The 57671-nt window shown below is 55.2% G+C and carries 52 protein-coding genes; 50 read left to right on the top strand and 2 right to left on the bottom strand.

What is annotated here, in order from left to right; genetic code table 11:
* Positions 1-289: 289 nt before the first annotated feature.
* From GXP52_02655 to holA, 31 genes are all read left to right on the top strand, one after another.
* Positions 290-721 (top strand): DUF1844 domain-containing protein, encoded by a 432-nt coding sequence (locus tag GXP52_02655; protein ID NOY86187.1) that lies wholly within the window; start codon positions 290-292, stop codon positions 719-721.
* 10 nt (positions 722-731) lie between these two features.
* On the top strand, positions 732-2693 hold the full coding sequence (locus tag GXP52_02650; protein ID NOY86186.1) for a tetratricopeptide repeat protein: 1962 nt from the start codon (positions 732-734) through the stop codon (positions 2691-2693).
* A 4-nt stretch (positions 2694-2697) separates the two neighbouring features.
* Positions 2698-3900 carry a DUF4388 domain-containing protein gene (locus tag GXP52_02645; GenBank protein ID NOY86185.1) on the top strand — a complete coding sequence of 401 codons (1203 nt, stop codon included), beginning with the start codon at positions 2698-2700 and terminating at the stop codon, positions 3898-3900.
* Between the two features lie 70 nt (positions 3901-3970).
* Entirely contained in the window at positions 3971-4915 is a 945-nt protein-coding gene (locus GXP52_02640; protein ID NOY86184.1) for a PhoH family protein, read from the top strand.
* A gap of 1 nt (position 4916) precedes the next feature.
* Complete coding sequence (locus tag GXP52_02635) at positions 4917-7406, top strand: HDIG domain-containing protein (protein NOY86183.1); 2490 nt, start codon at positions 4917-4919, stop codon at positions 7404-7406.
* Positions 7285-7737: an rRNA maturation RNase YbeY gene (gene ybeY / locus GXP52_02630; GenBank protein NOY86182.1), complete on the top strand. Its 453-nt coding sequence runs from the start codon at positions 7285-7287 to the stop codon at positions 7735-7737. The genes GXP52_02635 and ybeY overlap by 122 nt, the downstream gene beginning before the upstream one ends.
* Before the next feature lie 52 nt (positions 7738-7789).
* Positions 7790-8608, top strand: coding sequence for an HlyC/CorC family transporter (locus tag GXP52_02625; GenBank protein NOY86181.1), 819 nt, complete (start codon positions 7790-7792; stop codon positions 8606-8608).
* Positions 8608-10149: an apolipoprotein N-acyltransferase gene (gene lnt / locus GXP52_02620; protein NOY86180.1), complete on the top strand. Its 1542-nt coding sequence runs from the start codon at positions 8608-8610 to the stop codon at positions 10147-10149. The genes GXP52_02625 and lnt overlap by 1 nt, the downstream gene beginning before the upstream one ends.
* A protein-coding gene (locus tag GXP52_02615; GenBank protein ID NOY86179.1) for a peptide chain release factor 2 occupies positions 10116-11226 on the top strand; the annotation gives its coding sequence in 2 pieces (ribosomal slippage) (positions 10116-10178 and positions 10180-11226; 1110 coding nt in all). The genes lnt and GXP52_02615 overlap by 34 nt, the downstream gene beginning before the upstream one ends.
* Before the next feature lie 26 nt (positions 11227-11252).
* On the top strand, positions 11253-12326 hold the full coding sequence (gene ribD / locus GXP52_02610) for a bifunctional diaminohydroxyphosphoribosylaminopyrimidine deaminase/5-amino-6-(5-phosphoribosylamino)uracil reductase RibD (GenBank protein ID NOY86178.1): 1074 nt from the start codon (positions 11253-11255) through the stop codon (positions 12324-12326).
* 41 nt (positions 12327-12367) lie between these two features.
* On the top strand, positions 12368-13024 hold the full coding sequence (locus GXP52_02605) for a riboflavin synthase (GenBank protein ID NOY86177.1): 657 nt from the start codon (positions 12368-12370) through the stop codon (positions 13022-13024).
* A gap of 9 nt (positions 13025-13033) precedes the next feature.
* On the top strand, positions 13034-14236 hold the full coding sequence (locus GXP52_02600) for a bifunctional 3,4-dihydroxy-2-butanone-4-phosphate synthase/GTP cyclohydrolase II (GenBank protein ID NOY86176.1): 1203 nt from the start codon (positions 13034-13036) through the stop codon (positions 14234-14236).
* 26 nt (positions 14237-14262) lie between these two features.
* On the top strand, positions 14263-14733 hold the full coding sequence (locus GXP52_02595; GenBank protein ID NOY86175.1) for a 6,7-dimethyl-8-ribityllumazine synthase: 471 nt from the start codon (positions 14263-14265) through the stop codon (positions 14731-14733).
* Between the two features lie 9 nt (positions 14734-14742).
* Positions 14743-15156 carry a transcription antitermination factor NusB gene (gene nusB / locus GXP52_02590; GenBank protein NOY86174.1) on the top strand — a complete coding sequence of 138 codons (414 nt, stop codon included), beginning with the start codon at positions 14743-14745 and terminating at the stop codon, positions 15154-15156.
* The gene (locus tag GXP52_02585) at positions 15157-15693 is read left to right on the top strand and encodes a hypothetical protein (GenBank protein NOY86173.1); all 537 of its coding nucleotides are present in this window, start codon (positions 15157-15159) and stop codon (positions 15691-15693) included.
* Positions 15690-16418 carry a metallophosphoesterase family protein gene (locus GXP52_02580; protein ID NOY86172.1) on the top strand — a complete coding sequence of 243 codons (729 nt, stop codon included), beginning with the start codon at positions 15690-15692 and terminating at the stop codon, positions 16416-16418. Before GXP52_02585 ends, GXP52_02580 begins: the two co-directional genes overlap by 4 nt.
* Positions 16415-18190, top strand: a complete 1776-nt coding sequence (locus GXP52_02575; protein NOY86171.1) for a DUF4388 domain-containing protein — start codon at positions 16415-16417, stop codon at positions 18188-18190. The genes GXP52_02580 and GXP52_02575 overlap by 4 nt, the downstream gene beginning before the upstream one ends.
* 21 nt (positions 18191-18211) lie before the next feature.
* Positions 18212-18583, top strand: coding sequence for a response regulator (locus GXP52_02570; protein NOY86170.1), 372 nt, complete (start codon positions 18212-18214; stop codon positions 18581-18583).
* Positions 18584-18635: 52 nt separating this feature from the next.
* Positions 18636-20732 carry a chemotaxis protein CheA gene (locus tag GXP52_02565; GenBank protein ID NOY86169.1) on the top strand — a complete coding sequence of 699 codons (2097 nt, stop codon included), beginning with the start codon at positions 18636-18638 and terminating at the stop codon, positions 20730-20732.
* A gap of 3 nt (positions 20733-20735) precedes the next feature.
* On the top strand, positions 20736-21599 hold the full coding sequence (locus GXP52_02560; protein NOY86168.1) for an AAA family ATPase: 864 nt from the start codon (positions 20736-20738) through the stop codon (positions 21597-21599).
* Between the two features lie 99 nt (positions 21600-21698).
* Positions 21699-22463 carry a purine-binding chemotaxis protein CheW gene (locus tag GXP52_02555; GenBank protein NOY86167.1) on the top strand — a complete coding sequence of 255 codons (765 nt, stop codon included), beginning with the start codon at positions 21699-21701 and terminating at the stop codon, positions 22461-22463.
* Positions 22460-23410 (top strand): response regulator, encoded by a 951-nt coding sequence (locus GXP52_02550; GenBank protein ID NOY86166.1) that lies wholly within the window; start codon positions 22460-22462, stop codon positions 23408-23410. Before GXP52_02555 ends, GXP52_02550 begins: the two co-directional genes overlap by 4 nt.
* Positions 23411-23515: 105 nt before the next feature.
* The gene (locus GXP52_02545; GenBank protein ID NOY86165.1) at positions 23516-25582 is read left to right on the top strand and encodes a hypothetical protein; all 2067 of its coding nucleotides are present in this window, start codon (positions 23516-23518) and stop codon (positions 25580-25582) included.
* A 1-nt stretch (position 25583) separates the two neighbouring features.
* Positions 25584-26444 carry a protein-glutamate O-methyltransferase CheR gene (locus tag GXP52_02540; GenBank protein NOY86164.1) on the top strand — a complete coding sequence of 287 codons (861 nt, stop codon included), beginning with the start codon at positions 25584-25586 and terminating at the stop codon, positions 26442-26444.
* Positions 26441-27547: a chemotaxis-specific protein-glutamate methyltransferase CheB gene (gene cheB, locus GXP52_02535; protein NOY86163.1), complete on the top strand. Its 1107-nt coding sequence runs from the start codon at positions 26441-26443 to the stop codon at positions 27545-27547. Before GXP52_02540 ends, cheB begins: the two co-directional genes overlap by 4 nt.
* Positions 27525-27683 (top strand): hypothetical protein, encoded by a 159-nt coding sequence (locus GXP52_02530; protein NOY86162.1) that lies wholly within the window; start codon positions 27525-27527, stop codon positions 27681-27683. The genes cheB and GXP52_02530 overlap by 23 nt, the downstream gene beginning before the upstream one ends.
* A gap of 1 nt (position 27684) precedes the next feature.
* Entirely contained in the window at positions 27685-28521 is an 837-nt protein-coding gene (locus GXP52_02525) for a GAF domain-containing protein (protein ID NOY86161.1), read from the top strand.
* A 188-nt stretch (positions 28522-28709) separates the two neighbouring features.
* Positions 28710-29084 carry a response regulator gene (locus GXP52_02520; GenBank protein NOY86160.1) on the top strand — a complete coding sequence of 125 codons (375 nt, stop codon included), beginning with the start codon at positions 28710-28712 and terminating at the stop codon, positions 29082-29084.
* Between the two features lie 189 nt (positions 29085-29273).
* Entirely contained in the window at positions 29274-31757 is a 2484-nt protein-coding gene (locus GXP52_02515; GenBank protein ID NOY86159.1) for a leucine--tRNA ligase, read from the top strand.
* Positions 31754-32242 carry a hypothetical protein gene (locus tag GXP52_02510; GenBank protein NOY86158.1) on the top strand — a complete coding sequence of 163 codons (489 nt, stop codon included), beginning with the start codon at positions 31754-31756 and terminating at the stop codon, positions 32240-32242. The genes GXP52_02515 and GXP52_02510 overlap by 4 nt, the downstream gene beginning before the upstream one ends.
* Positions 32239-33210 (top strand): DNA polymerase III subunit delta, encoded by a 972-nt coding sequence (gene holA / locus GXP52_02505; GenBank protein NOY86157.1) that lies wholly within the window; start codon positions 32239-32241, stop codon positions 33208-33210. The genes GXP52_02510 and holA overlap by 4 nt, the downstream gene beginning before the upstream one ends.
* On the opposite strand, the gene rpsT is transcribed toward holA, so the two are convergent.
* A complete protein-coding gene (gene rpsT, locus GXP52_02500) occupies positions 33199-33471 on the bottom strand; it encodes a 30S ribosomal protein S20 (GenBank protein ID NOY86156.1) in 273 nt (90 codons plus the stop codon). The genes holA and rpsT overlap by 12 nt on opposite strands.
* Positions 33472-33674: 203 nt before the next feature.
* Here rpsT and murJ point away from each other — a divergent pair, with 203 nt between their 5' ends.
* The 7 genes from murJ to GXP52_02465 all read left to right on the top strand — a co-directional run bounded on the left by murJ (position 33675) and on the right by GXP52_02465 (position 45353).
* Positions 33675-35267, top strand: a complete 1593-nt coding sequence (murJ, locus tag GXP52_02495; protein NOY86155.1) for a murein biosynthesis integral membrane protein MurJ — start codon at positions 33675-33677, stop codon at positions 35265-35267.
* A 113-nt stretch (positions 35268-35380) separates the two neighbouring features.
* Positions 35381-35821, top strand: coding sequence for a D-tyrosyl-tRNA(Tyr) deacylase (locus GXP52_02490; GenBank protein NOY86154.1), 441 nt, complete (start codon positions 35381-35383; stop codon positions 35819-35821).
* Between the two features lie 59 nt (positions 35822-35880).
* A complete protein-coding gene (locus GXP52_02485; protein NOY86153.1) occupies positions 35881-36501 on the top strand; it encodes an MBL fold metallo-hydrolase in 621 nt (206 codons plus the stop codon).
* A 143-nt stretch (positions 36502-36644) separates the two neighbouring features.
* Positions 36645-37871, top strand: coding sequence for a bifunctional phosphopantothenoylcysteine decarboxylase/phosphopantothenate--cysteine ligase CoaBC (coaBC, locus tag GXP52_02480; protein ID NOY86152.1), 1227 nt, complete (start codon positions 36645-36647; stop codon positions 37869-37871).
* The gene (locus GXP52_02475; protein NOY86151.1) at positions 37868-38557 is read left to right on the top strand and encodes a uracil-DNA glycosylase; all 690 of its coding nucleotides are present in this window, start codon (positions 37868-37870) and stop codon (positions 38555-38557) included. Before coaBC ends, GXP52_02475 begins: the two co-directional genes overlap by 4 nt.
* A 137-nt stretch (positions 38558-38694) precedes the next feature.
* Complete coding sequence (locus GXP52_02470; GenBank protein ID NOY86150.1) at positions 38695-42618, top strand: AsmA family protein; 3924 nt, start codon at positions 38695-38697, stop codon at positions 42616-42618.
* Complete coding sequence (locus tag GXP52_02465) at positions 42618-45353, top strand: BamA/TamA family outer membrane protein (protein NOY86149.1); 2736 nt, start codon at positions 42618-42620, stop codon at positions 45351-45353. The genes GXP52_02470 and GXP52_02465 overlap by 1 nt, the downstream gene beginning before the upstream one ends.
* Before the next feature lie 215 nt (positions 45354-45568).
* On the opposite strand, the gene GXP52_02460 is transcribed toward GXP52_02465, so the two are convergent.
* On the bottom strand, positions 45569-46153 hold the full coding sequence (locus GXP52_02460; protein NOY86148.1) for a response regulator: 585 nt from the start codon (positions 46151-46153) through the stop codon (positions 45569-45571).
* 387 nt (positions 46154-46540) lie between these two features.
* Between GXP52_02460 and GXP52_02455 the strand changes: the two genes are divergently transcribed.
* The 12 genes from GXP52_02455 to larA all read left to right on the top strand — a co-directional run bounded on the left by GXP52_02455 (position 46541) and on the right by larA (position 57343).
* Positions 46541-47203 (top strand): hypothetical protein, encoded by a 663-nt coding sequence (locus tag GXP52_02455; protein ID NOY86147.1) that lies wholly within the window; start codon positions 46541-46543, stop codon positions 47201-47203.
* Positions 47200-47571: a 6-carboxytetrahydropterin synthase QueD gene (gene queD / locus GXP52_02450; GenBank protein NOY86146.1), complete on the top strand. Its 372-nt coding sequence runs from the start codon at positions 47200-47202 to the stop codon at positions 47569-47571. Before GXP52_02455 ends, queD begins: the two co-directional genes overlap by 4 nt.
* 38 nt (positions 47572-47609) lie before the next feature.
* The gene (locus GXP52_02445; protein ID NOY86145.1) at positions 47610-48380 is read left to right on the top strand and encodes an amidohydrolase family protein; all 771 of its coding nucleotides are present in this window, start codon (positions 47610-47612) and stop codon (positions 48378-48380) included.
* 53 nt (positions 48381-48433) lie between these two features.
* Positions 48434-49507, top strand: coding sequence for a M42 family metallopeptidase (locus GXP52_02440; GenBank protein NOY86144.1), 1074 nt, complete (start codon positions 48434-48436; stop codon positions 49505-49507).
* A complete protein-coding gene (rsmD, locus tag GXP52_02435) occupies positions 49504-50052 on the top strand; it encodes a 16S rRNA (guanine(966)-N(2))-methyltransferase RsmD (GenBank protein NOY86143.1) in 549 nt (182 codons plus the stop codon). Before GXP52_02440 ends, rsmD begins: the two co-directional genes overlap by 4 nt.
* 74 nt (positions 50053-50126) lie before the next feature.
* On the top strand, positions 50127-50645 hold the full coding sequence (coaD, locus tag GXP52_02430; GenBank protein NOY86142.1) for a pantetheine-phosphate adenylyltransferase: 519 nt from the start codon (positions 50127-50129) through the stop codon (positions 50643-50645).
* 29 nt (positions 50646-50674) lie between these two features.
* Positions 50675-51703, top strand: coding sequence for a phosphate acetyltransferase (pta, locus tag GXP52_02425; protein ID NOY86141.1), 1029 nt, complete (start codon positions 50675-50677; stop codon positions 51701-51703).
* A 126-nt stretch (positions 51704-51829) separates the two neighbouring features.
* On the top strand, positions 51830-53020 hold the full coding sequence (locus tag GXP52_02420; protein ID NOY86140.1) for a pyridoxal phosphate-dependent aminotransferase: 1191 nt from the start codon (positions 51830-51832) through the stop codon (positions 53018-53020).
* Between the two features lie 4 nt (positions 53021-53024).
* Positions 53025-53816: a fumarylacetoacetate hydrolase family protein gene (locus GXP52_02415; GenBank protein NOY86139.1), complete on the top strand. Its 792-nt coding sequence runs from the start codon at positions 53025-53027 to the stop codon at positions 53814-53816.
* Positions 53817-53866: 50 nt separating this feature from the next.
* The gene (gene pdxA, locus GXP52_02410) at positions 53867-54829 is read left to right on the top strand and encodes a 4-hydroxythreonine-4-phosphate dehydrogenase PdxA (protein ID NOY86138.1); all 963 of its coding nucleotides are present in this window, start codon (positions 53867-53869) and stop codon (positions 54827-54829) included.
* Positions 54826-56034, top strand: a complete 1209-nt coding sequence (locus GXP52_02405) for an amino acid ABC transporter substrate-binding protein (GenBank protein NOY86137.1) — start codon at positions 54826-54828, stop codon at positions 56032-56034. The genes pdxA and GXP52_02405 overlap by 4 nt, the downstream gene beginning before the upstream one ends.
* Positions 56035-56050: 16 nt before the next feature.
* On the top strand, positions 56051-57343 hold the full coding sequence (gene larA / locus GXP52_02400; protein ID NOY86136.1) for a nickel-dependent lactate racemase: 1293 nt from the start codon (positions 56051-56053) through the stop codon (positions 57341-57343).
* Positions 57344-57671 lie beyond the last annotated feature (328 nt).

Here is a 57671-nt window from a genome sequence, read left to right as displayed (position 1 = left end):
AGAGTCCAGAGTCCAGAGGGATAGCCGGACACGAGGAGCGGCAATCTCATGATTGGCGGGACCGCGTCCGAATGAACGTCATTCCGGGAACTTTAAAGGAGCTCGAGGGGAAGTAGAGGTACTTGCAAGCATACTGTTTAAATTGGTATATTCAACGGCGAATTCTAAAAACGAGGACCTTGGAGAATGGTCCCTCGTGAGGGGTGGGTGCCCGGCGCTAACCATCTCCCTGCACAGGAGTGGCGTGCCGGCGCCTTTTTAGAGGTTGTCCGGTATGGGAGGAGCAGCCATGTCCGAAGAAAAGGACGGCGAAAAAAAGTTTAAGGTTGAGGACCGGAGGACTTCCCGTGGAGGTAAAGATGAGTCCGGGGGGAAAACCGCTGGTGAGGACAGCGCAAAGGAGTCGCCTGAAGCTCCGGAAGAAAAACAGCTCGACGACAGGAAGAGCAGTGCGCCTGGTGACAGGGCGCCCAAACTTGACTTCTCCACTTTCATCTTTTCTCTTTTCAGCTCAGCCCTTATCCAGTTGGGAGAGATGCCTGATCCCATCAATGGTAAGCAGGAGCAGAATCTGGAAGCAGCGAAACAGACGATTGACATCCTCGACATTCTGAAGGACAAGACAAAGGGGAATCTCGAGGAGGAGGAGAGGAAATTTTTTGAGAACGCCTCGGCTGAGCTGAAATGGAAATACCTGAATGCCGTAAAGGAGAAAGGGTGAGATCCCCGTTTTGAGAACGGTTACCGCCTGTTTTCTCCTGGCTCTCGCCATTTTCACTGTTTTTCCCCAGACGGCTGCTGCTGCCGAGGTAAGCGAGTTGACGGTCGATTTCCCCTTGGCCGATGTGCTCGATATGCCCCCGGGGGCCAGTGAGGGGGTTTCCCCCGGCGGACCTTCCGGGGCCCTTCCGGTGGGTGTCCGCGCCCCGTGGGAGAAGGACTGGTTCGCCTATCGTCAGAATGCGGTCAGGGGCGATCCGGGCGAGGCGAAAAAAAACCTCGGTAGAATTGTCAGCTACCGTGTTGAAACCGGGATTCCTGACCTTTATCTTCCTGCCGCGGCCCTTCTTCTGGAAGCGTCCCAGGCCATGGAGCAATCCCGGTATAAGAGTGCCTTAGAGCTGATCGATTACGCCGGAAAACTCGCCCCGGATTACCCCGCGCCGTTTTTTTTGAAAGCACAGGCCAGATGGCGGCAGAGCCGTCTGCGCGTCCTCGCCTCGCTCGACACGGTTCTGGAAGGATGGGGCGCGTTCTTCAAGGATTTTCGTTCCATCTTTCCATGGATTACGGGGTTGATGCTGTGGATTCTTTCCAGCGTGCTGGTTGCATCCATCGTGACGATCTTCCTGCTTTCGATCCGCGTTTTCCCGCGGGCTGCCCATGATCTTTCCCACATGATCCGGGTTCCCCAGTGGGTTTGGTACATCATCATCCCCGTTTTTCTTGGGATTCTGCTTCTGACCGGCATGGCGTTCATCATGTGGGTCATTCTGGCGGCTCTCCTGATGGTGGCCCATCTCCACTCCGGCGAACGTGTGGCCGTAGCCCTTGCGGTTCTCCTGCTCATCTCTCTGCCGTTGCTTGTCCATGTTCTCGCGCTGAACAACTCTTTTTTTGGTGGAGGAAGCGGCCTTACCGTCTACACGGCTGAGATGAGTGGAGAAGGGATCAGGACCATAGATGAACTCCACAAACTCCGCGTTCAGGATCCTGATAATGTGCAGATTCTCTCCACTCTCGCCGTCGTTCTCAAGCGGGGAGGAAAGGTCAGGGAGGCCGAATCCCTCCTGAGACAGGCGTTGGAAAAAGATCCGGAGTCACCCTCCATACTTAACAATCTGGCCAATGTGCTGATGGGGTCCGGGAGGTTCGCAGATTCCATTGATTTTTACAAAAGGGCGCTCCGATACAGCGATGACCCTCGCATCCACTACAACCTCAGTCAGGCGCTTCGTGAAAATCTGCAACTGGAAGAAGGTGAGAAGGAATTTCGACAGGCCCAGGAAATGGACCCCAAGCTCGCCGGGAGTCTTGCCGCTGATCAGCCGGGAGGGAAGCGCAGGATTACCATAGATATCTCCGGAAGCCTCATGGGATATCTTGAGGGCGCGGCTAAGCTTGATCCCGACGGGATCAGGTGGAGGGAGGGCCTCTGGTCGGATATCATACCGAAAGTACCCTTCGCGTTTTCATGGTTTGTATTTCCTCTCGCGGCCCTTCTTCTCTTCGCCGGTCGGCCGCTTGAAAGCCGACTGGCCACCGCCAACCGGTGCAGGCAGTGCGGCAGGCTTCACTGTCCAACATGCAGCGAGTCGAGCGATGAATCCTTCTGCTCGCAGTGCAGGCAGATTTTCCGGATCAGGACCGGCGTTGATCCTGCCAGTAGAGTCAGAAAAATGATGCAGATAATGCGCTTCAAGAGGAAAAGGGCGCTCCTTGCGAGATTTTTAACCATCCTTTTCCCGGGGATGGGGCACACCCTGCTTGGAGCCGGTTGGCAGTCCGTGGTCATGATTATCATCACCACATGTTTCTGGATGAAGTGGGTCCTGTGGTATGGGTTGTACAGGGACACGACAAACCTGGTATTCCAGACGGGACCAGAGTCCAGGATCCTGTTTATTACCCTTTTTGTCCTTTACTACGTAGCGGCCCTGTACAGTGTCGGCCGAAAGCTGGAGAAGGATTAGGGCAATGGCGCTTAAAGGCACTCTCAAGGATTTCGGCCTCTCAGATATCTTCCAGCTTATCTCACATCAGAGAAAGACGGGGATTCTCCAACTGGAGGACAAGGGGAAGAGCGTTGCCGTAACCTTCGACTCGGGAAAGGTCGTGAATGCCGAATCCGGCACCGCAAAGACCATCGCCAAGGAGAGGCTTGGCGATATTCTTCTCAAGTCCGGCCTGATCGATCGAACGCAGCTCGATGATGTCCTTGAGGAACAGGGAAGGACCATGAAGAAACTCGGCTATATCCTCCAGGAAAAGGGGTACATTACTTCCGAACAGTTTAAAGCGGTCCTGACTTTTCAGATCAGGGAAACTCTCTTCAAGATATTCCAGTGGACCAGCGGCAACTACCGTTTTGAGGGAGGGAAGGTCAGCTACGATACCCAACTGTTGACCCCGCTGGCGGCGGAATATGTACTCATGGAGGCCGCCCGAATGGTCGATGAATGGCCGGGTATCATGGGAAAGATTCCCTCATTGGATATAGTGTTCACCAGGCTTGCCAGTGCGGAGGATAAGATTCTTAGAAGGTCTCGGATGAGTGACCATGTGGAAAAGGATATTCCCGATATCGATGTTTTCGGTGGTGAAAAACCTAAGCCGAATGATGGGGATAAAATCCTGCTTACCGCCGAGCAGGAGATGGTTTTTGACCTCCTTGATGGCCGATGGACGGTTAGCGATATTGCATACCGATCGCTTCTCGGTGAGTTCGAGGCCGCCAGAATCCTCGTTGACCTTCTGGGATTCGGCCTTATCAAACCCGTCAAGGTACCGGCGTCAACGCCCAGAACCACCGAAAAAGAGGGAAAGACCGGAACGGGGAAAAGGATTTTTTCCATGGTCGTGACATTTGCGGTGTTTGCCGTTGTACTCTTTATCGCCTTTTCGGTCTTGAGCATTTCCGGCTACCGCCTTCTTCTTTTCTCAAGGCTGACATCCGAAAAAGCCGTCATTATAAAAAGATCCATCGCGGAAGCCCAGACATCGCGTCTGGATCTCGCCATGAATGTCTACCGTCTTGAGAAGGGAATCTACCCTGTGACTGCGGATGACCTTGTCCAAAGTGAATTTATTTTGCCATCGGACCTCACCTATCCCTTTGCTCAACCCTACACCGTCAGGGCGACTGACAATGGCCTGGTCTTCGGGATACCGGAAGATTGATAACTTTTTACAAAGTTATCAATGGACTTTTTGCGACCCTATCGGAATTTGAGGGAGAAGGGGTTTATTGGTGAAAAGGGCTCTTAAACTGAATAATGAACGCCAGGCCCGTGTCCTGACCGGGGATCTGGACAGCAACCTGAAGACTATCGAAAGGCTCACCGGGGTTCGCGTCGGCATCCGCGGGGAGAAGGTCTTCCTGGAAGGTCCGGAGGAAAAAGTTGACGAGGTAGGAAGGGTCATCAGCGACATTCTGGATACTGTTGACCGGGGGACCAGGATCACGCACGAAGAATTGGAGGGGTTGTTCGGGCAGATTGCGGGTGGAGGAAAACCTGAACTATCGGATCTCATGTCCCAGACGATCGTCATTTCTCCCCGGAAATCCATCGTGCCGAGGAGTGTCAACCAGAGGCTTTACCTCAAAAAAATACGGGAAGATGATATCGTGTTCGGGGTTGGGCCTGCAGGGACCGGTAAAACATATCTGGCCATGGCCGCCGCGGTGCTCTCCCTGGTGAGAAAGGAAGTGAGCAGGATCATTCTCGCGAGACCTGCGGTAGAGGCGGGTGAAAAACTGGGATTTCTCCCCGGAGATATATACGAGAAGGTCAATCCCTACCTTAGGCCGTTGTACGATGCCCTGTTTGAGATGCTCAGCTCCGAGAAAGCGCTGAAGCTCATCGACCGAGGTGTTATCGAAATAGCCCCCCTGGCCTTCATGCGGGGTCGAACCCTGAACGACTCGTTCGTAATTCTGGATGAGGCTCAGAATACAACCACCGAACAGATGAAGATGTTTCTGACGCGTCTGGGGTTTGATTCCAAGGCTGTCATCACGGGGGATATCACACAGATCGATCTTCCCGTGAGAACCTCGTCGGGTCTGGTCGAGGTTCTGGATATTCTCCATGGTATCGAAGGGATCAGCTTCGTGAACTTCGATGAAGGTGATGTGGTCCGGCATCCGCTTGTTCAGCAGGTCATAAGGGCCTACGAGAAAAGAGGGCTTTGACATGCCTAAACCGCAGGCGCCTGTAAAAGAGGAAAAAACGTCGGGTTCCGGATCTTTCAGGATAAAGCAGCTGTTTAAGTGGGACCGGGAAGTCCAATGGTCCGTCCTGTTCTGGGTAACCGTTGTACTTATCACCTACCTTCTCATTCCTTTCCGTCAATCGTCAAACGCGGACTACCAGCCAGGTGATATAGCGAAGAGCGACATCAAGGCGTCCAAGTCGATTCTCGTGGAGGATGAGGCTTCCACCCAGGCAAGGAGACTGGAGGCCAAGGCATCGGTTCTTGCTGTCTACGATTTCGACCGCAAGCAGGATCTCGAAACAATCAGTAAAATAAAGCTCTTTTTCCAGAAGATGCGGAACCTGCTCATGGATCAGCAGAGCGATGAAAAGGAACTGATCAGCAGGTACCGGAACGCCCCCAAGGAATCGAGGCCGCAGATTCAAGAGGAGCTCGACCTGTTCAGGAAACAGGCTGAGAAGGCGAGGGCGGAACCTGTTCGGGAGTTCATTGAATCCATGTCCATCGGGGTCTCTTTGGAACAGATGGCCCCCCTTCTCAACGATGGGTTCAGCGAGAAGAGCCAAATGATCCTCGTGGAATCCTTTCAGCCTATCCTCGGGATGGGCATCGTTTCAAACAGGGAACTTCTTCTCAAGGAGCGGGGAAGAGGTGTAGCAGTGAGGACGCTGGACGCTGTTACACAGGAGATGGTTCTGGACGATTTTTCCGGCATCCTCTCTCAAAAGGCCGCGAGGGCGCGGGTAAAAAAAGTGTTCTCCTCTGTTAAGTGGTCCAGACACGAACTCCGCCTCAAACAACTGCTTGAGGTTCTGGCACAGGACCTGGTACGCCCAAATTTTACCTTCAACCGCTCCGAAACCGAAGCGCGTCGGATCAAAGCGGTCACGGAGACGAAACCTGTCTATCTTCAGGTAAAAAGGGGAGAGGTCATAGTCAGGGCCGGTGATCCACTGACCGACGAAAAAATTGTCAAAATCCGGGCCTTGAGCCATTCCGGTCCCAGCGATGGGAGGGTCACCCTTATTCTGGGGCTTTTTATCCTTGTAGCCATTGTCCTTTTTACCTTCTTCCGGGTCCTTTTCCGGGTCGATCGGAAGGTAGCAACGGATACGCAAAGTCTCGTTATTCTTGTGGTGATTATTGCCTTCCAGGTGGTTTTGACGAAGGGTTCCCTGGCCTTCGTCCAGACGCTCGCCGCTACCTACACCGGTCTGACCCTGGCGACGTTAACGCTCGTGGTGCCGTTTTCCGCTGGAGCGATGATTGCCGCAACCCTTTTTCCCGTCAGAGTGGGCTTCATAGTCGCCGGCCTGACATCCATTTTTTCCGCCCTGCTGACTGAATGGAGCCTGATGACCTTCCTCTACTCATTCATCGGCGGGGTAGTCGCATCCTTCAGCGTAATTCACTGCCGCCAGAGGTCCTCCCTTGTCAAGGCGGGCCTGGCGGTGGGAGGGGTAAGCGCTCTTCTCGCTCTCGTCAACGTGCTCAAAAGCAGTGAGCTGTTTACCATCGGAACCCTATGGCAGCTGCCTTTTGCTGTTGGCGGCGGAATCGTTGCCTCTCTCATTGTTTCCCTCGCCCTTCCCATCATGGAATCCGGTTTTCGCGTGGGTACCGACATGAAACTCATGGAACTCGCCAACCTTAATCAGCCTATCCTCAAGAAGATGATCCTGAGGGCACCGGGAAGCTATCATCATAGCGTGCTTGTCGGGTCGCTTGCGGAAGCTGCCGCCGAGGAGATCGGGGCCAACCCGCTCCTGACCAAAGTTGCCGCCCTGTACCATGATGTGGGCAAGATCAACAAGCCCGAGTATTTTGTGGAAAACCAGGAAGGCCGGGGCAACCGTCATGAAAAACTTTCACCCAACATGAGCGCTCTGATTCTCACCGCCCATGTTAAGGACGGTGTGGAAGTGGCGCGGGAACAACACCTCCCCAGGAGGATGGTGGATATCATCAAACAGCATCACGGAACCCGCCTGATAACCTTCTTTTTCAATAAGGCCAAGGATATGGAAGACCCTTCCGTTCAGACTGTGGATGAAAGGGATTTTCGCTACTTCGGGCCCAAGCCCCAGAGCCGCGAGGCAGCCCTTATAATGCTGGCCGATGCAGTGGAGGCAGCCTCCAAGGTTCTGACGGATCCCACTCCTGCCAGGATTCGTGGACTGGTTCAGAAAATTATTAATGATATCTTCATCGACGGGCAACTGGATGAATCGGACCTGACCCTTAAGGACCTTCACCAGATCGCCAAAAGCTTCACCAGGACCATTACCGGTATTTTTCATCACAGGATTGACTATCCGGACCTTCGGGCCACTGCTGAGGAAAGGGATGATAAAAAGGGAAGAAAGACCATTGGTTCTGATAGAGAGCAGAACCACCGAGTCGAAACCGTACATGAGGATGTTGAAGATCCTGGCCTCCAGAATATTAAAAGACTTGGGCAGAGTTGATGGAGAATTGAGCCTATATCTAACCGATGACCGGGAGATCAGGGATCTCAACAGGCAGTACCGTGGAGTAGACAGTGCGACTGACGTTCTCTCTTTTTCCCAGCAGGAGGGTGAGGTCCTGTCTTCCGCCGGAGGGCCTTGCCTTCTCGGGGACGTGGTGATCTCAATGGATCGTGCCAAAGAGCAGGCGCGGGAGCTTGGAACGGACCTGGAGGTAGAGCTTCGAAGGCTGCTGGCCCATGGCGTTCTGCACCTTCTCGGATATGATCATGAGGGAAGTGAGGAAGAGGTGAATACCATGAGAAACCTGGAAGACCGATATGTCATCTGAACCGTCCCTCACCGGTATTTTGGTCCAGCCATAAGTAGTGAGGCGGATTATCATGCGGATGAAAACATTTGTGCGAAGACTTTTCGGTCTGCACGTCACGGAAGAGGAGATCCAGAGCCTCATTGAGGAAGGGGAGCAGGAAGGGGTTATCAACCGCGACGAACACGCTATGATCGATGCCGTCCTGGATCTCGATGAGACGCGCGTGCGGGAGGTCCTGGTCCCCAGGACCGATATCGTAGCCATTGAAAAGGATATGCCCCTCGAACAGGTTCTCGAGACGATTATCGCCGCCGGCCACAGCCGAATCCCGGTTTATGACGGGGATATCGACCATATCCTTGGAATCCTCTACGCGAAGGACCTGCTCAAGTACTGGGGCAAGACTCCGGATGAAATCAACCTGGGGAGTCTTTTCCACAAGGCCTACTTCATCCCGGAAGGAAAGACGATCGGGGATCTTCTGAAGGAGTTCAAGGCCAGGAGGGTTCACATGGCCGTCGCGGTTGACGAATACGGCGGGACAGCCGGCCTTATTACCATTGAAGATATTCTTGAGGAGATTGTCGGGGATATCCAGGATGAGTACGACGCAGAGGAGCAGATCCCGTTTACCAAATTGGATGATGGAAAATACATTTTTGACGCGCGGTTTCATATCGAGGATTTCGAGGACAAACTGGGTGTATCCCTTGCAAGGGGTGATTACGATACCTTGGGCGGTTTTATCAGCCACACTCTGGGACATGTGCCCGCGCGTGGAGAACAGTGTGAGGTGGGTTCTCTCCATTTTACAATTGAGGAGGCCGATGCCAGAAAGGTCACCAGGATACTGGTGACCAAGTCGGAAAACGGGGACTTTAAAACATAATGAGGGCCGGGCCTCTCGCCGGAATTCTTGCATCATCAGCGCTGTTGATCCTGACTTTCCCCGGACCTGACATGGGATGGTTGGCTCCGGTTGCCCTGGTTCCGCTTCTTTTCTCCGTCCGACGTTTGACTGCCGGAGCCGCCTTTTTTTACGGGTGGCTTGCCGGGTTCATCTGGTTTTTCGTTTCTCTGAACTGGATATCCCAGACTCTTTCCCGTTATGGTGGAATCCCCTTTCCATTCAATCAATTGGCCATTGTTATCCTGGGCGCCATCCTTGCCGTTTACCCGGGAGTGTTTACAGCGGTTGTTCCCCTTGTCAAAAAGGCAGGAGGTCCATGGCCGGCGATTATCCTTCCCTCGGTGTGGGTACTTACGGAAGCCGCCCGCTCCCGGTTTCCGGCCCCTTTCCCATGGCTTATTCTCGGATCCGGGTTCTGGAAAACATCCCCTGTCCTTCCCCTTTACGGGTTGGTGGGCGTCTTTGGGGTATCCTTCCTGTGCATCCTGGTGAGCGTTCTCCTGCTGGAAATTGTTGAATCGGTGGTGGAAGGAAACCGGCGCGGGTTTCTGACGAGAGTCGGTGTTTTACTTGTGTTGGCGACGTCCGTGTTTTCCCTGGGGCATTTTTCGGGGGACGAAGGGGCCCAACGCGAGATTACCGTAAGTGTTGTCCAGGGAGACTTCCCTCAGGAGATAAAGTGGGAGAAGTCCATGCGGGAGGAGACCCTTAACACCTATATCGGCCTTTCCCGTGGGGCTGACCTCAAGGGATCCGACCTCATTGTCTGGCCCGAGGCCGCTGTTCCATTTTATTATCAGACCGAGCAGGAGTTCGCCGACAGGATCCGCGATTTTACCCGGAAGGAGAAGGTTCATCTCGTCTTCGGCAGCCCCGCCTTTGGTGTCAGGGGCGGTGAACTGGTCTATTTCAACCGCGCATATCACATCGGCCCTGACGGCGATGAGGAATGGTACGACAAGGTCAGGCTTGTGCCGTTCGGGGAATACATTCCATTCCATCGTGTCCTGGGTTTTTTGGAGAAAATGGTTCCCGGTTCAGGGGAATTCATGCCGGGCCGCATGAAGGGGCCTTTCAGTACACCTGTTCCGGCTGGAACCCTCATCTGCTTCGAATCCACATTTCCTGACCTGGCCCGTGAGCAGGTCCGCCGTGGAGCGGAAATCCTTCTGAATTTAACCAACGATGCCTGGTTCGGAAAATCGTGGGGTCCGCACCAGCATCTTGCGGCCTCCGCCGTCAGGGCGGCCGAAAACGGCGTCCCGCTGATTCGGGCCGCTAATACGGGAATTTCGGCGATCTTCGACAGGAGAGGGCACATGGTTAAGTCCCTCGGCCTGTTCCGCAGGGGAACCATTACCGCCACGCTGGAAACGGGCGGGAAGAGGACCTTCTATTGCCGGGTGGGCGACCTGATTGTCTATATATCTGCCTTTGTGATAATATTAGCTATTTCAAGAAAACTTTTCGGGACAAGGAGAAAACCATGGAAAATCTGGAAGGATTCAAACTCGCCATAGGCAACGCAGCCGAAAAGCTGGACTCCCTCGGGAGGCATCTTTGACCTGGTTGGAAAAGCGGCCAAACTAAAGCAGCTTGAGAAGGATACCACCGCCCCGGATTTCTGGAAGGACCAGGAGAAAGCGCAGGTCAAGACCAGAGAGATCAGCCGGCTCAAGAGAGAAATCGATAGATCCGGACGCATTCGGGGAATGCTCGATGATCTTGGCGCCGCTGCTGAACTCATGGAAGAGGACAAGGATGGAGGCCCTGCTCTCCTGAAGGAATACCTCCCACTCCTTCAGGATGCTGAAAAAGCCCTTTCGGAGATGGAATTCGAATCGCTCCTCGGTGATGAGGCGGATTCGAGGAATGCGCTGTTGGCCATCAATCCGGGCGCGGGCGGGGTCGAGTCGCAGGATTGGGCGCAGAGCCTTTTCCGCATGTACATCAGATGGGCCGAGCGCAGGGGGTTTGCCTCTGAAATACTCGACCTTCAGCCGGCCGAGGAGGCAGGGATAAAGAGCGTGACCATAGCAGTTGAAGGGGATTACGCCTTCGGTTACCTGAAGGCGGAAATCGGGGTTCATCGTCTGGTTCGCATCTCCCCGTTCGATGCCAACAAAAGGCGGCACACCTCTTTTGCTTCGGTCTTTGTCTACCCTGAAGTTGAGGATGACATGGAAGTGGAGATTGAAGAAAAAGACCTTCGGATCGACACCTACAGATCAAGTGGAGCCGGGGGGCAGCATGTCAACGTAACAGACTCGGCCGTCAGGATCACCCATCTTCCGACCGGTATTGTCGTTACCTGCCAGAACGAGAGGTCCCAACACAAGAACAAGGCCACCGCCATGCGAATCCTTCGTGCAAGACTCTTTGAGCTGGCCAAGCGTGAAAGGGATGAGAAGTTTGCCAAGCTCCAGGAAGGGAAGAAAGAGATCGCCTGGGGCAGCCAGATACGCAGCTATGTTCTTCACCCCTACAGGATGGTCAAGGATCACAGGACCGGTTATGAGTCCGGGAACGCTGATGCGGTTCTGGATGGGGACCTGGACGGATTTATCCAGTCCTACCTGATAGAGAGTCTGGGGTGACGCAGACCTCGATTGACAGGTCTTTTATGAAACGGGTGCTGAGGCTTGCCGCGAGAGGGGTAGGAACAACGCACCCCAACCCTATGGTCGGGGCGGTGCTGGTGCGCGGCGGCAGTGTCGTCGGCGAGGGATGGCATAGACTTCCGGGCAAGCCGCATGCCGAGATCCTGGCCATCGACCGGGCCGGTAGCCGGACCAGGGGAGCCACCCTGTACGTGAACCTGGAACCGTGCAGCCATTATGGTCGCACACCGCCGTGTACGGACCGAATCATCCAGGCCGGCATCAGCCGTTTGGTCGCTGGTTGTCGGGATCCGAACCCTGACGTCAACGGGGAGGGTTTCGAAATCCTGAGAAGGGCTGGAATCGAGGTTTCGGAGGGTCTTCTCGGGGAGGAATCGCGTGAGATCAACAGGGCCTTTTTCTATTACGTGGCCAATGCTCTTCCCTATGTAACCCTTAAGACTGCTTTGACCCTCGATGGCAGGATCGCCACCTTCGGTGGACAGTCGCGGTGGATAACCGGAAAGGAATCGAGAAAAGCCGCTCACCGCCTGCGTTCCCGGGCCGATGCCGTTCTCGTGGGCGTAGGGACCGTTCTTGCCGACGACCCGGAATTAACGGTCAGGGCCGTCAGGTCGAAGGTTCAGCCGTGGAGGATCGTTCTGGACCCGTCCTTGAAAACCCCCTTTACAGCCAAAGTGGTCGCCCGGGGGAAGGATGGCAGAACCATGATTGTTGTAGACGAGAAGGTTGCGGAAAAACGGGCAAAGGCTTTCAACAACATGGGTATAAAGCTGGTAAAGCTCCCCATCGCCAACGGACTTTTTTCCTGGCCTTCGCTGGGGAGGCGCCTCGTCGAAAAGGGGATTATCCATCTGATGGTCGAGGGTGGTGGAAAGACAGCTGCATGGTTTGTCAAAGAGGATGCGATATGTCGGATAGAGGCCTTCATCGCGCCCATTCTGGTCGGTTCCGAGGGCATTTCCGCCATGGGCCCTTTGGCACTCGAAGCGCTTGGAGATGCCCCGAGGTTTGATATCGTCCGATGCCGCAGGGTGGGAGGTGATGTTCGCATTACCGCGGACAGGTGCTTATAATGCATTAGTGCATAAGTGCACTGGTGCACAGGAGTTTAGAGATGTTTACCGGAATTGTTGAAGAAAAAGGGAAAATATCGGGTCTGAATCGCGTGGACGGCGGGGCCGGGATGGAGATCCTTTGTTCCCTGGTACTCGAAGGTACCAAGTCGGGGGACAGTATTGCGGTGGATGGCGTGTGCCTGACGGTCGAGAGCCGAGCCCATGACCGTTTCGCCTGTTTTCTCTCCAATGAGACCCTCGACAGAACCACCTTCGGTTCGGCGCGGATCGGGAAGACGGTCAATCTGGAGAGAGCGCTTTCCTTTGGCGACCGAATAGGCGGGCATCTTGTGGCAGGGCACGTGGAGGCCAAAGGGCGCATCCAGGTCCTCAAACGCACCGGAGCTTCCTTCGATCTTGAAGTCCTGTTTCCACCGGATTTTGCCCCTTATGCCGTACCCAAAGCCTCCGTCGCTGTGGACGGTGTAAGCCTTACGATTATTAACGGATGGAAGGATCGGTTTTCGGTGGCCATCATCCCGGAAACCTTTGGAAAAACGACCTTTGGATTGAAAAGCCAAGGTGACTCTGTTAACTTGGAGCCTGATCTCATAATGAAGTATGTCAGGTCCGCGGTTGATGCGGTTATCCATGGCGAAAACACCCCGGGACTTACCATGGATAAGCTTGTAGACTCGGGATTTATCGCAGACTAGGGAGGGATTGTGCCGATCTCCACCATCGAGGATGCCCTTGAGGATGTCAGGGCCGGAAAACCGATAATATTGGTCGATGACGAGGACCGGGAAAATGAGGGGGATTTCATGGTGGCGGCCGAAATGGTCACGCCGGAAATCATCAATTTTATGGCCCTTCACGGCCGTGGGCTTGTCTGTCTGACATTAACTGAGGAAAAGTGTGAGCAGTTGAACCTTACTCAAATGGTTCCGGACAACACAGCCAAATACGGCACCGCCTTTACGGTTTCCATTGAGGCCAGGCAGGGCATATCGACCGGTATCTCCGCCAGTGACAGGGCACATACCATCCGGACCGTCATCGATGATAACTGCAGGCCGGAAAATCTGGCCAGGCCGGGCCATATATTCCCCATTAGGGCCAGAAAAGGCGGGGTTCTGGTGCGGGCCGGCCAGACGGAGGGTTCCGTTGACCTTGCCCGCCTCGCCGGTTCCAGGCCTGCCGGTGTAATTTGCGAGATTATGAATGAGGATGGAACCATGGCCCGGATGCCCCAACTGCGGGTCGTTGCCAGGCGTTTCGGGCTCAAGATCGTTACCATCGAGGACCTGGTAAAATACCGGATGCGGCATGAGCGGCTGGTCGAAAGGGTCGCCATTACACTTCTTCCCACCCGTTTCGGTGATTTCACCGCTCACGGCTTTCAAAACGCGGTCGACGGTCAGGAACACATAGCTCTTGTAATCGGCGAGATAACTCCGGATTCACCGACCTTGGTGAGGGTGCATTCCGAATGCCTTACCGGTGATGTTTTCCATTCCCTGCGATGTGACTGCGGTGAACAGATGGAGAACGCCCTCAAGATGATCAAGGAAGAGGGCACAGGGATATTCCTCTACATGAGCCAGGAGGGCCGTGGAATAGGGTTGACCAACAAACTGAAGGCCTACCAGCTTCAGGATGAGGGAAGAGACACAGTCGAGGCCAATCTCGAACTGGGGTTCGCGCCGGACCTTCGTGATTACGGTATAGGAGCGCAGATTCTCGTTGACCTGGGGGTGTCTGAAATCAGGCTCCTGACGAACAATCCCAAGAAGATCGTGGGTCTCGAGGGCTACGGCCTTCAGGTTGTGGAGCGGATTCCCATCGAGGTTACGGCCAGGGATGAGAATCTTCGCTACCTCCAGACGAAAAAAGCCAAGATGGGCCATCTTCTGAGGAAGGTATAACTACCCTCTTGAAATGGAGGATCTTTATGGGCGGATACAGAACGATAGAGGGAAAGCTGGACGCGAAAGGGCTTAATGTTGCCGTCATTGCTTCCCGGTTTAACGACTTTATTACCGACAGGTTGATCAACGGTGCTATCGACTGCCTTCTCCGGCATGGCGCTGAGGAGGAAGATATTGCCGTCTACAGGGTGCCGGGTTCCTTCGAGATACCCGTGATTGCCCGGAGAGTCGTTGAGACGGGAGAAGTGGACGCGGTAGTCTGTGTGGGCGCCGTCATCCGCGGGCAAACGCCTCATTTTGATTTTATTGCCGCCGAGGTGACCAAAGGGATTGCTCAGGTATCCATGACTTCCGGAGTTCCTGTAACGTTCGGGGTCATTACCGCCGACAGCCTTGAACAGGCCGTGGATCGGGCGGGCGCTAAAGCCGGGAACAAGGGTTACGAGGCTGCCGCGGGGGCCATAGAAATGGCCAATCTTCTGCGGCAGCTCTGATCGGACCTGATGGGTAACCGCCGCAGGGCAAGGGAGATTGCCCTTCAGATCCTCTATCGATTGGACGCAAACCCGTGTGATCCCGGCACGGCATGCGAAGAGATGGAAGGTCTGGGCGACATGGAGCCCGACGTTCAGGGGTTTGCCAGAAACCTGGTCATTGGAACCATGGATAATCTTGAGGAGGTCGACCGGACCATCTCGGCTGCATCATTGAGGTGGGATATTAAACGGATGGCCGCTGTCGATAGAAATCTGCTGAGACTGGCAAGCTATGAACTCATGTTCCACAAGGATACCCCGGCCCGCGTGGTTCTTAACGAGGCCATTGAGATGGCTAAAAGCTTCGGCGGCGAGGAATCGGGCGGGTTCATAAACGGAATACTCGATCGGGTCAGGTACGATATGGGCAGACAGGATTAAATGGATGTTCATCTGCGGGGCGGCGAGCCCCTGAAATACCGTGGGGATGTTATTCTTCTTGGGCACTTTTCGGACGTTTTGCCCCTCAGGGGGACCGTTGCGTCCATGGACTGGCTTTTTAACGCATCTGTAAGCCGGCTTTGGAAAAACAGGCCCACCCTCCTGGATTTTGGCGCCCAGACTCTTATCCCGACGCAGGGAAAGCTGCCGGTTTCCTTCGTTATTCTGATGGGGCTTGGTAAGGAGGGGGATTTTGGCAGGGATCTTCGGAGGGAAGCCTACAGAATGGGTATCAGGGCGATGGCCGGACTTGGCGCGGAGCGTGTCGCCACAGAGGAAATCTGCATGCCTGATGACCAGGATCTTTCGACGGTTGAGGAGTTTTACGGGGTCGTCGCAGAGCTGGCGGACCTTCCCGTCAGGGACGCGGCTCTGTTTATCACGTCTCCAGAGACCCTTTCTGCAGCCAAAGCCTCCTTTCCCCGCAGGTCCGGAGCGGGTACCGTCCCGGATTCGCCAAACGAGGCGACCGGGTGAAGATCGCAATCGTCTCCGATATCCATTCCAACATGGATGCTCTCGATGCGGTCCATGCGGCTGTTGAGCGGTTGGGCGCCGATTCCATCTACTTTATCGGGGACGCGGTCGGATACGGGCCTGACCCCAATCCCTGCACCAAATGGGTAATGGATAATGCTGAAGTTGCCGTTGCCGGGAATCACGACGCCGCGGCGGTGGGGCTTGCCGACTCGGAGTCATTCAATTCCTACGCCCGTGAGGCGATTCTCTGGAATGCCCGGCAGCTGGAACCGGAAACATCCGGATTTCTATCGTCCCTGCCCCTGGTGGAAGAGCGGGACGGAATTACCCTGGTTCATGCGAGCCCGAAGCTGCCTGATGTATGGGATTATATCTTTACCCTTTGGGACGCCGAGGTCAATTTCTCCCACTTTGACGGACCAATTTGCTTTGTCGGACACTCCCATCAGCCTGTGATGGTGAGCATGGATGTGAATGGAGCGGTTTCGGTGGTGCCCGGGGATTCCCTGACAATAGAGGACGGCTTCCGGTATCTTATCAATGTGGGAAGTGTGGGGCAGCCCAGGGACGGAAACCCGGCCGCCTGTTTCGGGCTGTTGGATCGCGATGCCGGCGTGTTCAGCATTCAGCGGGTAGAATATGATATCTCCGCGATTCAGAAAAAGATGCGCGAGGCCGGGCTGCCGCAACCTCTGGCAGACCGGCTGTCGGAGGGCAGGTGAGCGAGAAGAGATCCACATCGGGTGGCGAGAGACATCCACGGGGCAGAATGGATCCCGCCATGAGCCTGGTTGGGAAACTGGAAGATCTGTCCCTGGGCGAAATCCTTCAGATTGTCAGCCTCAGTAAACGTTCCGGACTTCTCAATCTGGAAGGCCCGGTGGGAGAGGCGAACATCTACATCAAGGATGGGATTATTGTCTATGCCGGGCGGTCGGATGAGAAGGACGGACTCCTTGGCCTCCTGGTTCACCACGGCATCATTGAGGTGTCTGAGCTTGAGAAAATAAAGGAACGCCTCGAGTTCTGTGATCACCCGAAAGACCTCAAGAGCCTCATATCCGATCTTCTCGGCGTCTCCCAGGAATCTTTCCAGAAAGTCCTGAAAAGGAGGGTTGAGGAGGTCATCTTCTCTCTTTTCGACTGGGAGGAAGGAACCTTCAGCTTCCAACTGATAAATAGAGAGGAAGGCCATCCGCTCCTTGAACGTGTAGCCCCGCTCTTTCTTGACAAGGGGATAAACGCACAGTTTCTGGTCATGGAAGGGGCCAGGCGAAGGGATGAAATAACCCGGGCCGCGCCTTTGAAAGAGGACCTGTCGCTCGATCCTGGAGCGGTTTATAAAACGGAGAGTCCTCCCGAGGCGTCCGAGGAGGATCGTCTGATCTCCGAAGTCGCGGGGTTCATTGTACCATCAACCCTGCCTGCCGTGCCTGCGAGAATTTCAAAGGTTGTACTTGTCGTCTCGGACAACAGGCAGCTGGCAAGGGGTCTGGAAGAACCTTTGAAAGAGCATGAAGTTACGATTCTGCACCTTGAGGATTCCGCCCATGCCATGACGAAAATTCAGGAGCTGCGATCCCATGACATACATCCCTGTCTTGTCGCGGACCTGAAGGCCGCGGGTATCACCGACGGAATCATTCTCGGCGGGCTGGATATCATCACCACGCTTTGGGACCTGGGATTAAATCTTCCAACGGTTATCACCTTTGAAGGGGAAGCTCCCGCCGGCTTAAAGGAGATGATCGCCGGTATCAAGAACGTATCCCTCCTACCGATAAATCCTCACGGTCTTGAGCTGGCCGTTGAATTTCTTGCCTCCGCCATGGCAATCGAGGAGACTCCCGGAAGGGAGGAATGTGAGTTTTACGACATTCAGGGGGAGCTTTCCGAGGACCTCGCGGGATTGGACATGCCCTTCGATCACCTGGAGGGGGCGCCGTTGGCGCAGGTTCAGGAACGACAGGACCCCTACATGGAGAGGCTCAGATCATACGTTTCCGAGCTGAACAGGGATGATGTTCGCGGAGAGATAACCCTCCTGACGCTCAGGTTCGCTACCGAGATTTTTTCAAGGGCGGTTCTTTTCCTCGTAAGGAAGACTGATCTGAAGGGGCTGGGTCAGTTCGGGGTTGATCTTGGTGGAAGGGGGAACGCTGATTCGGTTGTCCGTGCCCTGGTTCTCCCCATCGGTGAAAATTCACTCTTTTCAAGGGTTATCCAGACCCAGCAGAGTCACCGTGGAGCTCCCCCGGAGGGCGACATGGATCCCCTTTTTCAGGCCCTGGGCGGTAAAAGGCCCAATGAGGTCTACGTTGGCCCGGTGGTGAGCATGGGTAAGGTTGCGGTGGTTCTGTATGCCGATGATTGCCAGGACAAAGGGGGTCTTGGTCCCACCAACAGTCTGGATATCTTTCTCAGCCATGCCGGGCTGGCTCTCGACAGGTCCTTTCTGGAGATGAAGCTTAAGGCGGACAAGGGCAGGAAATGAGAAGAGGGTAGGAAAAATCCGATGACGAAAAAGATTCTGGTAGTCGAGGATTCCCCAACAACGAGGTTGATGATCATATCTTCTTTGGAGGACCTGGGGGATTTTACCGTCATTGAAGCGGCCAACGGTTTCCAGGCGCTCAGGAAACTTCCGGAGGTCCTGCCGGATCTGGTGATCACAGACATCAATATGCCTGATATCAATGGGCTGGAGGTAGTCCGTTTCGTCAAGCAGAGTAATAATTTCAGCGCTATCCCGGTAATTATTGTTACCACCGAGGGTCGCGAGATAGACAGGGAAAGGGGACTCCGGCTGGGCGCGGACCGCTACCTTGTCAAACCGTTCAACCCGGAGGACCTTCAGCGCCAGGTGAAGGAGTTGTTGGGAGATTAAAAACGGGCGTCAGGTATGCCGTGCCTGGTGCGAGGAGCCTTATACTGAATAAGTGAGGAAGTCATCCCTCGCCGAGGAAAAAGGTTCGAAGAGACTTTTTGCGAGGTTATCAATCGTGGACCAATCCCTGAAAGATTTTGTCTCGGAAGCGGAAGATATTCTGGAGGATCTGGAGAATTTCATCAGCCAACTGATGGAAATTTCGCCTGAAGACCACCGGAAACCGGATATCATCAACGCCATCTTTCGCGATGCCCACTCGCTTAAGGGTCTGTCCGGCATGCTGAACCTGGAGAATCTGAGCGCTCTTTCACACCGCATGGAATCCCTCCTGGACGATATGCGTTTAGACAGGGTCGAACTTTCCGATGAGGTTGTTGACGCCCTTTCACACGGTGTGCAGCTTATTATTCGGATGGTTCATGCCGTTGCTTCGGGACAGGGTGACGATTCTGTTGATATCGGGGAATTTATAAAGGATATCAATAGGATCGGTCAGACTTCCCAGGATGGTGAGGCAGGGGACCTGTCCGGTTTTATCGATGTGCCGGTGGGGATGACCGAGATGCTATCCGAATATGAGGAACACCGTTTCAGGGATAATATCCGGAAGGGGACCCCTTTCTATAGTGTCCAGTGTCACTTTCCCCTGGCAACCTTCGACACCTTGCTCAGAGATATGGGAAATTCTATCAGGGATATCGGTGAGCTGATTACCACCCTTCCTCAGCCCGATGGCGGGGCGGAGGGGAGCATCGGTTTTCTCCTTTTTTTCACGACAAAGGAACCCCTGGAGAACATATCAAAGGAATTCGAAGGCGAGGGGATGATCCTGACCTCTATACCGTACAAGGGTGAGCCTCCCTCTCCCGTTTCGGCGGTCCCGGCGCCGAAATCCACGGAGGGCTTTGTGGAAGATGCCATGGTTGAGGAGATAAGGGGGGTCAGCAATACCGTCCGGGTCGATATTGTCAAACTTGATCATCTTATGAACCTCGTCGGAGAACTGGTGATCCTCCGTTCCAATTTTTCCAATATCGCCGACCGTCTCCGTCAACATGGGGGAACCGGCGGCACTGGGGTGATACAGGACCTTGAGAAGAGCAACGCACAGATGGAGAAGAAGCTCATTGATCTGCGCGAAAGCGTCATGGACGCCAGGATGGTTCCCGTGGGGCAGCTCTTCAACAAACTTCAGAGGGTTTCGAAAAAGATCGCCCGGGAGTTGAAGAAAGAGGTCAAAATTGAATTCATAGGCGGGGACACGGAACTCGACAAGATGATCATGGAGGAAATGATATCTCCCCTTCTTCACATGGTCCGAAACTGTCTGGATCATGGCATCGAGAATGCCGATGAACGTATCGCTGAGGGAAAAGACAAGGTGGGACTTGTGAGACTTTCGGCCTACCAGCAGGGCAACCATGTTGTTCTTGAAGTGGAGGATGACGGCAGGGGAATCGACCTTGACAAGGTCAGGGCAGCCGGAATTGAGCGCGGGTTGCTGGGCCGCGATGATCTTCATGCCGAGGAAGATGTGCTTTCTGTCCTTTTCAAACCGGGATTTTCCACCAAGGAAAACGTTACCGAGATCTCCGGCCGCGGTGTCGGCCTGGACGTGGTTCGGAAGGAAATAGAGAACGTGGGGGGGACGGTAGAGATCAACACCGTTAAGGGACTGGGCACGAGGGTTACCCTGACCTTGCCCATAACTCTTGCCATCCTCCAGGCACTCCTCATCCGGAGTGGCCGGAAGGTCTTCGCCATCCCTATGGGGTCCATCCAGGAGACGATCCAGCTTGAGAAAGACGATATCAAAACCGTCCAGGGACGGGAAATAATCAACCTGAGGGATAAAACTTTGCCGTTGCTCAGGCTGGAACGGATCTTCGGCATCCCCGCCGCGGAGGAAAACGGGGACGCCTACGCCGTTATTGTCGGCATAGCCAACAGAACAATGGGACTTATGGCCAACGAGCTGCTGGGTAAACAGGATGTCGTCATCAAGCCGTTGGGCGATGCCTTTTCCAAGGCCGTTGGACTGGCCGGCGCCACGGAACTGGGAGACCAATCCACCGTGCTGGTCCTGGATGTTGCCGGCCTGATGATGGAAGCCATCAGGCTGGGTTCCACAGAGGGAAAGGTCTGAGCTGTGTACAGGGATTTTTTCGGGTTTGACGACAAGCCTTTCGGGAAAACACCCGACCCAGCGTTCTTTTTCCCCAGCCGTATTCATGAGGAGGCTCTAGCCAGGCTTCAGTACGGTGCGGAGGAGAGGGAGCTGGTATTGCTCACCGGGGAAATAGGATCCGGAAAAACCCTCCTCACCAGAGCGCTCATAGACCAACTTGGAGATAGTTACCGCTGTATACTCCTGATCAATCCTCGTCTGACGCCGAACCAGTTTCTCAGAATTCTGGCATCGAGGTTGGGAATCAAGGGCGGAACTATTCTTAGAGTCGAGCTTGTCGATCGGATCAACGAGGCCCTTTTCAGTTTTTTCGAGAAGGGAATATGCCCGGTGGTCATTATCGATGAGGCACAGCTGATTCCCACCAAGGCGACATTCGATGAAATCCGTCTCCTGACCAATTTTCAGCTGGACGACGTGAACCTTTTGTCCCTGATTCTGGTCGGTCAGCCGGAGCTCAAGCGCCGTCTCCGACAGCCTGCCTTCGAGGCCCTGCGTCAGAGAATAGGAATCCAATTCCATCTTGGAGCCCTCGGGCGGGAGGACACCGGTAAATACATCGCGTCCCGCCTGGACCAGGTAGGCGGTGATACCCATCTCTTCGATGAGGAGGCCTTGGACGTGATCTATGGATACTCGGGAGGGTTGCCCCGTCTCATCAATAACATCTCGTCCAATGCTCTCCTTGCGGCCTTTTCCAAGGAACTCCTCAGCATCGGACCGGATATCGTACTTGATGTCATTGAAGAACTTGATCTGGAACCGAGGATGCAGGCTGACGCTTCAGCCTGTCAGGCAGGCGGGAACGCCCAGGGTCAGCCGTGATTCCCGGGGGCAAGTGACCGCAGATATTCTTTCGGGAGGGTATCAGCTAACATTTCCATGGCTGCGGAAAAGAGTTGGATTGCGAGCGAGGGTGATCACATGGATCTGGTAGAGATTAGAAAAAAGGCGAAAAAGGCGAAAAAGGCGAAAAAAAGCCGCAAGGAGACCAAGCCGAAAAATCCTCCCAGGGAAAAGCCGCCTGCCGGGCCCATTCCCGAGGCACCGGACCATGTCGAAGAAGCAGAGGTAAAAGAGTCCGCGGCAGTGGCGGTCGAAGCCCCTGTTCGTGTCCGGAATTCGGGTGTGGCGGTTGGAAGCGAGCCGGGGGACCTGAGGGAGGTCCTGATGAGCCAGCACAGGGCGAACCGTGAGGAGGAGGAAGAGGAACGGATCCAGGTTCTGACCTTTTTACTCGCCGGGGAGGAATACGGCCTTAACATTATGGATATCAAGGAGATCGTAAGACCCAAGGACCCCACCGAGGTGCCCCGGACTCCCCATTATGTGCTCGGGATCATCTCCCTCAGGGGGATGATTGTGCCCATCTTCGATGTTCGAAAACGCCTGGGTCTTACCTCCACGGAGTTGAACCCGAAAAACAGGATCATCGTGGTGAATCTGAAGGAACACTTTTTCGGGCTTCTGGTGGATTCAGTGGTCCAGGTCCTGGATATTCCCCTCAGCAGGATAGAACCTCCTCCCGAAATCGTAGGTGGGGTCGAGGGCGAATATTGTCGGGGGATCGGCAGGGTCGATGACCGCCTCATCATTCTCCTGAACCTCCAGAAAATCCTCGCGGTTGATGAGGACATTTCCGGCGGATTGGAGGAATCGGCCTTTGATCAGACGGATTTGCCGGGATGAAAAAAACACCTGAAAAAAACATGGGGGAATCCTCCGAGGTTGACTCACCTGTCCTCAGATGCCCCGGGTGCGGCAGGTTTTACAGGATTCATCCGGACAAACTGCCGCCTGGAGTTTTCTCCTTCAACTGCAGGAAGTGCGGTTCTCTGATCCCCATTGTTCTGCCCGGGGAAGAGCAGGAGATAGCCGAAGACGCCCTGACGGTTCTGGTGGTGGTTCAGGAACAGGCCCTGGGCCATCTCGTTGTGAGGATTCTCCAAAGAAACGGATTCAGGGGGCGGCTCGCATCGACAGGGACCGAGGCCCTGAAGATCCTGTCCCTCCAACCGCCGGATGCGGTTCTGTTCAGCGTGGTCCTTCCCGACATGTTGGGGTATGAAATGATTGACCGGATGAGGGAAACCCTTGGGGAAGACCACATTCCGTCCATCCTGCTCGCTTCCCTCCACCACGGTACCCGTTACAAGAGGGAACCCACCTCCCTTTACGGTGCGGACGATTATATAGAAAGACACCATCTGCCGGATATGCTTATCACCAAGATCAGGCGTTGTGTCGGCCTGGAGAGCGAATCCGGGGACCGTCCGGAGTCTGAACCGCAGGTCGGCGGGGCGCATGCCGACCTGGCAGTTGACGACCGGAGAGAGATTGAGGAGATCCATCAGAAATCACTCCAACAGATCGGGGAGCCGTTCGAGGAGGACGTGAGAAGGATGTGCAGAATCATTGTGGGAGATGTTGCGCTTTACAACGAGGATATGATCCGGGGTTCTGTACCTGAGACGGCGTTGGAGTTGATCGCGGATGACCTTGAAGAGGGGGTTCTGCTGCTGAAGAGCAGGTTCCCTGAGTACGGAGGCAGCTATGAGACGGCGCTTAAGGAGGAGATGCTGGCCCTTCTGCGTTCCAGAGGGGTTGGTACGGTGATGAAAGAGGGGGAGGATTAATGACTTCGCAGGAAGTCATCAAAGCGCCCACTTAGGGGCGCTCAAATCGAAGATTTGTGAGGAAGGTGAAAATGACGCTTTTCGCTTTCCGTGGAGTAAAAAGCCATGGATGGACTTTTTACGACCCTATCAGGATTGAAGCCTGAAGGCAGGGAGGCCCGGGTTGCTGAATTAAAGTCCCCGGACGAGGAAGTCCGGCGGCTGGCCATGCTGGACCTGAAGGAGGGGCTTTCGGAAGACGATCTCAGCTGGCTCCCTGTTCCCCTGTCCGATGAGAGCTGGCGGGTCAGGAAAGAGGCCATTGAGGGGATTTCCTCGCTTGCGCCCGACAGGGGGCTGATTTCCCGTCTTATTCCCATGATGGACCCGACCCATGAAGTAACCCTGAGAAACTCCGTCGTGGAGGTCCTCGGAAGGATGGGTAGGGAAGCAGCTCCCCTGCTTTCCGAGCATCTGTCGGTGGAGCAGCCGGATATCCGAAAGTTTCTGGTGGATATCCTGGGGAATATTGCCACTCCTTCATTTGTCCCCGATCTGATCAGACTACTCCATGATCCGGAGCAGAATATATGCGCAGCCGCAGCCGAGAGCCTGGCAAACATCGGTGACCCGTCCTCCGTGAGCGCCCTCATCAGTGCACTCGATTCGGCCGATGACTGGGTGGCTTTCAGCATCCTGAGCGCTCTTTCCAGCCTGGGAGCAAAGGAGGCGCTGCCTTCGTTCTTCCGTTTTCTTGACAACCGTATTCTGGCCGCACCCGCGGTTCGGGGAATAGGGAGGATCGGCTCCATCAGCGATGGGTTGGGGCTCATCGACCGAATCCCATCCCTTCCCAGGGGTGCTGTTAAAGCGGCGTTCGCGGCTTTGGGGGCTATCTATCGAAGGGCCATGGCGCAAGAAACCGGTGGAGACCTCGAAAAATTTGCCGCGGCTGTGGCGGATAATGCCGATGAGCAGATTACATCGTTCATGATCGACCATCTGGAGATTGCCGACCGGATTGAGGAGAGAAAGGACTGTCTTGCCGCCCTGAGCCTCATCGGCGGGGACAGGGCCACCGAGGCCGTCCTCGCCTTTATCGCTGATGATTCCCTGGAGGGCGATGTCGGCATGGCCCTCTTCACCATCGGCAATAGGGACCGCACGATCCTCCTTTCACTTCTCCAGAACCCTGAGGGAAACATTCGAAGAAAAGCCCTGCAGGTTCTGACAAAGCTGGGCGGCGCGGGCCTGCTTTCCCATATAATCCCGATGCTCGGAGATGTCAGCGGGCACGTCCGAAAGGATGCCGTCCTTGCCCTGGCCGCCCTTGGGGATTTTGATGCCATAGACTCCATCCTTTCCCTCCTCTTTGATGAATATCCGGACGTCGTCGAGGTTGGGGGAGCGGCCCTGTCCGTATTGGGCAAAAAAGATCCCGGGGCTTTTTTTGGAAAAATCGGTCCTCACCTGGGAACTTCACCGCCCGAGGTCCGTGCCCTCCTGATCAGGGTGCTCGGTGATGTGGACCCATCGACACATATCGACCTTTTCCTTGGGACCCTCCGTGATTCGGAGCCCCTTATCAGGGCTTCGGCTGTCCGGGCTCTCAGTCGTTGTGAGGGATCAGAAGCGGCCGAGGCTGTGATGGGCGCTTTAAGCGATGAGGATCCCCAAGTCCGGTCGGAATCCGCCATGGCCCTGGAAATCATGAGGCCGGAAGGCGCCGTTGAACCCCTCAAATCGGCTCTTTACGACCAGGATCCATGGGTCAGGGCAGCGTCCGCCACATCCCTCAGTATGCAGCCGGACCTGGATCCCGGGGATCTGTCCGATATTCTCCATGGCGAAGATCTCATGTTGAAGACCGCTGTTATTGAAGCCCTGGGACGCAGGGTGAGCGCAGGATATGAAGTCCCCATGAAACTGCTCAAGGAGGCTTTTATCGAAGGGACCGTGGAGATAAGGCGTGCCGTCTGCCGGACCCTCGGGAACATCCCTTCAGACGCCGGTCTTGATCTGCTCATGCAGGCGCTCGGGGATAAGGATGCCAGCACAAGGATTTTCGCCGTTCATTCCCTCGTCGGGAAAGGTGGAGATCAGGTAGAGCGAACACTCCTTGAAATGGCCGATTCCGACCCGGACAGGACCGTGCGGCTGACCATCCGATCCCTGATGGAGCCGAGCGGGTAAGATGCTGTTCAATTCCCCGGAGAAGGTTGATCTCGCTGATGAGGAGTTCCGGCTTCTATCGACCTTCATCTACGAGTACTGTGGGCTGCATTTTGATGAATCCAACAGGTTTCTTCTTGAAAGCAGGCTCCAGAAGAGGCTGCGAACCTACCACTTCGATTCCTTCCTGAAATATTACCATTACCTCCTCTTCCATCAGGACAGGGTTCAGGAGATAAATGAACTTCTTAACGTCATAACCACAAACGAAACCTATTTCTTCAGGGAACAGAACCAGTTGGACGCCTTTTCCAATGAGGTGCTTCCGTATATCGCTCAACAAAAAGCCCGGAGGAGACAACTCCGCATCTGGAGTGCCGGGTGCTCGACCGGGGAAGAACCGTACACCATCGCTATCCTTCTCAAGGAATCGGGACTGTTCGAAGGATGGAATGTGGACATTATCGGGACTGATATCAGTCAGCAGGTCCTGAAAAGCGCCCGGAAGGCCGAATACTCATCCTCCTCCTTCAGGACGACGGATAGTTCCAGGATCCAGCGGTATTTCAAAACATCCGAAAACGGCAAACAGATTCTCTATGATTCTATCCGAACAATGGTACACTTCGGGCATCACAACCTTCTGGATGAGAAGATGCTTGGCCTGATCGGTGAGTGCGACCTGATAATGTGCAGAAATGTAATTATCTATTTCGACAGGGACGCAAAGGCAAAGGTCATCAGCGCCTTTCACAGAAAACTCGTTCCGGGGGGGTATCTATTTCTGGGGCATTCGGAATCTTTGATGAATATCTCCACGGCCTTCAAGCTGAAGCATCTCAGCCGTGTGATGGTTTATCAGAAACCAGGGGACGACGGATGATTAATGGGCAGCTGCGCATTCTGGTCGTTGATGATTCCGCCTACAATAGAAAGATGGTCCGGTCCATGCTCCTTGAGATGGAGGAGGTTGCCTCTGTGGAAGTGGTTTCGGACGGAGAAACCGCTATTCGCACAGTTATGACGGATCCGCCCGATCTTATCACGCTGGATCTGAATATGCCCAGGATGGACGGATTTACATTTCTGCGATGGCTTATGCAAAATCACCCGCTTCCGGTCGTGGTTGTGAGCGCCGATGGCGGCGAGAAAAACGTTTTCAAAGCCCTTGATCTCGGTGCGCTGGATTTTGTCGTCAAACCCCGCCGGTATGCATCAGAAAGGATAATCGAGATAAAGGAGGAACTTCAGACAAAGGTCCGGGCTGTAGGGGGACAGGACATGGCGCCCTATCTTGGCAGGCTGCGGTCTGCCAAGCCGGTCAGGGAACGGGTGAAGGCGCCCAGGAGGCCCGGCACCAAGATCCATCCGGCCGGCGTTCTTGTCATCGGGGCTTCCACGGGTGGGCCGTCGGCAATTCAGAGAGTCCTGACCCAGTTGCCCTCCACGTTTCCTCTGCCTGTAATTGTAGTCCAGCACATGCCTCCCGTGTTTACAAAACAGTTCGCCATGCGTCTTGGTAAAAACACCGCGTTTGAGGCAAAAGAGGCCGAGGATGGCGATTTTCTGACGCCTGGCCTGCTTTTAGTCGTCCCGGGAGGTTATCATCTGGAGATTACAGGCTCACCTTCGGTCGCGGTGAAACTGAGAAAAAAGAGGAAAGGCGATCGTTTCGTCCCATCCATTGACATCACCATGGAATCCGCTGCGATCGTTTTCGGGAAACGTTCCCTGGGGGTCCTGCTCACGGGAATGGGGAATGACGGGGCCCATGGGATGCTCGAGATCCGTAACGCAGGAGGCCGTACCATTGCCGAGTCGGAGGAAAGCACCGTTGTCTTCGGGATGCCCAAGGCTGCCATCCGGAACGGCGCCGCGGAGGTAGTCCTGCCCTTGAACACCCTGTCAGGGAGGATAGAGGCGATGGCAATGGATATCTGTCGCTTGAAAAATGAGTCGAGCGATGCTAGAAACCGGGGCATGTGAGAAATTCCGGAAGCTTGGTAAATACCGGTGTGGATGGGAAGGTCCATGGGATACCTTGCCCGGCATGGACGGCCCGGAGGTGATGGTGGACAGCCCGTTCATGGCGCCCGGGTCGATTATCGAAAGGAACATTTAAGATGAAGGATGACAAGGTTTCATCTCTTTTTGATAAGGGGGAGGAGTTTCTGGAAATCTTTCGGAAGGGACAGGAATTTACCCTGGATCTTCTAAAGGATAATGAACAGCTTCGCTACCGTGTCGTAAAACTTGAGGAGTCACTCAAAAGCAGGCCGGAAAAATCCGCCCCAAGGCTCAGCGGCGATAAATACGAGGAATTGGCCAGAAAGGTTGCCCTTTATGAGCGGAAGCTGCGCGAACTCGAGGGAAAACTCAATGAGGTCGAGGAGGAGAATATTGACTTCGCTCAACGCTACATTGATGTAGATGAACAGAATAACAACCTCGCCAATCTCTACGTAGCGAGCTTTCAGCTGCACTCCACTCTCGATTACGAGGAAGTTCTCCAGATTATCCTGGAAATCATCATCAACCTCATCGGGGCTGAGGAATTCGCCATCTTTCTCCTGGATGAGAAGAGGGAGATCCTGATCCCCGTTGCGGCCGAAGGGGTCGATCCTGAGAAGATCTCTCCGGTAACCATGGGTGAGGGTGTGACAGGAGTCGCCGCCCGGTCGAAAGAAAGCTACTTTAACGAGAACCCTCCTTCGATATCAGAGGAGCTTCTTGAAAACCCGTTGGTGTGCATACCGCTGATGATCAAGGATGAACTCATAGGCATGATTAATCTATACAAACTTTTTCAGCAGAAGAAGGGTTTTGTACCGGTTGATTTCGAACTTTTCACCCTTCTCGCCGGGCATGCCGCAACTGCGATTTTCAGCTCAAGGCTGTATTCCGAGTCCAGAAGAAAGCTGACGACCTATAAGGGATTCCTTAATCTGTTGAGCCAGTGATTTACTTTTATATGGTCGCAAAAAGTCCATCCGCGGCTTTTTGTTTAACGGAAAGCGAAAAGTATCATTTTCGCTTTCCTCATAAATCAATGACTTATGGTGCGAGTCATTGATTTGGGCGACCCATGCGGGGCGCGTTGATGACTTCGTAAAAGGTCATCAGCTTTCAGACGGTCTGGAGATTGAAGATGGCGGCACTTAAGTTCCTGATAATCGAAGATTCCCCCACGATGCGGCAGCTCATCCGTTTTTCCATTAAACGCATTCCCCACGCGGAGATTATCGAAGCAAACGATGGTCTGGACGGCCTGAAAAAGCTTTCCTCCAACCAGATTGATATGATCCTGACCGATATCAACATGCCCATAATGGACGGATTGAAGCTTGTCAGCATGGTCAGGGGCAACGATAATTACAAGGATATTCCCATCGTCATCATTACTACGGAAGGTGCCGGAGAGGATAGAGATAGAGCCATGGCTCTGGGGGCGAACGCTTATGTTACCAAGCCTATCCAGTCCACCAGCCTTCTGTCAACCGTCAAAAAACTTCTGGATATTTGACAGTGTCGTAAAAAGTCCATTAATGGCTTTTTACTCCATGGAAAGCGAAAAGTGTCATTTTCACTTTCCTCACAAATCTTCGATTTGAACGCCCCCCCATGGGCGTGTTGAACATTGAACATTGAACGTTGCGGGATGTGGGGTCGAAGGCCATTCCACACGCTGAAATGAAGGGTCGGAGGTCGAGCTATGCCGAGTTCCAGGTACAATCCCCGGGAGACTGAACCCAAATGGCAGAAACGTTGGGAGGAAACGGGGATATTCAGGGCAAGGGAGGACCCCGGGAAGAAGAAATTCTATTGCCTCGAGATGTTTCCCTATCCGTCGGGGAAGCTGCACATGGGCCATGTTCGAAACTACAGCATTGGGGATACCTACTCCCGGTTTCTCCGCATGCGAGGGTTCAACGTTCTCTATCCCATGGGTTATGATGCCTTCGGCATGCCCGCCGAGAACGCCGCCATCATGCACCAGGTGGACCCCGGTGAATGGACAAGGGATTCCATTCGGCAGATGAAGGACCAACAGAAGCAGTTGGGACTGTCCTACGATTGGGAACGGACCCTGGCCACATGCGAGCCGGAGTATTATCGCTGGAATCAGTGGATCTTTCTTAAATTCCTGGAGAGGGGATTGGCCTACAGGAAGGGAGCTCCCATAAACTGGTGCCCTTCCTGCAGGACCGTCCTTGCCAACGAGCAGGTGGAAAACGACTGCTGTTGGCGGTGCAGCGCCCAGGTGGTCAGCAGGGATCTTGAGCAGTGGTTCTACAAAACGACGGAATACGCCGAGGAACTCCTTAACGATCTGGATTCGCTGGAGGACTGGCCTGATAAGGTCAAGACCATGCAGGTAAACTGGATCGGTCGAAGTGAAGGTGCTGAAATTGATTTCCACGTTGTGGGATCCGATACGGTTATCTCCACTTTTACCACCCGGCCCGACACGGTCTTTGGAATCACCTACATGGTCCTTGCGGCCGAACATCCCCTCGTCGCCGAGCTGGTAAAGGGGACCGACCGTGAGGGGGCGGTCCTCGAATTTTGCGAAAGGGTTAAAAGAGAGTCAGCGACCGTCCGGACCGATGAGACAAGGGAGAAGGAAGGCATCGACACCGGCCGCTGTTTTGTCCATCCGGTGACGGGTGAGGAATTCCCCATCCTTGTCGCGGATTACGTTGTCATGGCCTACGGTACGGGCGCGGTGATGGGGGTTCCGGCCCACGACCAGCGCGATTTCGAGTTCGCCGGAAAATATGGCCTGCCGATAAAGGTTGTCATCCAGGATGAAGGTGGAGCCCTGGATGGCGCCACCATGGAATGCGCCTATACCGGCAACGGCCCCATGGTTGATTCCGGTCCCTTCAATGGCCGTGACAACCGGGAAGCCATGGCGGACTTCATAGGGTACCTGGAGAAAAACGGGTGGGGTCGGGGTGCAGTCATCTATCGCCTCAGGGACTGGCTGATATCCAGACAGAGGTACTGGGGCACGCCCATTCCCGTGGTGTATTGCGACAGCTGCGGCATCGTCCCCGTTCCGTTTGATGATCTTCCGGTTCTGCTGCCGGATGACGTGGAATTTACCGGCGAGGGAAACCCGCTTGAGACTTCCCCCTCTTTCGTGAGCACTACCTGTCCTCGATGTTCGGCACCGGCACGCCGGGAGACAGATACGATGGACACCTTTATCGATTCGTCCTACTACTTCTTCCGATATACCGATCCATCCTACAGCCAGGCCCCTTTCAATCCCGAAAAGGCGGCTTACTGGATGCCGGTTGACCAGTACATAGGTGGAATTGAACACGCAATTCTACACCTTTTGTACGCACGATTCATTACCAAAGGTCTGAGGGATCTCGGCCTTACCGGTGTCTCGGAGCCCTTTTCACGACTGTTGACTCAGGGAATGGTTATCAAGGACGGGGCCAAGATGTCCAAGTCATTGGGCAACACGGTGGATCCCGGTGAGATTATTAACAGGTTCAGCGCCGATACCGCGCGCCTTTTTATCCTTTTCGCCTCTCCCCCGGAGAAAGAACTGGAGTGGAATGATCAGGGAGTGGAGGGGGCTTTCCGCTTTTTAAACCGGGTTTACCGGATGATCACCGACCACAAGGAGCTTTTCCTCAGCCCCGCTTCCGAGCCCGATTCGGTTGACGGCGCGGCGCTTCCGCTGCTGATCACAACCCACAGGACCATTAAAAAGGTCACCGAGGATATCGAGAAACGATTCCAGTTCAATACGGCCATCAGTGCGATCATGGAGCTGGTCAATGAGCTCCATCGTTTCATGACCGGAAGCGGAGCGTCGTCATCCGGGGGTCAATGGGTAGCGTTAAACGCGTCTGAGACCTTAATTCTCCTGCTGGCGCCTTTCGCTCCCCACCTCGCTGAAGAACTTTGGGAAACAGCCGGCCGGCCATACAGCGTTTTCCAGCAGTCCTGGCCGGAGTACGACCCCGAATTAACCCTGAGTACAACCGTCCAGATCGTGGTGCAGATCAACGGCAAGGTCAGGGCCCGGTTCGATGCCGCCCCCGATTCCGGCAAGGATGAACTCGAGAGTATGGCCTTGGCTATTCCCAGAGTCAGGGAACTCATTGCGGACAAGGAGCTGGTGAAAAAGATCGCCGTTCCGGGAAAGCTGGTCTCCCTGGTGGTTAGATGAGAGCCCTGGTAAGAGCCTTTTTGGGGGGCGTTGCCACAGTCCTCATTTTTGCACTTTTCGCCGGGTGCGGCTACAGCCCTGTCCGCCCCTACAGCGGAAGGGGCTTTTCCCTGGGTGTTTTGAGAAATTCCACCGATGAGCCGCTTCTCTACCGGATGATGGAGGATTCTCTGGCAGAGGTAGCCGGGCTGCGTCGAACCGACGCGCCTCGAAAAGTTTCCATCGTAATCACCGAATTTTCCGAAAGGGCACAGACCGTTTCATCCCAAGGAGATCCCGTGCGCGAGGAACTCACGCTGGGGTTCTTGTGGCGAATTGTCGGGGAGGACGGAAAGCTCTTGCGTAAGGGGAAGGAACGTGTGGCGAGATCGTACCCATGGTCAAGCGACATCAACACCCTTGACTGGAACAGACGGGCCGCCATCAGACTCCTTTCGAAGGATGCCGCCAGAGCCCTGTCCGACAGGCTCGAGGATCAGCCATGACACAGCCGGCAGGCAGCCGCAAAGCAAAAGGTGTCTCCCGCCTTCTCATCTCCGCGGAGCTGTTGTTGATAAATGAAGCGGTCGAGGAGCTTATGGAACTCCTGATTCCCCGGGAGGCCAGGGATTTCAATTACCTTTCAGTCTACGGATGGGACGCCGAGATCGGTTCTGTCCTGGAATTTCTCCAGACCCTGCCGTTTTTGTCCGACAGGCGTCTTCTCGTGATCCGCGAGATCCAGGAATTTTCCGACTGGAAAAAGCTTCTTGATTACCTGAAAGACCCCAACCCGTCATCATTTCTGCTCTTAACCTCCAGCGAGATGGACAAAAAGAGCGCGGTCTATCGGTCCTTTTCACGGCTTGTGGAAGTTCCCAAATTGAGCAGACCATATGGTAAATCACTTACAGGATGGGTGGTAAAACGCTTCCGGGCGGCCGGCAAGGGGATAAGCCCTGAACTGGCCGGGATGCTGATTGAGATCTCCGGAACGGTCTTAAGCTCCCTGGCGATGGAAGTGGAGAAGGTTTCTTTGCATGCGGGGAATCGGGATACGATTACCAGGGATGACCTGAACGCATCTCTTCCCGGAGGTGTGGAAACGGTCTTTTCCTTTCTGGATGCATTGGGGGAGGGGAAAAAATCCCAGGCGATTGTCTGCCTGAAAAGGCTTCTTGAATCAGGAGCCCCTCCGGAATTTCTGGTGCACATGACCGCCGCTCACTATCGAAAATTGATAAAAGGGAAGGAACTGGTGGGAACAGGTCTGCAGCCCATCCAGGCTGCCGTCAAGGTTGGAATTCAGTATCCGAATCTCCAGGAAAAGTTTGCCCGCCAGTTGAGGCGGGCAAGGGAAAGGGATCTGGAAAGTGACCTGAAAAGCCTGTCGGTCTGCGACCGGCATATAAAAACCGGTAGTCTCCCTAATGAAGTGATCCTGGATAAATTGCTGTTGGATTTACTGGTCTGATGGGAGAGAATTATATCTGCGCGTCAGGCGGGAGATCTTCCTGGCTGCGGAATTTCTATGGATGGTTCCCGCCGAAGCCGCTTTCTGGATGACCGGCACGGCCTCTTTAAGGGTCTTTTCAGCTGTTGCCCTGTCTCCTGCGTCCACCGCAACGATGAGGTCTTTCGTGAGGCTCTTGATGCGGGTGCGCCTCCTCTGGTTGCCGAGCCTCCTTCTAAGGCTCTGTTTGTGTCTCTTGATGGCCGATTTATGTGTTGCCAATTCCACTCCTCCTGTTTTGGCATTAAGACCGATGGTTTGAAATGTTAGGTAGTGTGGGTAAAGAAAGGCTATTAACCTGATTACGCGATGGTTGTCAAATGATTTTTCCGGCAAGATAAAAGGTTAATGATGATATCGATCATCTCCCGGCTGATCCGGGATAGCCTTATCTATCATACGAACGTGACGAAATGAAGGGACATGTGAGCGAGAGAAGCAGCATGGTCAAGGCGGCGGGGATTGTCGGCGGCGCCACTTTTGTCAGCCGTGTCCTGGGCCTGTGCAGGGATGCCGTCATGGCCTTCCTCTTCGGTGCGGCATCCTCCGCGGACGCGTTCTATGTGGCCTTCCGGATTCCCAATCTCATGAGACAGCTGTTCGGGGAAGGCGCACTGGCGGCGTCCTTCGTCCCCGTCTACACCGATATCCTGGAACATCGCGGGCCGGAGGAGGCGAAGAAATTCTCCAGCGGCCTTTTTACCCTGCTCGTGGCTGTACTCTCTGTCCTCACTGCCGGGATGATCCTCTTTGCACCCCAGGTGGTTCGCCTTGTAGCCTGGGGATTTGACCCCGGAAGCGATATTTTTCTCAGGACCGTTGTTCTCACCCGTTGGCTGGCTCCCTACATGATGTTTATCTGTGTGGCCGCCCTCGGCATGGGGATACTGAACGCCAGGAGGCACTTCCTGACCCCCGCTCTGGCGCCTGCCCTCCTTAATGTCAGCATAATTATTTTTGCCCTGCTGGTTTCGCCGGGACTTGCCGACCCAATCGTGGGTATAGCCTGGGGTGTGCTGGTAGGAGGCATCCTGCAGGTCCTCATACAATTGGGTCCTCTGAAGGCCAGGGACGCAATCCCCTCCCTGAGCTTGAAGGTAGTGTCTCCAGGTGTAAGGCGTGTTGCGGTAATGATGGGCCCCGCGGCATTGGGAGTAGCCGTCTATCAGGTCAATATGGTGGTCGACACACTTATCGCTTCCTTTCTGCCCGCCGGAAGTATTACCTACCTGTGGTACGGAAACCGCCTGATGCAGTTTCCTCTGGGGGTTTTCGGCATCGCGTTGGCCACAGCGGCCCTACCTACCCTGTCAGCCCAGTTCTCCGGGGGGAGGTTCGACGATTTCTCGCAAACGGTATCATTCTCACTGTCCCTGACCGCTTTCATAGGTTTTCCAGCGGCCCTGGGCCTCATCGCGCTAAGGGAGCCCATCATTGCCACCCTTTTCGCGAGAGGAGCTTTCGTGGGCAAGGATGTCATCGGAGCCGCCGCCGCGCTCCTGTTCTATTCCGTGGGAATCCCATTTTTCATCGGGGTAAAGATAATGGGACGGGCATTTTTCGCCATGGAGGACACCCGCACTCCCTTCGCAGGGGCCTCCCTGGCCATGGCGGCGAATGTCCTGCTGAACCTCCTGCTCATGGGTCCCATGCTGCACGCGGGCCTTGCCCTGGCAACATCCCTGGCCTCCGTTCTTAATTTTGGATTTCTCGCGATCAGGTTTACAATTCGCAGGGGAAAGTCGTGGATGACCGGAGGGTTCCTGAGGGAGGCCGCAAAATCTTTCATGGCCGCCATCCTCATGTTTGGAGCGGCCTCTTCAATTTCGGGGCGTTACGACTGGCTCGCCATGGGTACACCCGCCAGGGCGGCAGGGCTCCTCGGTTGTATGGCCCTGGGGATTATTGTATACTCCATTGCTGCATTGGCCCTCCGATGTGAAGGCGCAATGGATATCAAAGGGAAGCTGGTAAGCAGGATTGATGACTTTGTAAAAAGTCATAAACGCTCCCACTGAAGGGAGCGCAAATCGAAGATTTGTGAGGAAAGTGAAAATGACATTTTTCGCTTTCCGTGGAGTAAAAAGCCACGAATGGACTTTTTACGACTCTATCAGGATCAGTAAGGTTTATGAGGGCGCTTGTCCAGCGAGTCAAGTGGGCCAGGGTCGAGGTCGGCGAAAAGGTTGTCTCGGCCATAGAAAACGGCCTGCTGGTTTTTCTGGGTGTTGCCGTGGATGACGCCGCAAAGGACGTGGATTACCTTGCGCGGAAGGTCTCCGCCCTGAGGATCTTTTACGATGATGCGGGCAGGATGAACCTTTCGGTCAAGGACGTACGAGGCGGAGCCCTGGTTGTCTCCCAGTTTACCCTCATCACGGACAGGTCCAGCGGCAACCGCCCGGGATTTTCCCGTGCCGCCCCCGCCGAACAGGCCAGGGAGCTTTACGAAAGGTTTCTTGAGAGGATGAGGGATATGGGCGTTCCCACACAGGCCGGCATTTTTCAGGCGGACATGGTGGTCACCCTTGCCAATGATGGACCGGTAACCATCCTGCTCGAGTCAAGATGATTTCAATCCGGGAGTCTGTCGGGGCCTTCCGACGCTCTGCCGGGAAAAGGAAAAACACAATGAAGCTGGAACATCTGCTGGTAGGTCCTCTTCAGTCGAACTGTTTTATCATCGGGGATGAAAAAACAGGTGAGGGGGTGGTTATCGATCCCGGGGGCGACGGCGCTCTTATTATCGACCGGATAAACAGCAGGCCCTGGAAAGTGGTTGCGATACTGATAACCCACGCCCATTTTGACCACGTTGGGGCCAATGCCGATATCGTCGGGGCAACGGGAGCTCCCCTTATGGTTCCCAGACTGAGCGAGCCCATGCTTGACCAGGCCGCCGCGCAGGCCGGCATGTACGGACTTGCGGTCCAACCGTCCCCGAAGCCCGATCGGCTGCTCGACGACGGCGACACCATAACGGTCGGAGGGGAGACGATTGAGGTTATGTCCACTCCGGGGCACAGTCCAGGGGGTGTTACGTTCAAAACGTCAATCGGTATTTTCCCAGGGGATACCCTGTTCGCCGGATCCATTGGAAGGACGGATCTGCCGGGTGGTGATTTTTCGACCCTGATCCGGTCCATAAAGGAAAGGATTCTCGTTCTTCCGGACGACACCCCTGTCTACCCCGGGCACGGTCCGGAGACGACCGTCGGCCGGGAACGGAAGCACAATCCGTTCCTGCGGTGATAAAGGGGATGACAGAGTCCATAGTCCAGAGTCCAGAGTCATAGAGTCCAGAGTCATAGAGTCCAGAGTAGAGGGAAGAGTCCAGAGTCATAAGAGTCCAGAGTCCAGGGTCCAGAGTATAGAGTACAGAGGGAAGGAATTAGATGCAGGATCACTCGAATCTTAAGGGCAGGAATATCCTCCTCGCGATAACGGGAGGGATCGGTGCCTATAAAAGCGCTGAAATCGCCAGGGCACTGATTCGCCTGGGCGCCGAGGTGTCCGTGATTATGACCCAAAACGCCACCCGCTTTATCACCCCTCTGACCATGGAGGTCCTGACCCGGAATCCGGTGGGGGTTGATCTCTTTTCCCCTACCGAGGGGCGGGCGATCGGGCATATCGAGAGGGGAAGACTGGCGGATCTGATGGTTGTCGCGCCCGCCACAGCAAACTTCCTGGCCAAAGCCGCCCACGGGATGGCCGACGATCTGGTGACCACTACCCTCCTGGCTGTGGACTGTCCGGTTGTGGTGGCGCCTGCCATGAATTCCAGGATGTGGGAGCATCCAGCCGTACAGGAAAACATGGGCATCCTCCATTCAAGGGGTGTCCTGTCCGTTCCGCCGGGCCAGGGCGAGCTGGCGTGCGGCGCCGAAGGTCCCGGACGGCTGGCCGATGTGGAAAAGATTCTCGATGCCCTTTCACGGGCCCTTCCAGGCCGCGATGGAGACCTGTCGGAAATCAGTGTCATGGTTACGGCGGGACCGACCGTAGAACCCCTTGACCCGGTGCGGTTCCTGACCAACCGGTCCAGCGGGAAGATGGGCTACGCCCTCGCTGAGGCAGCGCACGAACGCGGCGCCGGGGTTGTTCTCATATCGGGCGCTTCAAACCTGGCGCCTCCGGCGGGACCCCAGGTCGTCAATGTCGGCACCGCTGAGGAAATGCTCGCGGCAGCCAGGACCCACATTGGCGGGTGCCAATGGCTTATGATGGCAGCGGCGGTGGCCGATTACAGGCCGTCGGCACCGTCCGGGAAAAAAATAAAGAAGGACGGCCGAAAAAAACTCACCGTTGAACTTGAGGCTAATCCCGACATTCTCCGTGAGCTTGCAAAAGAAAAAGAGGACAGGCTTTTTGTAGGGTTCGCCGCGGAGAGTGAGGATCTGATAAAGAACGCGAGGGCTAAACTTGAGGCCAAATCCCTCGATCTGATCGTAGCCAACGACATCACTGAGGCGGACTCCGGATTCCAATCCGACAGCAATAGGGCGACACTGATCGAAAGAGACGGGACCACCGAGGGCCTTCCGCTTCTCCCCAAGAGGGAACTTGCCGACAGGATACTCGATCGTGCGCTGAAGCTCTGGAGAATCAACTCTTTATGAATGAGAGCGAGCTGAGGAAAATCTATCTGGAATCCATCGGTCTGGATGCCGCAATATCCCCAACGGACGATATCACTTCCGGCGTATCCGAAGCTCCGGAGAATATTATGAAACCTGAACCTGGCCGTGCGCTGGAGGAACTCAAACGGACCATTGGGGATTGTCATCGCTGCGCCCTGGGTGACAGCAGGACAACACTCGTATTTGGAGTAGGCAATCCGGATGCCCAGCTTCTTCTGGTCGGCGAGGCACCGGGTAGGGACGAGGATCTTACGGGAGAGCCGTTTGTCGGCAGAGCAGGTCAGCTTCTTACAAAAATTATTCAGGCCATGGGATTTCAAAGGGGCGAGGTGTATATATGCAACGTCAACAAGTGCCGCCCTCCCGGCAACCGAAATCCCGAACCTGAAGAAGTAACGGCATGCAAACCTTTTCTCCTGAGGCAGGTTGAAATTATTTCCCCGAAGATCATCTGCGCGCTCGGCAGCTTCGCCGCCAGGACCTTGCTCGACACCGATATGCGGATTTCCGGGCTCCGGGGCAGGTTTCACGATTTTAACGGGATTCCTCTCATGCCCACATACCATCCCTCTTTTCTCCTGCGGAATCCCAACGCGAAGAAGGATGTCTGGAGCGACATGCGCATGATCATGGAACGCCTCGGTCTTCCCATCGAGGAGGGTTGAGGTCTCAGGTCCGTGACGCATGTCCCCTGAGCTTCCTGCGGATGCATCTGCCCGGGTCCCTTCAGGTAAACAGGGTCACGGGGAGCATGACCTGAGGCTGTGTCCCTTGAAAGAGGTTTTTACGAGGTTATTCAGACTTGAAACTTCGAATTATCGCCCTTTTCCTTGTGCTGGTCATGGCCGGTGCAACGGTCACAGTGAAGGTGCTCACGAATCCTAAACTCAAGGATGTCATTCGCGACCTTCTAATCCAACAGGCAAGGAAACATCTTGGGGTCGAGCTTCACATCGGGAAACTTGATTACGATGTGTTTCTGACCGGTCTTTCCATGGAGAACGTCACCCTGAAGGATCTGCAGGGCAAGGCCGGCGAAATTTCGGTGAGAAGGCTGGGAATAAAATTCGACCCCCTCTCGGTTTTCAGGGGCACGGTCGGCATCAAGGAGCTCCAGGTGGACGGGATTGACCTGAACGTGGTTCGGGACATGGACGGTACCATCGCCGTAAAGCCTCTTTTCCCCTTCTGGAAAAAGAAAAAATCTTCGCCGGGCCTTGAAAACATAAGCCTGGTACACATCCAGGTAAGTAGTGTCATACTGCTGAATTCCCATATATCGTACCATGATCTTCCCGCCGGCGTCGAGGTGGGGCTTGATAACGTTCTCGTCAGGTTTGACCGCGGGTCCTTCGATTCCCCCGGGCATGGAAGGCTCTCCCTTCATGCCAATAATGGAAAAGTGGGATGGAGGGGCTTTCCCAAGGGTCGTACAATCAGCGTTCAATCACTCCAGGCGGAGATGACGTATACCCCCACCGAGCTCCTCGTGTCGAAGTTCAACCTTTTCACCGATCCCCTTGGAGTCAGCTTTACCGGCACGCTTCCCCTGGTCCCATCAACCCCTCTTTCAGGGTCGATAGCCCTTACCGCGGACCTTGGAAAGCTGCCGTGGCTGATCGGAGCCGGGGCGGGCAAATTGCGGTTTTCGGGCGAGGTTGGCGGCGATCTTCGTTCACCATACCTTTCCGGTGAAATGGAGGGCGGAAAGGTCCGAGTCTATGGGAGAAAATTTAATAATATCAGTGCCCGCCTTTCGCTGGACGCCGGCCACGCTACCCTTGAGGGGTTAAAAGCGCTGTACCGCGGTGAAAACCTGGAGGGACGTATGGAGGTGGGATTCACGAGGGGGCTTCCTTTCAAGGCAGATCTTTCCACCAGTAAATATCCTATAGCCAAACTCTTCCAGGAGATATCCGGGGACCGCTCCCCGTTGGAGGGAAGCTTCTCGGCACAGTGCGGCATAGAGGGGTATCTTTTTCCCGGTAAGGGCGGCGGGCGTATTCAGGTTGGTCTCAAGGGAACAGCAGACCTTTCCATCGGCCGGGGTGCCCCAAAGGTTTTCGGGTTTGACCTGTCAGGGGTCTATGCCGGTTCCAGCTATGTACTTGAGCGGTTTAAAGCGGCCTCCGGATCGCTGGCAATGGAGGCGTCCGGCACACTGGGGCCGTCAGGTCCCGACCTGACCGTCAAACTTACCGAGTCCGACCTGGGAACCTGGGAGAATTTTTCATGGGCCAGGGGTGCAGGGGGTACTCTTCAGGCTGATGGCGAGGTGTCCGGGGATTGGCAGGCACCCCTGGCGAATCTGGATCTTGTTTTTCAGCATCCCTCAATCAGAGGGTATGCCGCCGACTTTCTCAAGGCGCATCTGCAAATCGATTCAAAGGGGATTACATGTCCACTTGCCTCCCTCAAGGTGGGAGCCACCGTACTGACTTTACAGGGTCGGCTTCCATGGAAAGGGGGAGACCGCGGGGGTGAATGGTCGGTCGGGACCTCCAACGGCCGGTTGCAGGATATCCTTCAGGTCTTTCATGTCCCGTTGGACCTTTCCGGGGAAATCGCCGTACAGATGGATTTTTCTTTTCGCAACGGTTCATTGACCGGAAAAGGCGACAGTGTCCTCCGGAAAATCAGACTGAACGGCGAGGAGTTCGAACGGTCCGATTTTCACATGGTTCTCAGGGATGGAGGGCTGGTGTTCGACAAGATAGAACTGACGAAGGCGGGTAAACTAATGGTTGGGAGAGGGAGCATAAAGGATGGTCGTTTCAGCGCCCAACTGGCAACGGTCCATGGTGTCCCCATGGAAAGCCTCCGGTTTCTTAAAGAGCTCAAGGTGCCCCTCAGCGGTGAGATAAGTTTTACCGCAGGGGTCTCCGGCGGTCTGGACGGAAAAGATATTGAAGGGACCGCCGCCGCCAAGTGGGATCAGATCAGTTTCGAGGGAAGATCCTGGGGGAGCGGCAAAGGCACCTTCGACCTGAAGGGGAAAACCCTGAAGGGAAATGCCGAGTTGATAAACGGCAAATTTGCCGCCGAGGTTACGGTGGACCTTTCCGGTGAAATTCCCTTTTACGGAACGATCCGGACACTGGAGAAAGCAAGTCATGAGGACCTGAACAACTTCTTCGGACTGGGCATACCTTCCGGGTATGCGTCCGGGGAGCTGCTTGCAAAGGCCGGCGCCAAAGGGGTTCTTCTGCACCTGAAAAAAACTGAAGTCGAGGGCACGATCGACGAAGCCAGGTTCAATATACGGGGTATCGATTTCAGATCAACCAGATCGGTGCCTTTCACCTACCAACCCGAACGCGGCATCAGGTTTGAGGATCTCCAGCTCGCTTCCGGAGAATCGGTGTTAAGAGGAGCCCTGACCATTGCTCCCAAGGGGATCATCGGGGGAAACATGGAAGGAGAGATCGACCTGGGGGGATTTTCATACCTGAGGCCTACAGTCAACTCCTTTTTCGGCCGCACCGAGATACATCTGAGAATATCGGGTACCCTTTCACATCCGAGCCTGAGCGGGTATCTCAACATCCGGGACACATCCTGTGTCGCCCATCTTCCATTTCCACTGAAGGTTGAGCATCTTGAAGGACGTATTGAGATTCTCAACGACAGGGTCCATTTTGACGCGATAACCGGACAGGTGAAAAAGGGAACGATAGAGATGGATGGGGATCTTTTTCTGGAGGGCCTCACTCCGGTCCGGGGTCGTCTCCAGTGGAAAGGCGAGGGGATCGCCGTGAATTTTCCTGATGGGCTATCCACCTTGAACAGGGCTACGATCGTTCTGAGCCTTGATGGAGGAAAAGGGAACATACGGGGCAGCGTGAAGATGGACGAGGGAAAGTACATCAGGGATATCGACATCGATAATCCAATTTCCCTCCTCGGTGAGAGCGCAGGCGCTCCGGGTCCCTTTGCTCCGGGTAAGGGAGGGGGGAACGGTGGAACGGGACGATTTGCCCTCGACATCGAAATGGAAACGATAAACCCCATTGAAGTGGATATGAAACTGCTGCGAGGTGATGCAAAGGGGACCCTCCATCTCCAGGGGACCGTGGGAAAGCCCGTTTTGACAGGGCGTTTCTTTATGGATAAGGGGGATATCATCTACAGGGGAAAGTCGTTTGCCATCTCCCGGGGCATCGTCGGTTTTTTCAACCCGGAGGTAATTGAACCGAACTTCGATTTTTCCGCCAGAACGGACATCAGCGGGTTGGATCGGGACGGTATGCTGCGGGACTATACGATCGAGCTTCTGGTAAACGGCGTACCCTCCAAATTCAAGCTCGATCTCATCTCATCTCCACCTTTAAGTGAGACGGATATCCTCTCCCTGCTGAATTGGGGGGCGGTCAGTGAGAAAGCCTTTGAATCCGGAAGAAACGTCTCGGCCACCGAAGCGGCCCTTTTCCTTTCCAGTGAACTCAAGGGAACCCTTGAATCGGGCGTCCGTAACATCACCGGATTTGACCGTGTTGTGATTGATCCGGTCACTGTAAGCAGGACAGGAGGAACGACCTCCAGGATAAGATTGGACAAGCGTCTCGGGGAAAGATTATCGCTGAGCGCTTCGGCTGCCATCCTGAGCCGGGAGGAGCCCGAGGTTTCCCTTCGCTACAAGCTCCTGGACAGTTTTTCATTGATCGGTGAGGAGAGAGGCGAGGGGAATTTCAACCTGGATCTGGATTTTCAGTTTGAGATCCGGTAATGAAGATAGCCTTCCTCGTATCGCTGTTGACCATTATCCTTTCACTCCCCACGGCGGCTCCGGCGGAGGTGTCCCCGCCCATCCTCTCCTTTGCGGGGAAGACGGTACGGCAGGTGTCATACGAGGGGCTGGAATTTCCTCAATCCGAGTTTGATGCCCTGGTTCCCATAACCGTGGGGAAGGTCCTCCGGCCCCCTGATATCAGGGACGGCATCAAGAATCTCTACCGTACAGGACTTTTCGACAGGATCGTGGTGTTGGGAAAGACCCTCCCGGATGGCGTCTTGGTCCTGTTTCGCATGTTTCCCCGGAAATGGCTCAAGGAGGTACGCTTCGAGGGCAACCTTCACATTCCATCCAACAGTCTTTTAAGAAAAATGGACCTTGGAAGGGAGGAGGAAATTACACCCGCAAGGCTCGAGGAGAACAGGTCGAAGATCGAGAAATACTATTCCTACAGGGGGTTTATGGATATTAAGACCGCCTACAGGACCGAGGTGGGGCCCAAGCAGAAAACCAACGTGATATATCGGATCATGGAGGGGCCGAAGTACCGGATAACCGATGTCAGGCTCAGGGGTGATCCGGGCATGTCGCGTTTCAAGGTGCTTTCACTGACCGCGTCCATGCCCGGCGAAACAATGGACGGGGTTGTCCTGGATCGGGATGTGGTGAGGATCGTGGACCATCTCAAGGACAAGGGCTATTACTATCCGGAGGTAAGCTATTCAATCCAGCCCGATCCCCGAGTGAAAGACGGCGTGGTGGTAACCTACAAAATCGTTCGCGGGGACCGATTCAAACTGCTGGTAACTATTGATCGCCCCGATCAGAAGATCAAGCCGTTTCTAAAAATAGTGAAGAGATCATTTGCCGAGGAAGACGGCCCCGGACCGGCAAAGGAAAGGGCCGCGAAAGAGGTTATGAAAAAGGTTCTCGGTGACGGATTTCCGTTGGCCTCCGTTCGGTGGATCGACAGGACACCGGCGCCGGGAGAGAGGGAAATCACCCTGGATGTCACCGCGGGTTTGAAAGCTGTTTTCGGGACTCTCACCATTGATGGTGTGGAGTCGTTGACATTGGAAAAGGTAAGGGACTCATTGGGATTTGCTGAAGGGGAGCCATTTGTGCGCAGCCGTCTTGACTCCGGGGTGAAGGAACTGAAGAGGGCATATCGGGATCAGGGATACCTTGACGCGGAGGTGACCCTCAAACCGCTTTCTTTCAGCCAGGCTCAGGATCCCATGACCAGTCCGGTCCATATCCTCGTTGACGAAGGGCCGCAGACCCTGGTGGGCATGGTGACGATAAAAAATTCCCCGTATTCACCTGATGAGACCAGGAGGATAGTAGGGATTCATGTGGGAACGCCTTACGTACCGGAAAAGGTCGACGCCGGGCGAGGCGCTCTGCTTGACCGGTTGGGACTGGATGGCTACGTCTATGCCTCTGTAACGGCAGAAGATGCGGTGCCCCGGAAAAACGGAACGATGGATGTGATTCTGGATGTTGCAGCGGGCCCCCAGGTGCATCTGGGGAGTCTTATCGTCCTGGGAACCGATAAGGTAAACAACAGAATCATCAGACGGGCCCTTGGACTGAAAAGGGGAGATCTGTTAACCACGGAGAGGCTCATCGAGGCCCAGCAGCGGGTTTACGACCTGAATGTTTTCGCAACCGTGGACATCGGGTTTGCAGACGAGCAGATCCCGGCCCCTGTCAAGGATGTCATCGTCAAGGTCAGCGAACGGGCAAGGTATGCCATAGGTATTAAAGTGGGTTTCGGAAGTGAGGACCGATTTCGGACCCAGCTGTCCGTTACCAATCGAAATGTATCCGGCATGGCACGCTCATTGACCTTGAGCTTGAGAAGAAGCTCCGTCGAACACCTCGAATCTCTTGTATACCGGCATCCGTATTTCCTTGGCAAGTCAATGGATTTTACATCCTCATTGAGCGATTTCAGGGAAGAAAATGGGAGCTTCAGCGAGGACACGAGATCCATCTCCCTGAAATTGAAGCGGGAAATAACCCAAAAGATAACGGGGATAGCGGAATACAGCTTCAAGGGACAGGATATCTTTAATATCTCACCCGGGGTCGTGCTCTCGCCACAGGATCAGGGGTCCACCAAGGTAGCATCGGTTGTTCTGGAAGGGATTTACGAGAGCCGTGATGATATTCTGAATCCCACCGGAGGAACGCTGGGGCAGGTACGATTGAATGTGGCCTCCAGATACCTGGGTTCCGAGGCGGAGGATTACGGATGTGAGATCTCTGTCCATCGGTACTTTTCCCTGGGGAGCGGCGTTGTACTCGCAGGCCTTGCCAGGGGGGGGATTGTTCACAGCTTTGGCAATAGCGATCAGGTGATCATCGGCCAACGCTTTTTCCTCGGCGGGATGACCTCTATAAGGGGTTATAAACTGGACAACCTGGGTCCGAAAGATGCTGATGGGAACCCCGTTGGGGGGAATTATATGGTCAACCTGAACACGGAACTCCGATATCCTGTCTACAGGTCCATCGGAGGGGTTCTTTTTGTGGATTCGGGGGCCGTGTGGCTCAACGAAGCGCCATTTGACGACTCGACGCTCAGGGCCTCAGCCGGCATGGGTATCCGCCTGTCGACCCCGGCCGGGCCGTTAAGCCTGGACTACGGATATAAACTGAACCCCGCTACGGCCGGAGAGAGCAGGTATAGGGTCCATTTCAGTATCGGACACGCTTTCTAACGTAATAAAAAACGTTCAAGGTTCAACGTGGGGAAAGAACGTTCAAGGTTCAACGGGGTAGAGCAGGCTATAGGCTATAGGTAAAGCAAGGTCCAACATTGAACTTTTGAACATTGAACTTTTGAACGTTGAACATTGAACTTTTGAACATTGAACATTGAACATTTTGAACTTTTGAACGTTTCTTATCCCGTTGAACATTCTTTATCCGCGTTTCAATCCTCAGACTCACGGTTGTTGGCCTGGTTCAGGACCATCTCGATCCTCTCGTATGCGACCGATGGATCAAGGCTCTTGTCAAGAAAGGCGACGGCTCCCTTTTCCCGCACGATCTGAATGTCCTCGTGGCTGTCGTGGATTCCGGTCATGACGATAACGGGAGGGGCGGGGCGGGCCGACTTTGCCAGATGTTCAAGGACGCCGAATCCCGACATCCGGGGCATCTGGAGGTCCAGAAGGATCAGCCCGAAAAGATCAGGTGCAGCCTCATAGATCTCAAGGGCCTCCTGTCCGTCGGCGGCGGTCTTGACCATATGGCCGTGGCTGATGAGGAGGTCGGACATCATGGTGCGAAAGAAAGCGGTGTCGTCGGCCAGGAGGATGTACCTGCCGTCTCCAGTCACCGGCTTTTTGGGCGCCGGCACCGCCGGCGAATCCTGAATGAGACGCCTCCATTTCGGAGGCAGCTGGACGGTCATCTTTGTTCCACAGGCCGAACAGGTCACGCGGAATCCCGCCTCCGGAATCTTTTCGGAATTGAAAATATACTCTTTTGAGCATAGAAAACATGTGAGTTTCATGGCAGTATTATTCACCTCGCAAAAAACGCTGTAGCTTTGGGACTGCTGATGGACCTTCCCCAACTTTACCGTCCCGAAGGTATCAGGAAGACAAATGGTATGTCAACGTATGGATTAGCGTGGGGCCCATCAATAATTCATGGTTCATCCGGTTAATGCGTACCTTTATTATTTTGCCGTCATTGCGAGCCCGAGTGAAACCGTAGGCGCGGCAATCTCATGCGAAGCTGAAAAGGTCATTGCGGCGCCCTCCGGTCGCCCACGGGATCGCTTCACACAGTTATCGGTTCGCGATGACCAGCGAAGTCATCAATAATTGACAGGGCCGGGGGCATGGCATAAACTCCTGGATTCCGGGATAAACCCCTTGTGGAGGATCGACGGGAAATGAGGCATCCAGGCGGCTTAATCCTTCCGGCGGCCATTACGGCCGCTTTCCTCTGTGCAGGGGCCGCATGGGCCTCGGTCGCCACGTCCGGCTGGACGCAGTTGGACAGGATTGTCGCAGTCGTTGGGGATAATCCGGTTCTGCTAAGCGACCTGTTGATGGAGAATGACCTCGGTCTCCTTGAACCGGTCGATAACAAGGAAGGATTGGATGCCCTTCTGGAGCCCTATCTGAACAGGCTGATGATTGTCAGGGAGGCGAATGAGGTCGGCAGTTTCCGGCTGTCGCCGGGGCAGATAGAAGCGGCCTTTAAGGGTTATCTTTCCCGATTTCCTACTCGGGCGGCCTTCGACGAAAAACTCCGTCGGTGGGGTATTGATGAGAAAGAGGTGGAAAGACGTCTCGCCCATGGTCTGATCGCGTCTCTGTATACGGAAAGCCGGATACGGTTCTTCGTGGGGGTCCTTCCTTCGGATATCGAGAAGGAGTATAATAACAACCCCGGTCGATGGGGCGGGCGCGGGATCAACGAGGCATGGAACGATATTAAGAAATTCCTCGGGGCGAGGGCCTTTCAGAAGGAAAGAGACAGGTGGCTCAAGACCCTGCGAGAACGTTATGGTCTGAAAATCATCAGCGAGGAAGGAGATGACCGGGGTTGAGATATCTTCTTGTGGTAAGGGATATTTTCGCCGCGGCTCATCGTCTTGCAGGCAGCGGCGGGCAGTGTGAGAACCTGCACGGCCATAATTTTTCCGTGGAACTTACGGTTGAGGGCGACAGGCTCGATGATACCGGCATGGTGATTGATTTTACCATCCTGAAAGATATTCTTCGGGGTATCCTCGTGGACCTCGATCATACAGACCTCAATTCGTTTCCGGCGTTCTCGGGGCAAAGCCCCTCATCCGAGAGGATTGCCGAGTATGTCTTTAAAAGGGCCGAGGAACTCCTGTCAGGCAGGGATGTGGAAGTCGCCTCGGTAACCGTTGGCGAATCCCGGAACGCTTCCGCCACATATCTGCCCTAGGGGGCTGTCGGAAAATCCATACGGACTCCCAGGGGGCCGTGGTAGAAAGGAAGGCGATAATGGAGATCATTGACGCGCATGTTCACGTCGGAAGAAAACACCTTCCCATGGACTCGGTCCAGGCTATTCTTGACAAGGCCGGCGCCGATAGAGCGGTCATTTTCGCCGATCCTGAGAGCAGCGACATCTCGGATGATAACCGGTACGTCCTTGATGCCGCGAAGAAGGGGGGGCACATACCCTTTTTCTATGTGGGCGGCAATGCCTACAGCACCAACCGGCCTTACCCCAATCTGCCTGACCCCGGCATCCTCGAAGAATACCGCGGCATTAAATGGCACTGCTGGTTTACCCCCGGCCACGATTTCGGCGGTACCCGGCTTGGAATGGATGAGGACCATGTCCACGGGGTTCTGACGGAACCGCGGATGGTCGCCCTTATGGAAAAGGTCATGGAGATGAATATCCCGGTCAACTTCGAGGAGCATTTCGATATAACACAGATCTTTGTGGACCTGTATCCCGATGTCAAGGTCATCATCCCCCACATGGGAGCGCTCAACGGTGGCACCGAAAGGATTCTGGCATCGGTGGGGGGCAGAGAAAACGTCTACTTCGACGTGAGCCTGGCAGGCATCTCCGCTGATCTGGTTAAGAGCTTCGGCGCGGAAAAATTCCTTTGCGGTTCCGACTATCCATACGGCAGCCCTGCCTGGAGCATCGACAGGATCAGGAAACTCAATGTGACGGAGGAGGAACGCGCGGCCATCTTTTCCGGAAACGCCCTGCGATTGACCGGGATGGATTAATAGAGGCCGGAAGCGCTCACTGCGCCTGGAGACATGGAACATAAGGAGACCGCATGAGAAAAGAATCGCTGAATTTTCTTCAAAAACTTATCGATGCCCCGAGCCCTTCCGGTTTCGAAGGGCCTGCCCAGGAGGTCTGGCTCCACAGGACCTCTCCCTTTGCGGACGAGACCAGGGTTGATGTCACCGGAAACGTTATCGCGGTCCTGAATCAGGGGGGAAGTCCGCGGGTCATGCTGGCAGGCCATTGCGACGAAGTCGGATTCATGGTCAAGTACATCTCCGATGAGGGATACATCTCTTTCGCCCCGATAGGCGGGGTGGACATCCATATCGTTTCGGCCAGGAGGGTCGCCATACACACGTCCCGGGGAACCGTTCCGGGAGTGGTGGGAAAAAAACCGATCCATCTGCAGGACCCCTCATCGAGGTCCACCCAGAAGCTGGAGTGGCACAACCTCTGGATAGATATTGGAACCGGCAGCCGCAAGGAGACGGAGAAACAGGTCGCCCTGGGGGATCCCATCACCTTTACCGACGGATTCGGGCGGCTTGCGGGGGACATGGTGGCGGGACGGGCATTCGACGATAAGGTGGGCAGCTTTGTGGTCTCCGAGGTCGTTCGTATCCTCTCGAAAAAGAGGATCAAAGCCGCTCTCTATTCGGTGTCCACGGTTCAGGAGGAGTTAGGCCTCCGTGGGGCGAAAACGAGCGCATACGGGATCGATCCGGATGTCGGTATAGCGGTAGACGTGACCTTCGCCTCTGACCATCCGGAGATCGATAAAAAGCAGGTCGGCCAGATCTCCGTTGGAAAGGGGCCGGTTGCAGCGCGCGGGGCCAACATCAACCCGAGGGTGTTTGAGCGGATCATTGAAGTGGCCGGTTCGGAAAAAATCCCCTGTCAGGTGGAGCCCTCACCCCGGGCCACAGGGACCGACGCCAACGTCATCCAGATGACAAGGGAAGGGGTGGCGGCCGGGCTTCTCAGTATCCCGAACCGTTACATGCACACACCCGTGGAGATCATCTCCCTGAAGGACCTGCAGAACGCGGCGAAGCTCCTGGCAGCCTACGTCGAATCGTTAAAACCGGAAGATAGTTTCATCCCTTACGGAAAAAGGTGAGGATAATCTCCGGATCAGCAAAGGGGCGGCCGCTCCTTTGTCCCCGTGGTCTCGGGACCCGCCCCACCTCGGATCGGGTCCGGGAGGCTGTCTTTTCCATCATCGGGGAGAGGGTGAAAGGAACCGGGGTAGTTGACCTTTTTGCGGGTACAGGGGCCTATGGCCTGGAGGCGCTCAGCCGAGGGGCCCTGAAAGCCACATTCGTAGACAGGAGCCCTACGGCCAGCCGGTTTATCAGGAAAAACGTTGCCGCATGCCGTTTCGAGGGTCTCTCCCGTGTGGTCACCGCTCCCGTCGGACCTTTCATTAAAAGCGGGGGAATACCCGAGGGGACCGGGCTTGTTTTCGTTGATCCGCCCTATAGCGGTGGTGAGGGAATAAAGACCTTGATGGCCCTATCTGAAAATGCTAAATCCCTCACAAGAGGCCTCGTTATCTTCGAATGTTCCTCCTCCGGTGAGCCCGATGTGATCCCGAGCGGCATGGAGATCGCGGATAGGAGGCGGTATGGCGATACGGCTGTTCTCTTTATTATGGTGTCGTAAAAAGTCCACCCATTGTACTGGAACGGTATGTCGGTGAGATTTTTCGAGATTATCCCGAATGGAAAAGCCTTGTGATGGAGGTTCAAGTGGGGACTATTGCCGTTTATCCTGGAACTTTTGATCCTATTACTCATGGGCACGTGGACCTTATCCGAAGGGCAAGCGCCATCTTTTCAAGGCTGATCGTCCTGGTGGCGGCGGATGTTAAAAAGGTCCCCATGTTTTCAGCGGATGAAAGGACCTCAATGGTCCATGATGCCGTCAGTGGTATTCCAGACCATGTGGAGGTAAAGGTTTTTAACGGTCTTCTCGTCGAGGAGGTCGAAAAACTGTCCGCCCACGTTATTATCAGGGGATTGAGAGCCGTCAGCGACTTCGAGTTCGAGTCCCAGATGGCGTTGATGAACAAGAGGCTCAATCCACGTATTGAGACATTTTTTATGATCAGCCGGGAGGAATACGCTTACCTCAGTTCCAGCTTTGTTAAGGAAATCGCCAGCCTCGGCGGTGATGTGGGCACGATGGTCTCGGAGTGCGTGGCCGAAAAACTCCTTAAGCGGTACCGGGGAAAAAGGGGAAACAGATCACGGTGAACACCGGTGGGGAAACGACGGGAAGCGGGATACTTTCATCCCTTCGCGAGCGTGTGCGTGGGAGCGGAATACGCATCGTTTTTCCCGAGGGTGACGATGAGAGGATTCTGGATGCGGCCTCCCATATTATCAGGGATCGGATTGCGGAGGTCGTAATACTGGGCAATCCTGAATCTGTGGGCCGTCTGGCGGATCGGCGCGGTCTGGATCTGGGGGCCGCCGCCGTCATCGACCTTAACGACGATCCTCTTCTGGATGGGTACGCCCATATTTACCACGAACTGCGTCGACACAAGGGGATTACTATTCAGACCGCGGCCCGTGAGATCGCCGACCCGATAGCCTTCGCCGCGATGATGGTCCATACCGGGAGAGCCGACGGTTTCGTCGCGGGGGCGGTGACCACAACAGAGAAGGTTATCAGAAACGCTCTTAGGATTATCGGAAAAATGGATGACGTGGACGTCGTCTCGAGCTGTTTCATAATGGTTATGCCCATCATGGAATATGGGGAAGAGGGTGTTTTTATCTTCGCGGATTGTGGAATGATTCCTGACCCTACCGCTCCGCAGTTGGCGCAGATTGCCATTTCCGCCGCCGAAAGCTGCAGGTTCTTCCTTGATGTCGAACCGCGGGTGGCCATGCTCTCCTTTTCGACCCATGGGAGCGCCGGCCATCCAAGGGTGGATAAGGTCCGCGAGGCAACCCGCCTGGTTGCGGAGAGGGAACCCGGCCTTATCGTTGATGGAGAAGTGCAGCTCGATGCCGCCATAGTCCCCGTGGTTGCCGAACGGAAGATGCCGGGCAGCCCTTTGGCCGGCAGGGCCAATGTTCTTGTTTTCCCGGATCTGGATTCCGGGAATATCGCGTACAAGTTGGTGGAACGTCTTGCCAATACGGTAGCCGTCGGCCCCATCCTTCAGGGCCTGAAGAAGCCTGCAAATGATCTCTCCCGTGGGTGTGGTGTCGACGAAATAATCAATGTCGCGGTCATTACCGCTATTCAGGCCGCACGGAAATTGAAGACTTCTTGTGAAGTCATCAACGCGTCCCCTTAGGGGCGTCCAAATTGAAGATTTGTGAGGAAAGCGAAAATGAATTTTTCGCTTTTCGTGAAGTAAAAAGCCACGGATGGACTTTTTACGACTCTATCTAAAGTGATCAAAAACAAGGGAGTAAAGACAATGGATTTTGCAAAGAGGGTAAAAGGAATAAAACCGTCACCCACCCTTGCCATCACCGCCAAGGCGAAGCAGATGAAGGCGGACGGCCTGGATGTGGTGGGATTCGGCGCGGGTGAGCCTGACTTTGACACTCCGGAAAACATCAAGGCGGCGGCAATTAAAGCGCTCCGGGACGGTTTTACAAAGTACACGCCGGTACCCGGCACCAACGAGGCCCGGGACGCCATCGTCGACAAGTTGAAACGGGACCAGGGCCTTGATTATGAACGCAACCAGATCATTATCTCATGTGGAGCGAAACACACGCTTTACAATATCGCCCAGGCCCTGTTCCAGGAGGGGGACGAAATAATCATCCCGGCCCCATACTGGGTCTCGTATCCTGCGCAGGTTATCCTCGCGGGGGCCGAACCCGTCATCGTTGAAACCAGGGAGGAGAACGGCTTCACCGTGACCATCGAGGACCTTGAAAGGGCGGCGAACAGCCGCACGAGGGCCCTCGTATTAAACAGCCCTTCCAACCCGACCGGTGCGGTATACACACGCCGACAGTTAGAGGACATAGCCGGGTTCGCCCGGCAAAAGGATATTCTGGTAATATCAGACGAGATTTACGAGAAACTGGTTTACGACGATTTCAAGTTCACCAGTATCGCTCAACTGCCGGGAATGCAGGAGAGGACGGTCCTGGTCAACGGGCTGTCCAAGGCCTACGCCATGACCGGCTGGAGGATAGGGTATGCCGCAGGGCCTGCCGAGTTGGTGGCGGCCATGACCAAGATCCAGAGCCAGAGTACCTCCAACCCCACATCCTTCGCCCTGCCGGCGACCGTAGAAGCGCTCAGTGGTCCTCAGGATTTTGTGGGGATAATGCGGGCGGAATTCGACAAAAGACGTCGGTATATTGTGGATCGGCTCAACGGGATGGATTCGGTAAGCTGTTTTACCCCTCTGGGGGCCTTCTACGCTTTCCCCAACTTTTCCGGCCTGTATGGCCGTTCTTTCAAGGGAAACAGGATACAGAATTCCACAGATATGGCCGATTACCTGCTGGATGAGGCAAAGGTAGCCATCGTTCCCGGAATAGCTTTCGGCGCCGACGATTGTGCCAGGCTGTCATACGCCTCCTCGATGGAGAATATCGCGAAAGGGCTCGACCGCATCGAGGCGGCAATAGCAGTGTTGGAGTAGAATCATGAGAATCGTACGATTTCATCCGCAGGACCTTCCAAGGGAATCCCCCAAATTTTCCCCGGTTGTCTGGGGTGTGGTTGATGGGGATTGGGTTCGGGATCTGAAAGGGGCGCCTTTTGATGGTGTGGAGTTCGGCCATTCCAAACATCTCCTGGCCGACGTCAGGCTATGTCCGCCGGTTAAACCTGGAAAGGTTGTCGCCATCGGCCTGACCTACAGGGAACATATCCGCGAGATGGGCCATGAAATGCCTGAGGAGCCCTTGATCTTTTTCAAGGCCGTCTCCTCGGTTATCGCTGCCGGAGAGCATATCGAACTTCCGATGGAATCGGAGCGGGTGGATTATGAGGGAGAACTGGCCGTGGTGATAGGCAAGCGCTGCCGCCGGGTCTCACTCGATGACGCGGAGGATGTGATCCTTGGCTACACCATCCTGAACGATGTGACGGCAAGGGACCTGCAGAGGAAGGACGGTCAGTTCGCCAGGGCGAAAAGCTTCGATACCTTCTGCCCGTTGGGCCCGTGGATCGAAACGGATCTGGATCCCACCTCGGTCCGGATCACCACGGTGGTCAATTCAGAATTGCGGCAGGATGCCAGCACGGCCTCCATGCTGTTCAGCCCCTTCCAGCTCGTTGCCCACATCAGCGGGGTGATGACACTGGAGCCGGGGGATATCATCGCCACGGGAACACCGTCGGGGGTAGGTCCCCTGAAGGATGGAGATAAGGTGTCGATAGCCGTCGAGGGGATCGGGGTGTTGACCAACCCCGTCCGGAGGGAGGTTACTTGAGCCCGGCCGCCGAAAGAGTGCCGGATTCCGCCCCCCCCCTTGCCATAACCATGGGAGATCCGAGTGGGGTCGGCCCCGAGATTATCGCGTTGGCCATGGAGAATGAGGCCCTCCGGCGCCGCTGTATGGTGATCGGTAATCATAAACGCCTCGCAGTCGGTGCCAGAAAAGCCGGGAGCCCAACGCGCTATCGTCCTATAAGCGACATCGAAAGAGCGGGATCCCTGGAACCCGATGTCCCCCTGCTGGAAGTTGCGGACGTTCCCACCGGATTGCCGTTCGGCCGGCTGAATCCGGCCGCGGGCGAAGCTGCCTATCAATGCCTCATCCACTCCATTGACCTGGCGATTGAAGGGAAGGTTTCCGGTATTGTAACCACCCCGCTCAACAAGGAATCTCTTCACCAGGCCGGGCATCCCTATCCCGGGCATACCGAGATTCTGGCCGAGCGTACCGGGGCCCGGGACTATGTGATGATGCTTGCCGCCGGAAGCATGCGGGCCCTTCATGTCACCACCCACATTCCCGTATCCCAGATTTCCCGGAACATTTCCCTGGAGCGGGTCCTCAGGGTCACGCATCTGGGCAACGACGCTTTGATAAAGATGGGTATCGCCAGACCCAGGCTGGCGGTGGCAGGCCTTAACCCCCATGCGGGCGAGGGGGGCATTTTCGGCGACGAGGAAACCAATATTCTGATCCCCGCGGTCAGGACGGCCGCAGAGGAGGGGCTCGATATTGTTGGACCGATCCCTCCCGACGTGGTTTTCCTCAGGATGCACCGTGGACATTATGACGCCGTGATAACCATGTACCATGACCAGGGGCACATCCCGTTAAAGCTGCTGGGCTTCGAATCGGGTGTGAACGTAACCCTCGGGCTTCCCATCATCAGAACATCCGTGGACCATGGTACGGCTTTCGATATTGCGGGAAAAGGGCTCGCCGACCCCAGCAGCCTCATCGAGGCCATCAGGCTTGCGGCCAGACTCACGGGTCGAGATATCACATGAGGGAACCTGCCCTACACAGGTTCTTTTTACTGTCCCTGACGGTTTTGATGTTTACGGCTTTTCTTCAGCCTGCGGCGTCGGCGGACGAAATCGTCGTTGGTATTCCTCTTGGCCTTTCGGGTCCCCATGAGGTCATCGGCAGGATGGCGCGGGATGCATATCTTCTTGGAATGGAGGATGTCAACTCCCACGGCGGTATCAACGGCGTGGATCTCAGATTGGATATCCGGGACACCATGGGTCGTGTGGGCATGGCCCGAGGCATCGTTCGGCACTTCATCAAAGACAAGCAGTACCCTGTTGTTATGGGCGGCCTCGGTTCCATTGTAACACGGGAGATCGCCTCCAGGTGCGAGACACAGGGCGTTCCCTACCTTGCCGTCAGCGGCGCTGACGATTCCATCACCCGGCGGGGATATCGCTACGTCTTCAGGTTGAATCCAACTTTTTCAATGTATGCCGACGGCATTACCGGCTTTTTACGGGGTGCGGTACAGCCGGGGAGGATAGCGGTTGTCGGGGAGCGGACTGCCTACAGCGCCGGTATTTCGGATTCCCTGGTTTCCGCCGGGAAGGATGCGGGCTGGATAATCGGTCGGTTTGAATACGATGTCGGGGGCGGGATCCCGCTTGACTACATTGGCCGGATTGAGGTGTTTGACCCTGACGTGGTCGTCATATTTACCTACCCCAAAGAGGCGACGTTCATCATGGAGGCCGTTAAAGAGAAAATGCCGGGGATCAAGGCATTCATAGATGGGCTGCCGTCCCCATCGGGCCCGGGCCTTTTCAGGGTCGGCGCCGGCCCATGGGACGGTCTCTTTACTTTAACCATCTGGTCGCCCCGCCTGCAGTTTCCCGGAGCGGAATCCTTCTTCCAAAAATACCTCACCAGGTTCGGTGTCGAGCCGGACTATCACGCGGCGGAGGCCTACGCCGCTGTCCAGGTGTTGGCCGCGGCCTTATCTGCGGCCGGGACCCTCTCCCCGGAGGAGGTGAGGGATGCTTTCGCCCGGATCCGGCTCACCACCATATTCGGTCCGGTTTTCTTCCAATCCATTGACGGATACCAGAACCAGAACATACTGCCCACCTTTATGGGGCAGTGGCTCGATGGCAGGGACGAAATCGTATGGCCGCCTGAAAATAAAACGGCCGATTTTATCTTGGGGTCTTCTTTCCCATCACAGTCCAATACCCTTTAGGATATCGGGGGAAAACATGTCCCCAGGCATCCCATACGGAAAAGGGGAAATTATCCTTCCCTCCCGGTGCCCTGCGCCCTTTTCGGTAATCGAGCCCGGGCCGTTCCCTGCCCGTCACGGTTCCGGCCTTATTGATGAGGCGCTCGACAACCCCCTTGGATCACCCCCCATGGAAAGGTTCTTTCGCAGAGGGCAGCGGGTGGTGTGCGTCATACCGGACATCACCCGGAGGTCCGGGGTGCGCACCTGGCTGCCCCTGGTCCTTGAAAGACTGCTTGACGCCGGGGTCGGCAGCCGGGATATCAGCGTCGTTGTCTCCCTCGGGATTCACCGGAAGATGTCGGATGGGGAGCTGAAGGACCACGTGGGTGCGTGGGTCTGGCGGCGCTTTTCCGTAAAAAACCATGATTGCGACGACCCCTCAGGCCTCATCGACCTGGGAAGGACACCGGGAGGCATCCCCCTGCGGCTGAACCGAAAGGTTGTGGAGGCCGACACCCTGCTTCTGACGGGCTCCGTAACCTACCACTACTTCGCCGGTTACGGCGGCGGACGAAAGGCCATTCTCCCCGGGGTCGCCTCGAGGGAAACGTGCGAGGCCAACCACCGTATGGTCGTTTCCTGGAGAAGGGGGAACCTGCATGGAGACCTTTGTCCGGGGAAGCTCGAAGGCAACCCGGTGCATAGCGACATGTTGTCGGCCTGTTCAATGGTACCGCCCATCTTTTCCCTGAACGTGGTCACGGACCCGTCCAACAGGATCATCGCGGCGGCCGCGGGTGGCGTTGAGGCGGCTCACATCGAGGCCTGCAGACGGCACGATGTCTTTTATCGCCGCCGCATCGATTCCAGGGCCGATCTGGTGATCGCGGGTGTCGGCGGGTGGCCGAAGGATATCAATTTCGTTCAGGCCCACAAGGGGCTCTATTCGGCTCACAGGGCCGTGAAGGAAGGAGGCGTTCTCGTTCTGGCCGCCGCCTGCCCTGAAGGAGGGGGGCACCCTGACTTTTTCTCGTGGTTCCGACGGTGTTCAACCGATGAGCAGTGGCTCGACACCCTGGACCGGGAGTACCAGATCAACGGACAGACCGCCTATTCCACCTGGAAATGCGCATCGGCCAACATGACGATTCTCATAAGCAGCCTTCCCCGGGAAAGGGTAATCGAGATGGGAATGGTTCCCGCGGGAGGGCTTGACGAGGCCATGAAGATAGTGGAGGACCATTTCAGGGGAGTTCAGGGTGGTATCCCGCGGCCCCTGATCATCCCCGACGCTTCGGACATCCTGGTCGAATGCGCACATTTATAGGGTCGTAAAAGGCGTCCAATGTCCAACAGGATAAAGCAGTCCAGGGTCCAGGGTCCAGAGGGAAAAACAGGTCCAATGTCCAACGGGGTAAAGAACGTCCAATGTCCAACGTGATAAAATAGCTGGTCCCCAGACCTTGGTTATTTCACCACCCGCTCGTCACGCCGATGGCGTGACTCGCTGGAGGCACGGAGGTCACGGAGAAAACCTTAAAACTTGGTTCATCCGGTTAATGCATACCTTATATTATTATTTTGCTGTCATTGCGAGGAGCATCGAGGGAGACGAGAGTGACGCGGCAATCCCGGGCGGAGCTGAAAAGACCGTC

Source organism: Deltaproteobacteria bacterium (assembly GCA_013151915.1).
In the GTDB taxonomy this organism is placed as follows: domain Bacteria; phylum BMS3Abin14; class BMS3Abin14; order BMS3Abin14; family BMS3Abin14; genus BMS3ABIN14.
This window is presented reverse-complemented; position numbering and strand designations above follow the sequence as displayed.

Coding starts and splice junctions, on each gene's coding strand:
- GXP52_02420 (NOY86140.1), top strand. CDS start 51,830: ATGGATTTTGCAAAGAGGGTAAAAGGAATAAAACCGTCACCCACCCTT.
- GXP52_02510 (NOY86158.1), top strand. CDS start 31,754: ATGAGAGCCCTGGTAAGAGCCTTTTTGGGGGGCGTTGCCACAGTCCTC.
- GXP52_02415 (NOY86139.1), top strand. CDS start 53,025: ATGAGAATCGTACGATTTCATCCGCAGGACCTTCCAAGGGAATCCCCC.
- GXP52_02595 (NOY86175.1), top strand. CDS start 14,263: ATGGGCGGATACAGAACGATAGAGGGAAAGCTGGACGCGAAAGGGCTT.
- ribD (NOY86178.1), top strand. CDS start 11,253: ATGAAACGGGTGCTGAGGCTTGCCGCGAGAGGGGTAGGAACAACGCAC.
- GXP52_02525 (NOY86161.1), top strand. CDS start 27,685: ATGAAGGATGACAAGGTTTCATCTCTTTTTGATAAGGGGGAGGAGTTT.
- nusB (NOY86174.1), top strand. CDS start 14,743: ATGGGTAACCGCCGCAGGGCAAGGGAGATTGCCCTTCAGATCCTCTAT.
- lnt (NOY86180.1), top strand. CDS start 8,608: ATGAGGGCCGGGCCTCTCGCCGGAATTCTTGCATCATCAGCGCTGTTG.
- larA (NOY86136.1), top strand. CDS start 56,051: ATGTCCCCAGGCATCCCATACGGAAAAGGGGAAATTATCCTTCCCTCC.
- GXP52_02455 (NOY86147.1), top strand. CDS start 46,541: ATGAGGCATCCAGGCGGCTTAATCCTTCCGGCGGCCATTACGGCCGCT.
- GXP52_02605 (NOY86177.1), top strand. CDS start 12,368: ATGTTTACCGGAATTGTTGAAGAAAAAGGGAAAATATCGGGTCTGAAT.
- cheB (NOY86163.1), top strand. CDS start 26,441: ATGATTAATGGGCAGCTGCGCATTCTGGTCGTTGATGATTCCGCCTAC.
- GXP52_02540 (NOY86164.1), top strand. CDS start 25,584: ATGCTGTTCAATTCCCCGGAGAAGGTTGATCTCGCTGATGAGGAGTTC.
- GXP52_02405 (NOY86137.1), top strand. CDS start 54,826: ATGAGGGAACCTGCCCTACACAGGTTCTTTTTACTGTCCCTGACGGTT.
- GXP52_02530 (NOY86162.1), top strand. CDS start 27,525: ATGCTAGAAACCGGGGCATGTGAGAAATTCCGGAAGCTTGGTAAATAC.
- GXP52_02475 (NOY86151.1), top strand. CDS start 37,868: ATGAATGAGAGCGAGCTGAGGAAAATCTATCTGGAATCCATCGGTCTG.
- pdxA (NOY86138.1), top strand. CDS start 53,867: ATGGGAGATCCGAGTGGGGTCGGCCCCGAGATTATCGCGTTGGCCATG.
- coaD (NOY86142.1), top strand. CDS start 50,127: ATGGAGGTTCAAGTGGGGACTATTGCCGTTTATCCTGGAACTTTTGAT.
- GXP52_02555 (NOY86167.1), top strand. CDS start 21,699: ATGGATCTGGTAGAGATTAGAAAAAAGGCGAAAAAGGCGAAAAAGGCG.
- GXP52_02625 (NOY86181.1), top strand. CDS start 7,790: ATGCGGATGAAAACATTTGTGCGAAGACTTTTCGGTCTGCACGTCACG.
- GXP52_02460 (NOY86148.1), bottom strand. CDS start 46,153: ATGAAACTCACATGTTTTCTATGCTCAAAAGAGTATATTTTCAATTCC.
- coaBC (NOY86152.1), top strand. CDS start 36,645: ATGCAGGATCACTCGAATCTTAAGGGCAGGAATATCCTCCTCGCGATA.
- GXP52_02545 (NOY86165.1), top strand. CDS start 23,516: ATGGATGGACTTTTTACGACCCTATCAGGATTGAAGCCTGAAGGCAGG.
- GXP52_02635 (NOY86183.1), top strand. CDS start 4,917: ATGCCTAAACCGCAGGCGCCTGTAAAAGAGGAAAAAACGTCGGGTTCC.
- GXP52_02585 (NOY86173.1), top strand. CDS start 15,157: ATGGATGTTCATCTGCGGGGCGGCGAGCCCCTGAAATACCGTGGGGAT.
- GXP52_02485 (NOY86153.1), top strand. CDS start 35,881: ATGAAGCTGGAACATCTGCTGGTAGGTCCTCTTCAGTCGAACTGTTTT.
- GXP52_02570 (NOY86170.1), top strand. CDS start 18,212: ATGACGAAAAAGATTCTGGTAGTCGAGGATTCCCCAACAACGAGGTTG.
- GXP52_02645 (NOY86185.1), top strand. CDS start 2,698: ATGGCGCTTAAAGGCACTCTCAAGGATTTCGGCCTCTCAGATATCTTC.
- GXP52_02515 (NOY86159.1), top strand. CDS start 29,274: ATGCCGAGTTCCAGGTACAATCCCCGGGAGACTGAACCCAAATGGCAG.
- GXP52_02655 (NOY86187.1), top strand. CDS start 290: ATGTCCGAAGAAAAGGACGGCGAAAAAAAGTTTAAGGTTGAGGACCGG.
- GXP52_02550 (NOY86166.1), top strand. CDS start 22,460: ATGAAAAAAACACCTGAAAAAAACATGGGGGAATCCTCCGAGGTTGAC.
- GXP52_02465 (NOY86149.1), top strand. CDS start 42,618: ATGAAGATAGCCTTCCTCGTATCGCTGTTGACCATTATCCTTTCACTC.
- ybeY (NOY86182.1), top strand. CDS start 7,285: ATGATAAAAAGGGAAGAAAGACCATTGGTTCTGATAGAGAGCAGAACC.
- GXP52_02490 (NOY86154.1), top strand. CDS start 35,381: ATGAGGGCGCTTGTCCAGCGAGTCAAGTGGGCCAGGGTCGAGGTCGGC.
- GXP52_02520 (NOY86160.1), top strand. CDS start 28,710: ATGGCGGCACTTAAGTTCCTGATAATCGAAGATTCCCCCACGATGCGG.
- holA (NOY86157.1), top strand. CDS start 32,239: ATGACACAGCCGGCAGGCAGCCGCAAAGCAAAAGGTGTCTCCCGCCTT.
- GXP52_02440 (NOY86144.1), top strand. CDS start 48,434: ATGAGAAAAGAATCGCTGAATTTTCTTCAAAAACTTATCGATGCCCCG.